The following is a 55,627-nucleotide window of genomic DNA, read 5'->3' as shown; positions in this document are numbered from 1 at the left end:
TGCGGCTCAAGGCATTGAACAGAGACATGTCCCCCGTCAGCACACAGATAGCTGCGGCTCCAATGCGGGCCATCCAAAAGGCTGCGGCCGCGTTCCATCGACAGCATTCCGGTTTGTCGGATCGCCATCAACAGGGCCATCATATGAGCTGACCCATCGACGATCGCCGCATCCACAACTGTGCCCTTGCCGCTCGCTTTGGCATTCAGGATGCCCGAAAGAATACCCACCACGAGATAGAGTGCACCACCGCCAATGTCCCCAACCAGTGTGGCGGGCGTGATCGGCGGCGTTCCCGGCTCCGACGCATAAAACAGAGCGCCGGATGTGGCGATATAGTTGAGATCATGTCCGGCTGTTTCGGCGCGCGGACCCGTTTGGCCCCACCCCGTCATACGCCCAAAGACAAGCGCAGGATTGGCGGCGTGGCACACTTCAGGGCCAAGTCCCAACCGCTCCATCACTCCAGGGCGAAATCCCTCGATTAATGCATCTGCAGTGGCGATCAATTGCTTTGCCGTTTCAAGGTCTTCGGCGTCTTTCAGGTCCAGCGCAATGGACCGCTTGCCCCGGTCCAGAACGCTGCCATCCACCGTGACTTGCCCACCGTTGCCCTTGCGGTGAATGGTGATGACATCCGCGCCGAGATCCGCCAGCAACATGGCGGCAAAGGGTCCCGGCCCAAGGCCTTCAATCTCGATAACGCGAATGCCGTTCAACATTGACTGCTCCTTACCCGAGATTGAACCCACCACCGACTGTCAGAACCTGACCGGACACATAGTTCGATTCCGGAATGCAGAACATGTAGACACCGCCTGCGGCCTCTTCCGGCGTACCACCGCGACCCATCGGCACCATCGCTGCAAAGTCGCCCGCAACCTTGGTTGGAATGCCTATGCCGACCTGATTGCCGTCCACGGTGATGGTTTTCTTTTCATCTGTCGCCTCGGTCAGGCGAGTCTCGATATAGCCGAATGCCACGCAGTTCACGCACACTTTGGAACGGCCCCACTCCTTGGCCAAGGTCTTGGTCAGACCCACCACGGCGGCCTTGGCCGAGGAATAGTTCGCCTGTCCAACATTGCCGCCAAGACCTGCCACGGAGGAGATATTTACCACTTTGCGAAAGACCTCACGACCTTCCTCGGCCTCTTGTTTGGCAGCACCCTTGATGAACCCCGACGCAGCGCGCAGGATCTGAAAGGGGGCTTTTACGTGCACATCCATCATCGCGTCGAACATGTCGTCGGTCATGTGCCCAATCATGCTGTCCCATGTGTAACCCGCGTTGTTGACGATAATGTCGACACCGCCAAAGGTCTCGATCCCGGTGCCGATAAAGCGCTCTGCGAATCCCTTTTCGGTCACGCTACCAGGAACGGCCACGGCGTTGCCGCCAGCAGCCTTGATCTCGTTCACCACAGCGACGGCGGGATCAACCTCAAGATCGTTGACCACAACGTGTGCGCCATCCGATGCCAGTTTCAGTGCAACTGCGCGTCCGATGCCGTTACCCGCACCGGTGACATAGGCGGTCTTTCCGTCAAGTTTTCCCATTTTCTCGTTCCTTTCAATCGGCGTCCAAAGACCGCGCGATAAGTTCCTTCATGATCTCATTGGTGCCGCCATAAATCTTTTGCACCCGCGCATCCGTGTAGAGCTCTGAGATCAGGTACTCGTTCATGTAGCCGTAACCCCCATGCAGTTGCAGGCATTCATCGATGATGTCGCACTGCATCTGGGTTCCCCACCATTTCGCCATTGCGGCTTTTTCTGCGGTCAGCTCATTTCGGTCCAGTTCCGCCAGACACTGGTCAAGAAAAGCGGCCAGCAATTCGATCTTGGTCGCGGCTTCGGCCAGCTTGAAGCGGCTGTTCTGAAAATCCATGATCCGTTGACCAAAAGCCTTGCGCTCTTTCACATAAGCCAGGGTCGTCTCAAGCGCGCTTTGCGCGGCACCCAGGGCCGAATACCCCAGGATCAAACGCTCCCAAGGCAGCTGTTTCATCAACTGATAAAATCCCTGACCCTCTTCATCGCCCAAGAGGTTGGTTTGCGGCACACGTACGTCCTGAAAACTTAGTTCCGCAGTGTCGTTGCGCCGCATCCCCATCTTGTCGAGCTTGCGGCCCACCGAGAACCCTTCAAGCTCCTCGGTTTCAATCATAATCAAAGACACGCCTTTGGAGCGCGAGGTGGGGTCGGTTTTAGCGACCAGAACGATGAGATCCGCGCTGCCACCATTGGTGATAAAGGTTTTCGAACCGTTAATCAGATACTCATTGCCGTCTTTGATCGCCGTGGTCTTCACCGCTTGCAGGTCTGACCCGGTGCCGGGTTCGGTCATGGCAATAGCCGCCACCATCTCTCCGCTGGCCAGCTTTGGTAGCCACTTCTCTTTCTGCTGTTCGGTGCCAAAGCCCGTAATGTAGTGGGTGGCAATATTGTGGACTGAAAAACCCCAGCCAGAATCGCCTATTTTTGCCTGTTCCAGATAGGTTACGGCGTCGAAATGGCGCGACAAGCCCAAGCCGCCATAAGCTTCGGGAATTGTGGCGCCGAGAATGCCAATATCTGCTGACTTTTGCCAAAATTCCTTGGGAATATAGCCATCGCCTTTCCACTGATCGCGGTGTGGTTGAAACTCTTCGTCAAAAAATCGGCGCACCGAATCGCCAAAGGCGTGGTGTTCTTCCTGCATCCATAGGTGATTTGGCATGTCGTTGTTCCTTTCGGATCAGGCAGCTGAGATCAGGGCCTCGCCGCGCAATGTCTGAGTTCCGTCATCGATGGTCGCGGTCAGGGCGATACGCAACATCGGTTCGCCATCCTGGTCTAAACGCTCAGCCACGCGCCCAGTGCAAGTCACCGTCGCTCCAACCGGGGTGATCGCCGTAAATCGGCTGGACAAACCCCTGAGGCGTTCAATGCCGGCCCAATCCGTTACAACCCGGCCAAGCTGTGCCATCGACAGCATGCCGTGCGCAAAAACGTCGTCCATTCCAGCGCGTTTGGCAAAGTCCAGGTCGATATGAATGGGATTGTGATCCCCGGACGAACCCGCATAGAGCGCCAATGTGGTCCTTGTGATTGGACCGAACTCCAATAACGGCAGCGTGTCGCCAACCTGCGCAGATTGTGGTGCGTTGCTCATGCGGCGGCCTCTTTTGGCAAACGATGGATCAGATCACGCTGTGCAATGGCCAAGGTTCCTCGGCTGGCATGACGTATCTCAAGTTCCAGATGGGCAATTTCCAGGGTGCCGCCTTTGGCGTCTGAGAACCCTTTAACCCGGCTGATGATATCGATGGTGTCACCGGCAAAAATCAAACCCTGGTAGCTATAGCTTTCGGTGCCGTGCAACAGATAGCGCATGTCGGCCCCGATCAGGTTCAAAACCTCTTGTTGACCTTTGCGCTCTGTCTCTTTCGACGCCGCCATTTCCAACACGACCGGGTAGGTAGAGGGCGCCACCACATCCGGATGTCCGGCTGCACGGGCGGCGGCCACGTCGCTGTGAATCGGGTTGGTTTCGCCAACAGTTTCTGCAAAGAACGTGATCGCGCCACGCTCTACCTGAACTTCGACAGGCGCGGCCTCATAGCCCGCGCTGGATCGGTTGAAAATACCCATCTCAAGCGGCCTGATAGAGAGTCACAACACACGCGCCGCCCAGCCCGAGATTGTGTTGCAGCGCGGTTTTGGCGCCATCAACCTGACGGGCGTCGGCCGTGCCACGCAACTGATGGGTCAATTCATAGCACTGCGCCAAGCCGGTCGCGCCCAGCGGATGTCCCTTGGACAACAACCCCCCGGACGGGTTGGTCACAAATCTCCCACCATAGGTATTGTCGCCATCCGCAATGAACTGTTGTGCGCCGCCTTCGGGACACAGGCCCAGCCCCTCATAGGTAATGAGCTCATTCTGGGCGAAGCAATCATGCAACTCGACTACATCCACGTCTTCGATACCGATGCCCGAGGCTTCCTGAACCTGTTTGGCAGCATCCGCAGTCATGTCATAGCCCACGACCTGTATCATATCATGCGCGTCAAAAGTTGATGCAAAGTCCGTGGTCATGGCCTGCGCCTTGATCGTTACGGTGGTTGGAATGTTGTGCTTTCGCGCAAAGCTCTCAGAGCATAGGATCGCCGCTGCGCCGCCGCAAGTGGGCGGGCAGGCCATCAGGCGCGTCATGACCCCCTCCCACATGGTGGGGGCATTCATCACATCGTCTTCGGTCAGTTCCTTGTTCAACAGCGCCAGCGGATTGTTGACGGCATGCCGCGAGGCCTTGGCCCGGATCTTGGCGAAATCGCGCAGTTCAGTGCCGTGCTTTTCCATGTGGCTTTTGCCGGCGCCCCCAAAGTAGCGCAGCGCGAGGGGAACTTGCGAATTACCAACCAACGCATCTGTCTCAGAGTCAAAATCATCAAACGGCGTCGGGCGGTCGGTCCAATGGCTGGTTAGAGCGCCGGGCTGCATTTGTTCAAACCCAACGGCCAGCACACAATCGGCCACGCCATGCTCGATCGCCTGGCGCGCAAGGAACAGGGCTGTCGACCCCGTTGAACAATTGTTGTTCACGTTGATTACGGGAATGCCGGTCATACCAACGTGATACAGCGCCTTTTGACCACAGGTTGAATCGCCATAAACATAGCCTGCGTAGGCCTGCTGGATGTCGTCATAACTCAGACCCGCGTCGGCCAATGCGCCCCGAATGGCGGCGGCTCCCATCTGGTCATAGCTGTCAGATGCGCCGGGTTTGGCGAACTTGATCATGCCGACGCCAGCGACAATGACATTTCCCTCGGACATGCTTTCTCTCCCGAATCCTATGGTTTCGAAGAGTATGGGGTTGACGAGAGGCATAATTCAAATTCAAAAATGTCCTAAGATATTCTGTTGGGGAATGCTTTGAACTTCAGCAAACTTAAATATGTAGTGGCTGTTGATCGGGTCGGGTCAATTTCGGCGGCGGCGAAGTCCATGCACGTGACACAGTCGGCGGTAACCAAGGCTGTCGCGGATGTAGAGGCGGACCTTGGCTTTGCCTTGTTCGACCGACGCGCACGCGGGGTTGTCGCAACAGTTGCCGGGCGGGATTTTGTTGACCGGGCAGCGCGGATTCTGTCCGACATGGATCAGCTAGTGGATGATGCGAGGACCGGGCGGGATAGCCGGGATCGTGTTCTACGGATCGGCATTTCGCCGCCATCGCTTGAGGGATTGATGAATCGAGCGATCCGCGATCTGGTCCTAAGCCACGCAGAGGTGCGCGTGCAATTGCGTGGGGTGCCCTTTGAGGGGGGAATGCAACTTCTGCGACAAGGCGACCTGGACACGTTGATCGCGTCCGAAGGGCCGGGTGCAGCGCATGCTGGTTTCGTCAGCGAGTCCCTGCCGCCACTGCATGCACATTTGTTTGCGCGCAAAGGTCATCCGTTGTCGGGGCGCAAGCTGACGGCCGCCGATGTGGCCGGTTATCCCATCATCACACCGGACCTTTCGGGGCCGCATGTGACGCCTATTCGCCGGATCTTATCGTTCCTAGATGGCGATCCAACGCGCGGTTTGCATGTGCTCGAAAACTTTCCGATGGCATCGGGCATTATCGAACGTTCGGATGCCGTGGGAACCGTGACGGAGGCCTATGTCAAAAGCCAGGCTTTCCGGAGTCGGTTCGAGGTTCTGGAGTTTGACATGGGAGAGCCCTTACCGATGGCGCTGATCTACCGCAGCGAGGCTCAGCCATCTCGTGCGATGGGTTGGCTACGAGCATCCTTGAAGCGCCACCCACCGACCGGACCGAGCTAACGGAATGATTTCTTATACAGGGTCAATATTTCGACGATTCTGTCTTGACCCCGCGCCGCGACTCCAATAAATCGCGTCCCACTTAAGGCGGTATAGCTCAGTTGGTTAGAGCAGCGGAATCATAATCCGCGTGTCCGGGGTTCAAGTCCCTGTACCGCCACCACTTCCCCCCTTTTCATCCGAATTGCACAGGCGGTCTTCGCCGGATCACGCGTGTGTGCTGAGAAGCGATGCCCAAGTCGTCAGAGAGCGCTTCTCAAACAAGCATCATTCAACAGGTTCGATCGGGGGGAATTCCCAGTCACCGTGCAGGATCGCATCGTCAGGTTCATAAAGGCGGATCGCATGGTTCCAACCCGGCGTGATCGGAAGGCAATTCACACGACCGTCTTCACACCCCCCAAAGTGGATTGTCACTGAGCCGTCCTCGGATGCTGTCGCGGTGTAGTCATTGTAGCTGTTCACACCCAATTCGTTGGCTTCCAAAAAGCCCTCGTCGTTGTAGACCGTTACTGACCAAAATGCCCGAACCGGCACATCCTTGACCGTGACGGAATGCGGCGCGACCCCGTCATTCTGCTCAACGGCCCCGAGCAGATAGATGGCTGAGGAAGCAGGCAGCCCACCCCATCCGGCGAGCGCACCGATCAAGTAATCAACGGGATTAGTGTTCTCTTTTGTGCCAAAGGCTTGCGTCACGTCAAAGCCCAGCAAGGCCAGATCATTGACCGATTGACGCGCTTTGGCGAGTTGTTCCGTATCCCAATTGGGCGCCTCGAACGGCCCCTCACCGCCGCCGGTGATCTCAATTGCGTCCTGCGCCGCGTGACTTGCCGCAACGTCATCGGGGCTCGTGACATCCGCAAAGGTGCGGACAATGATAAACCCAAAGCGGGTGCCGACGCTGTCTTCGGTCAGCTCATACGTGCCCGGTGTTGAATGAACCGTCATAAAGTGATCCTGGCTGATGACATGCATCGACATATAGCGGCCATCGATTTCGGGCAGGGTTATCTGCACAGGACTTGAGAGGTCCAGCACGACGCTGCTGTAGAGTGTGTCCTGATTTGACCGAATGACTGTCTGGTTCTCCGGGGTCGTGGGTTCGCGCAGGTGCACGAACTCACCGACATTGATGCCCGTGGTCTCCATACTAAGGCGGATCATGTGATCGGTTTCTGCGCGCACGAGGTCTGTGATGGTCACATCAACCGTATCCTCGGCGAAACCCAAAGAAGGCAGTAAGAGAGCGGTTGTCAGAAGTAGCTTTTTCATGATCAAGGTCCTGATTTTCAATTCAAAGGTTTTGCATCGGGCGTCGACAAGGCGCCCTCCAAATAGGGCGCCTGAGTGAGGGTAATGCAGATCATACAAGTCTAACCTTCCATGATCGGTTGAGAGTTCGGACGAACGGCCACGCTGCGATCAGATGTGTATGGTGGTGTCCGCCAAACTTCGTTCGGGTCAATCCTGATTGTCTTATGGGCCATACCAGATCGGTGAAGTATATGCGCGTTCCTGCTGCACCATCACGGCATCCTCAGGCAGTTCGATGTCGCCATAGAAGGCTTGGTCATAGGCCAGCCATGAAGGCGTCGGGATTTCTAAAACGCGAACGTAGTAGTAAGCTCGCTGAGTTGGATCGAAACCAGGGTCTACCCAGTGGCCGCCAAGAGCAGCCGATCCGATGGTGTTCGTGAAGTTCGCACCCTCAACCGTGCTGCCCACCGGTGGCAGGTTGCCGCCGGCATCCATCTCTCGGTCACCCGACCAAGCTACGTCGAACACTTTGGTCAGTGGTTCTCCTTCAGCGCTAACCCAGCCTTTGACGATCTGAATACGGTCAAGATTGGCGCCATCCGGGTCGCGTAGGGCACGCACCATAAAGGTTGGTGCCGCGCCTTCGGGTCCGGCGAAAAGGTCGGCCCCCATTGGAACGCCACGGGCATAACCCTCACTGGCAAAGTCCGGGCGGTGGACCTCGTCAGCCTCAAAGTCCCAGCCAGCAAAGACCCGCAGGGTCATACGCGGTCCTGTCGTGGCATAAACCTCTTTGCGTTGAAACGCGTCCCAGATCGCTTCGCGCGTGTTTTCGCGAGCCCATGCAGCTGCAAGGCCAGAGGCGAGAGTTTCGTAGTGACGGATCGCAACATCTTCACCCAAAAAGTCGGGCTGAACGATGAATTCTTCGTAACGCTCCGCGCCAGTACCGGGCTCGCCCGGGGAGGCCTTGCCAAAATAGTTGTCCTCGCGTGGCGTCGCGAGTGAGGTGTGGCTGTCAGTGGCCCCGATCATCCCGAATTTGAACAGGTTGGCGCCGATCTCTTGCTCGTAGGCCAGACCGCGTGCCAGTGCCTGACGTGCATATTCTCGCGGTAACATCTCTGGAGTCTTCAGCTCTGTGCCGAAATTGCCGCGATCCCATCGATAGTATTCGGCGAATTCATCATTGGGGCTGAACATAGGATGCGTTTCACCGTCGCCTTTGACCTGTGTGACCTCATAGAGAGGTTCCCAGCGCATCCGACGCTCGGCGTAGTCGACGTCAATGGGTTCTCCATTCATCCGCACATCATCGAACATCAGACCGTTTGACAGGTTGCCGTTGTGTGGAAAGGCCATGACACTTCCACCGGTGTCGTCCTCATAGGCTTGCATCCAGGCCCAGAGATCCTCGGGGTCGCTGCTGTCGTAGCCCGAGAAGGGAACAAGCCCCTCGACCCGGTCGGCGTCGTCGCGGAACATCACGATGCGGTACAGGTTGTTCCCGTCTGGCGAGGACGTCCACTCAAAACCGTGCAGCGCCGTGAACACACCGGGCTCGTTGTGGTTCTCTGCGAAATTGACAATCCGGCTCCAGATGGTTCGCGTCAGATCGTCATCTGCGATGGGGTCTTGTACCGACATCATCGCCTCACCCCATTGAACATAGGCGGCGAAGGGATCTCCGGCCTTTACCAGATCATGGATCTGTCTGCCCCATGGGTTTGCAAGCAACTGCGGGGTCGACTCGGCGATCATCGGTGCGAGGCCAAGGTTCTCGGCATGGTCTGCCACCACAAGGAAATCCAGCGGTCGAACCAGCTGCGCATAATCGCCGGCCGAGGCGCGCACTTTCTCGCCGCGCGCAAAGCGGAACGCCGCGTCTGGATCAAGGGCGTTGCCGATCATGCCTGCGTCGGTCGAATAAGACGTGTGCAGGTGCGTGTCGCCAAAGAACACGCGGTTCGGGAAGGACTGATCAAGATAAGGTGAGTAGTGCTTTTGCGCGAGCGTTACATTGTCTTCTTTTATGGCAACATCGCCTACGTAAGTCTGTGCCAGCGAGGTGTTGGCACATAGGATCGCTGCGCCAGTCGCTAAGAATGCAAGCGACTTGTGCATGTTCTTTCCTTTCTTACTTGTTTCCAACAGGTTGGACTTCTGGAAAACTCCAACTTCCGTCAAGGATCTCGGCTCCCGGCCGGTAAAGACGCACGGTGTAATTCCACCCGTCCACAATAGGCATACAGTTGATGCGACCATCCTCGCAGCTGCCGAAGTGAACGGTCATACTGCCGTCTTCGTTCGACGCTCCGCTGACCGAATTGATGTTGTAGACACCGGCCTCGTTTGGCTCAAAGAAACCGGCCGCGTTATAGGCGCTAACCGACCAGAAGGCCTCGACTGGAACCTCGGCGGGAACCTCGATCTTGTACGCGCCAACCGGGAGGCCCGGTTCAATGCCAAGGTAGAGGGCTTCGTCTTCCGGCAGGCCACCCCAGCCACCTGCGGTTCCGATAAGATGGCGCACGCCGTCGACCTCATCTTTGGGGCCAAACATCCGTCGACTGTCCGGCAAAAAGGGTGCAAAGGCCAGAATGGTCTGGAGCAAACCCACAAAACTCTCTTCATCATAGACCGGAGCAAGGAACGGGGCGTTTGCAGGGGCCTCAATCTGCATCTGCTTTTGGATCGCGTTCACCTCGGCCACATCTTCGGCATCCGAGGCGTCAACCAGGATTCGGATGAAAGCAACAACGTAGGGTGAGTCAAAGGTCTCCATGTCCAGTGTGAAGGTGCCCCCGCCATAGAACACTTCGTTGATGAAATGATCCTGATTGACGATCATGGCAGTCATGTAGCGATCTCCGACATCTGGCAGCGTCAGTGTGGCGCCTTGGCTGATGTCAATAACCGCAGAGCTGTAGAGCGTATCGCGATTCATCCGGATCGTCGGTTGCAGGTTGACGTCAGTGGGTTCCAGAAAATGAAAGAACTTGTTCACGCCCCCGGCAAGCGAGACATATTTTTCCAACTCGATATCCGTCGCGGCCCGGATGAAATTGTCGAGGTTGACAGGCACTTCTTTTGCCTCGGCCATCGAGTCGAGTGTTGCATCAAAGTTTTGTGCGGTGGCTGCAGACCCTAACAGGGCTGCCAGAACGGACAGTTTCCAAATCTTGCCCTCAAAAAAAGTCATTCCAAATGTCCTTTGTTAAAGTTTGGGGAAACCGGGGCCAAAATTGCGCCCGGAACAGGAACCTCGACTTGCCTGAGAACGCGTCTCACAAGCCTCTTACCGAATTATAGCATTGCCCCACCGGACATTTTGCGACAATTGTGTTGCATGCGTCAAAATATGGTTAATCTGGTGGAATTGACCCATGTGGTCGACTTGTTGGACCGACGGGTGCCGCGCCGGATCGTGGACAAGGGGCTCGCAGAAGCCGGACTGGATCGGGCAATGCTTGAGGGGTCAAAGGGTTTCTTTCCCTATGCAGCCGAAGCGATCTTGGTCGAATTCGTGGCGCGCGCCGTCGGAGACCGTCACCTGGGCGCCAGGGTCGGTCGAGAATTCGACTATATGACCTACGGAGCCTATTCAGGGTACGTGCTGAGTGCTCCGGATCTCGGGACGGCGCTTGATCGGGGACGGCGGGCGATGCTGTTCATCCATCCGGGGTCTGAGATCGTCCTGCGCCAGAGCGACACACATTTGATTGTCGGGCGGGATTCCGCAGGGTTGTCGGTCATCGGACACCGCCATCTCGACGAAGGTGCGCCCTTCGTGATCAGCCAGGTTGCTTACCATTTTCTAGGGGTGGAATGGCGTCCGGACTGGGTCGAGCTGCCGAGCGTGCTCGACAGCGATCTGAAGGATCTTGAAGAGCTGACGGGAACCACGGTCCGGACAGACTGTGAGATACCATCGATCGCAATTCGCCTGAGCGATCTGGCAGCCCCGAACCCCGGTGCTCCAGAGTTGCACAAGCCACTTTCGCTGGCCGAGTTGGGCGTTTTGATGGAAATCTCTCCAACGCAGAAGCTTGCAAAAATTATCGCACAACTACTTGAAGTAACTATTAAAAAAAAGGTGACAGACGAGAAAACGGTCGCGCGCTTGCTGGCGATTAGCCCCAGAACGATGCAACGCGCGCTTAAGGCGGAAGGCACGTCATTTAGAGACATTCGATCGGCCGCCATTGAGAAAAAGGCACAATCGTTGCTGGTGGAGACAGAGACACCGATCGCCGACATTGCCAAAGCGTTGGGATACTCGGACGTGCGCGCATTTCGGCGCGCATTCAAGAAGTCCAGCGGTCGATCCCCCAGTGAATTTCGCTCAGGTCGATCCCTGAAGTGACTGTTGTCACAGGGGTTCGACTTTCAAGCCTGCATATCCGCCTGCGCGGCCACAAGGGGATGGGTTTTTAACCCACAAAGCCCCTAACGGTCTTATAGATGTGCGCTATGAAACCCACATAAAATAGCGCAGGATCACCGCATCGCTGCAATCAGGAGTGCGACATGGTTCCAGAGGCTTTTTCAAATCCGGGGCGGTTCTGGCGGGGCAATCTGCACACGCATTCCAACCTGTCCGACGGCGTGTTGGACCTTGGCGTCGTATGCGACCGATATCAAAACGCCGGATATGATTTCCTCTGCGTTTCGGATCACTTTATCGGGCTATTTGGTTACCCAATTTCGGATACCACGCCGTTCCGCAAGCCGGGGTTTACCACGCTTCTTGGGGCCGAATTGCATTGTGGGACCATGCAGAACGGTGACATCTGGCACATTCTGGCGGTTGGTTTGCCACCCGATTTCACCGCTCCAAACGCACCGGATTTCCATCCAAAGGCCGATCAGGAAAGCGGCGCTGAGATCGCCCACCGCGCGCGAGAGGCGGGGGCGTTTGTGGTCATCGCACACCCACAATGGTCAGGTCTGACACTTGAGGACGCACTCAGCATCGAGTCGGCCCATGCCGTGGAAGCCTATAATCATGAATGCGGCGTCAGCAGCGAACGGTCTGACGGATTTCACACGCTTGACCTGATGCTGTCGACAAGGCGGCGCCTGAATCTTATCGCAGCCGATGACGCGCATTTTGGATTGAAAGACCACTTTGGCGGTTGGGTGATGGTCAAAGCAAAGGAAAACACCCCTGAAGCGCTCTTGCAGGCCTTGAAGGCAGGCGATTTCTACTCAAGCCAAGGGCCAGAACTGCACCACATTGAGGTTCGCGACGACACAGTATTGGTGCGATGTTCGGAAGCGGTCAGCGTCATCGCGCAGGGGCATGGCAGCGGCACACGCGCCCTGCACGGCGAAAATCTGACCGAAGCAGCGGTGCCGCTTGAACGGTTTGAAGCGGGAAAATGGCTTAGGATCACCGTGGTTGATGCAAATGGTAAAAAGGCGTGGTCCAACCCGATCTGGCTGACAGATTAGTCAGCGTCCAGGGTCAGGGTCAGGGTCACGCGGTCGCCAGCAAACCAAGATACACCATACTCGGTTGGCCGTCCCTCCGGGTCCACATTGATGGCGACTGACAGCACCACCGGGTCGCCCTCGTGAATACGCAAATGATGCGCTTGTGTGGCCGTTGCTCTGCGTGCGGAAATCCGCGTGGATGCGCGTGTGTAATCCTCAACACCACAGGCCCGCAGCGCCTCTGTGACTGAGTTTGAATAGGTAATGTGGTCGAGCAGGTCTGGAAACCGATCTGCCGGAAAGACCGAGCGGAACATCACAATCGGTTCGCTATCGGCCAAAGACAGCGCTTCGTAGGAATGCACCGCATCACCAACCTTCAGACCCAGGGCGTGGGCCTCTCTTGGATCAGCGGCACGGGTTTCGATAGAGAGTGTTTCCTTGCCGGGGGAACGCCCTGCTTTCTCGAGGTTGTTGTGAAAGCGCACGCGCTTGCCAAGCGGATACTCGGCTGGGGTCTGACTAACATAGACGCCGGATCCGCGGCGAGAGAACACCAACCCGTTTTCGGCCATATCCTTGAGGGCATTGCGAATGGTATGGCGGTTCACTTCAAAGCGTTTGGCTAGTTCAGCCTCGGTTGGCAGCTTGTCACCCGGCCCGTAACGGCCATCGGTGATGTCCGCAGTCAGCGCACGCGCAATCTTTTCCCAAACAAGTGTCTTTTTCTGAAAACGGTTCATGCAGAGGCAATACAGCTATTGAGCGATGCACCAATTAGTGTCGCAAAATGCATCAACGGGCAATGCGGGCTTTGACATGAGCCCATCGCTCAAATGCAACGCCCACCATCCACTTCCATGCAAACTCCGGTGATCATACTGGCCTCGTCCGAACAAAGGTAACAGGCAGCGTTACCCATATCCTCTGGGGTCGAGAACCGACCCAAGGGAATGGTGGACAAGAAGCGCGCACGCATCTCGGGCGTGTCTTCGCCAAGAAATGATTTGAGCAGGGGTGTTTCTCCTGCAACTGGATTGACGGCGTTCACGCGAATGCCAAAGGGCGCAAGCTCCACGGCCATTGTGCGGGTGGCCGTGATCATCCAGCCCTTGGTGGCATTGTACCAATTGAGGTTCGGACGCGGGCTGACGCCTGCAGTCGAGGCAACGTTCAATATCGTACCTGCGCCACGAGATTTCATCGCGGGCACCAGATGGCGGGCCGTCAGATAGACTGATCGGCAATTCACGTTAAAGACGCGATCAAACTCATCTTCGTTTATGGTATCCAGTGGGGCGGGCAGGTGGGTGACGCCGGCGTTGTTTATTAGAATATCGACCTGACTCCAGACAGCTTGTGCTGCCCCAATCATCGCCCTCACTGAGGCACTGTCAGACACGTCTACGCTTTGGGCCAAAGCACCGGTTTCCGTGGCCATATCTTGGGCTTTGGTCTCGTCAATGTCGGCGATCATCACCTCCGCACCCTCGGCGACGAACTTACGGACGATCCCAGCGCCAAACCCTGACGCGCCTCCAGTGACGATGGCGGTTTTTCCTTCTAGTCTCACAATGCCCTCCCTGACCCAGTGTTGGGTTTTCAGGATAGGCTAAGGCTGGCCTCGGGTCTTGGGAAGCTCTGTTTAGGATTCCGCCGCGTCGGTTTTGATTTCTTCACGTAGCCATTCCCCGCGTCGAATCTGAGCTTGCACAACCGCTAGCTTGGCTTCGAGACGCTCTTTCTTGGACGACTTTTGCGTTGCGGCAATCTCTTCGCGCAGGCTGTCTTCCTTGCCATGCAGTTTGGACAAAACCTTGTCCACATGATCTGGCTTGATCTTTTTGACCTTGTTCTGCGCGAGGCGATCATAATAGTCGTCGAGCTTTTCGATGCTTTTGCCCAGTCCCATCCTAATCCTCTCTCTCGCGCGTGTTCATGGCCATTTCCTCGGCTTCGTCGTCGTCCAACGACAGGATGCGCTCAACCTCGTCTAGGCCTTCTTCGGTTTCGACGTGGAGCCGTTTTGTGGCCTCGATCATGTCCTTCATCGCCTCGTATCCATATTGCGAATCGTTCAGCAGCGATGTGGCCTCGGCCGGGGTCAGGCTACCATCCCTGATTAACGCTTCTGTGACATGGATCGCGTCCTTATAGGCGCGCTTGGCTTGCACGCGCTCTTCGTCCAGCCACAAAGCGCTGCGCCTGTCTTCGTCTTCGTTTCGTATCTTGTCCATTTCAACCAGCATGCGCGCGATGTCGCTGCGGATCGCGTTATAAAGCGCGGTGGTCGCCCCGTGATCGGTCTCTGTATACCGGGTGGCGTTGCGCCTGAGGTGCTTGACCGCTTTTACAGCCCGCACGATCCGCCCCGCGCCGTCACGCAATTCATGGATGCGGTGCATGACCACTTCGGGCGTGTCCTTGTCACCTCGCCCCATACGCGAGGCAAACTCGACAATGGCCGCATGCAGCGGTTTGATGCGGGTGTCATAGGCGGTGTCAAAGTCGATGGGGTCTCGTGTGCGACTGGCCTGAACCAGAGCTGCGATCTCAGGGGCCTTGATCAGGGCTTCAAGGTCGAGGTTCAGCGCCTCGGCGATTACTGTCTCTGAGTTGCGCATCAAATGACCCAATTCTTTGCGCAACGCTTCCTCGGCGGCTTCGGGAAAGTCATCCGTGGCTTCTGTCAGATAGATCGGCGTCAACACATCCGAAGCAGGTTCGGGAATGCGGCTTTTGAGAAAGGCGATCAGCCGCGACATGACGGGCAACATCAGGGCCACGCCCAGCACGTTAAAGATCGTGTGGAAGACCGCCAGTTTCAGCGCATAATCGTCATCAGCAATACCGACCGCGGCGCTGATGGTATCGACTGAATAGATCAACGGATAGATCAGGACCAAAGCCACAAGTGCCGTCACAACATTGAACACAAGATGTGCCTGCGCCAACCGTCGCCCTTGAAAGTTTGCCGTGACGCCTCCGATCAGGGCGGTGATCGTGGTGCCGACATTGGACCCGATGGCCATTGCCAGGGCATTCTCATAGCTAATCTGGCCCGACGACAGTGCGGTAATGATAATAACCATTGTTGCGTGGCTGGATTGCATGACCACCGTCATGGCGGCCCCGATGAATGTGTAGACGATCAATCCCAACACACCGGGCAGTGCAAACCGGTTCAGGTCAAAATGCTCCTGAAAGGTTTCGAAACCCTCCTTCATGTAGTGGATGCCAAGGAACAGAAAGCCCATGCCCGCCAGAACAAACCCCAGCCCGCGCATGTACTTGGATGACTGGAAAACCAACACGATGGAAAGGGCGAGCATTGGCATGGCATAGGCAGCGATATCGACCTTGAGGCCAAAGCCCGCGACCAGCCATGCGCCGGTTGTCGTGCCGATATTAGCGCCAAATATAATCGCGACGCCGGCAGTCAGGGTGATCAACCCGGCACTCAGGAAAGAGATCGTGACCAGTGTCACCAAAGATGACGACTGCATAAGCGTCGTCGCCACCATACCAAACCCCAGAGCGCGGGCCTTGGACGCCGTTGCATGGGACAATATCTTTTCCAGCAATCCGCCGGAAAACAGCTTGAACCCATCCTCGAGCATCATCATGCCAAACAGGAAAATGGCGACCCCGGCGACGATTTCTTGCAAATCGGGAGTCGTCCAGAACCCAAATACCAAAAGGGCAAGAGCCAGAGGGACGGTTAGTCTGCGGATCACGAAAACACCTTCTGAACAACGTGAGCACCATTATGGTGCTGCCCAACCTCGTCGTTCAATCCCTGTTGTGTGAATGCGGACAATAGACCGCGTTTTGCGGGCATGGGCCTTTAGGACAAACCCAGCGTCCGACCTAGTGCCAATGGCGGCTGAGCTTACGCCAGGCAACGACGATGGACATTGGTTTCCAACTGCCCATGCCAAAGTGCATCACTTCCCGCTTGTGAAAGGCCGGGCGATCCACAAAGCGCACGCCGTCAATCAGGATCGATCGTGTCTTTCGAAGCTCCGCAACCAGTTCGGGTGCACTGTGGCCGCGCTGTTCCAGCCAATCATAGATCACGTCTGTGAACACCCCGGGGCCGGTTTTTTTGATGGTCCAATCTGGGCGTTGGTTAGTGAAAAATGGGTCTTTGACGTTGATTTCAATCCGCCGAACGGTCTCGGCCAGAATTGGATGGCCGGGTTCAAATGCAAAGGTCCAGTTGGAAAAAGCCACGATATTGTCGTGCCACCAAAGCGACAGATTATAGGCCCCGCCTGATTGCACATGCCCCTCTGGCTCCCATGTCGGAAACTTGTCGAGGTAATCTCCGTCAATCATGATCACAGCCCTGTCTCCGGGCTGCATCCAGTCCGACAGCGGTTTGCGGCAAATCGTGTCGGCATCCGAATAAAGCCCGCCGTGGTGTAGTATGATGACATAGCGCCAGAAGTCGGACTTTTCGACCGCGTTCAAGGCTTGATAGGTGTCCAGATGTTGCGGCCAGACTGAGCGCATGAACGCCAGACAATCCGAGTCATCTGACAAACTGACCTCCCAATCGGGATTGCGTTTCACCCAGGACTGAACCCAACGCCGCATCGGGCGCTCCATGTCTTGCGGGTTCTTGGTTTTCCAGGTCTGAAAAATCCGTCGCGGGATTAGGGGATCACGGTTCGCGATTGCAGTCACCTTGGGTTTGTTCTCGCGGACCATAGAAATTCACATCGCCAAGGGCAACGCAGGTCAGCCGAATTTCCAGGGCCAGAGTCGGAAAAATGACCAAATGACCTTGCAAACAGCGGCCCACGGTGGCACCCGTTCATGTCAGACACTACATGATCAGGACCGTTCTAGCAGGAGACCCTTGATGCCCGATCTACGTTCTAAGACCTCGACCTTTGGCCGGCGTATGGCGGCAGCCCGCGCATTGTGGCGTGCCACAGGGATGCAAACCGAAGATTTTGGTAAGCCGATTGTCGCGGTGGTCAACTCGTTCACCGAATTTGTGCCGGGGCACGTGCATCTGAAAAACATGGGGTCTCTGGTCGCGCGCGAGATCGAAAAAGCGGGCGGCGTTGCCAAGGAAATGAACACCATTGCGGTGGATGACGGTATCGCGATGGGCCATGACGGTATGCTCTATTCGCTGCCGTCCCGCGAAGTGATAGCCGACAGTGTCGAATATATGGCCAATGCCCATTGCGCCGACGCGCTGGTCTGCATCTCGAACTGTGACAAGATCACCCCCGGCATGCTGATGGCCGCAATGCGGCTGAATATCCCGGCGATCTTTGTGTCAGGCGGGCCGATGGAAGCGGGCAAAGTGCTTCTGAAAGATGGTGAGCACAAAGCCGACCTTGTGACTGCGATTGTCGGTGCGACCGATGAAGACCGCAGCATGGAAGAAGTCGAAAAACTGGAACGCTCGGCTTGTCCGACCTGTGGATCGTGCTCGGGCATGTTCACGGCAAACTCAATGAACTGTCTGGCCGAAGCTTTGGGTCTTGCGCTGCCGGGCAACGGCTCATTGCTGGCGACCCACTCCAAGCGCAAAGGTCTGTTCGAAGAAGCAGGCCAAAAGATCGTTGAGCTTTGCGAGCGCTGGTACAAACACGACGATGAAACGGCCCTGCCGCGTGGCATCGCCAATTTCAAAGCCTTTGAGAACGCCATGGCGCTCGACATTGCGATGGGCGGGTCGACCAACACGGTTCTGCACCTTCTGGCGATTGCCCACGAAGGCGAGATCGACTTTACGATGGCCGATATGGACCGCATGAGCCGCCAGATCCCGCATCTGTGCAAAGTGGCGCCATCAACGCCTAAGTACCACATGGAAGACGTACATCGGGCCGGCGGTATCGCACGGATCATGGGCGAGCTGGACCGCGAAGGCAAAATTCATCTCGACTGTGCAACGGTTCATGAAAAGACTGTTGGTGCCTTTATCGACAAATGGGACGTGCGCCGCGAAAGTGCGGGCAACGAGGCCCGCGATTTGTTCATTGCTGCGCCGGGTGGAGTGCGCACAACCGAGGCGTTCAGCCAGTCGCGCATGTTTACCGAACTTGACCTGGATATCGAAGACGGCTGTGTGCGTGACTTTGAAAACGCCTATTCGGAAGAGGGTGGTCTTTGTGTTCTGTTCGGCAATATCGCGGAACAAGGCTGCATCCTGAAAACCGCGGGCGTTATCAAAGAAATGTATGAATTCGAAGGCACTGCGAAAGTGTTCGAGTCCATGGAAGACGCGATGCATGGGATTTTGCAGGGCGAAGTAACGCCTTATTCCGTGGTGGTCATTCGATACGAAGGCCCCAAAGGCGGACCGGGCATGCAAGAGATGCTCTATCCGACCGCGTACCTCAAATCCAAGAAGCTGGACACCACTTGTGCGTTGCTGACGGACGGGCGCTTCTCAGGTGGCACTGCTGGCCTGTCGATCGGTCACGCCTCACCCGAGGCCGCCGAAAAGGGGGTGATCGGATTGGTGGAAGACGGCGACAAGATCAAAATTTCTGTGCCGAACCGCTCGATCCATCTGGATGTTAGCGAAGAAGAGCTGGCTCAGCGCCGCGCAAACCACCCGCAGGCCGACAAGAAAGTCTGGAAGGCCGAAGGACGTCCACGTGCGGTTTCAAAGGCGCTAAAGGTCTATGCCGCGCATGTGTCCAACGCTTCTCTCGGTGCTGTGCGCACGCTGGAAGAAGACGACTAAGTCTTAGAAAATACCAATGAAGCGGGGTCGCTATTGCGGCCCCGTTTGCGTTTTAGGGGCACTGCCCCTCTGGTCTGCCGGGCCATTCACCCCGGAGTATTTTGGGCAATACGAAGTCTAAAGGGCGATGGGTCTGAAGGCGGCTGTTAGCCCCTGTCCGCCGCCTATCCCGATCATGGCCATTGCGAGGGCGTCGGTGTCGAAACGCTCGCGGATCAGTTGGCTGAACAAGCGGGTGACAAGAATTGCGCCAGACGCGCCAAAAGGATGCCCCAATGCAATGGCGCCCCCTTGGGGGTTTGGCAGGTCACTTGGCAGATCGAGTTGATCGAGGCTCGCCAAGACCTGTGCGGCAAAGGCTTCGTTGAATTCCAGATGGGTAAGGCGATCCAGTGACAGGTCCGGGTGGCGTTGCAAAAGTTTGCGGGTAGATGCCACCGGTCCGATCCCCAGGAGGTTGGGATCGACACCCGACGCTGCCGCATCTTCAAAGGCGAGCGCCCGCCGGTGACCAAGGGCTCGTGCTTTTGCGGCAGATGTGATGACAAGCGCACAAGCCCCATCATTTAGCGGGCAAGCGTTGCCAACGGTGACAGTGCCTTCTTTTCCAAACGCCGGGCGCAGCCGCGCGAGACGGGCAGTTGTCATGTCAGGGCGGGGGCATTCGTCGGTGACATATCCTGCAACGGGGGCGATTTCGGCGTCAAAAGCGCCCGCGGACCGGGCAGTGACGGCGCGCGCTTGAGACTGCAGGGCAAAGGCATCTTGGCGTTCGCGGGAAATGCCAAAGGCGTTTGCCACTGTGTCTGCGGCCTCACCCATTTCCGGATCGCCAATCGCTTCAGGCGAGAACCGCGCTCGCGCAAAGCTGCGATCGGGGAGGTTGCCACTTGCAGGCAGGGTGCGCACCGGCGCGCGGCTTTGGCTTTCCACACCACCGGCAAGGATGCAGGTGGCCGATCCGGACGCGATGCGCAGGCAGGCTTGCCAGACGGCTTCCAGCCCCGAGCCGCATTGGCGGTCTACCGTAACAGCGGGTATGCTGTCGGGCAGCCCGGCCTGCAGGGCAGACAGGCGAGCAATGTTGCCGCCGGGGCCAGCGGCATTGCCGAGGATCACCTCGTCGATGATGCCGGGGCTGATTAATGCGTCTTCTTTCGCTGCGCGCAGAACCGGCGCCGCGAGGTCCTCGACCTCGATATCGCGAAACATGCCACCCGCGCGCCCGATTGCGCTGCGCCGGGCGGAAATGATGACGGGCTGTCTGTCAGGCTTTAAAGCGTTCAAGGCGAGGGTCCTCATTGTCCAACCAGTCTTGCAGCGTTGCACGGGCGATCTTGCCGCTGCTGGTCAGCGGCCATTCGCCCGTACGCAAGAACTGACGCGGGAGCTTGTATCGCGGCAAACTGATGGCTAGTCGCGCGCGGATTTCATCAAGAGCGCTGTCGGTTTCAACAATGGCCACGATCTCTTGTCCGCGTGACGGGTGTGTGCGGCCGAGAACAACTGCCGCCTCAACACCTGAGATATGTGCCAAGGCGGTCTCGACCTCTTGCGGATAGACGTTGTGGCCTGCGGTGATCACCATGCCGCCCTCGCGACCTAGAATTGCAAGGCTGCCATCGGTGTTAAGTCGCCCAATGTCGCCGACCGTGGCCCAAGGGCCTTCGCGCCGAAACCCGCTGTTGCGTCCACCCCAAAGGTAGGTGTCGATCGCCAGATCTCCGCGGACAAAGATTGTCCCGGCGTCGCCTTGCGTTACCTCGGCGCCATCCTTGCGGATTGACAGCGACACATGCGCAAAGGGATGCCCGACGCTATTGGCGGGGGCGGATGAGCTGTCCCGACCATGCGTGTTGAGGCTGACAAAACCCAATTCCGAGGCGCCATAATACTCATGAACGCGGGCGCGGGGAAAAACGTTGCGGGCTCGGGTTAACAGGGCCGGGTCTAGTTTTGCCCCGGCGGTCGTGATTTCGGTGATGTGGTTCTGCGCAGGTCCGTGGCTCAAAACGCCCAGCAGCGTTGGCACCGCGACAATCCGTTTCGCGCCCCGCATAGCGTGGTGGGCTGAGGCCAGATCAAAGCGCGACGTGCCGTAAAATGTGGCCCCGAGGTCAAGTGTTTCCGCCAGCGCATACATGCTGATCCCATGTGCCAGGGGGCCGGGGGCAAAACAGTGGCTTCGGTCGGTCAGCGCAAAGGCAACTCGGCTGGCGTCCAAGGACACGCGCCACGAATGGCGCGCACGTGCAAACGCTTTGGGCTGAGACGTGGTGCCCGAGGTAAAGCCAACGAGGAACGTGTCGTCCGGTGCGGTCCACGGCGGCGCCAACCCATCCCCAAGAAATTCGTCAAGGTCACCGCTGTCCACACAAATGGCCGGAATGCCCAATTTGCCAGCCGCATGGATCAGTGCAGATTGCGATGACAGGCAAAACACAACGTCCGGTGGCAGCTTGGCCAAGGTGCGTTGCAGCATGTCGTCCGGCCATTGTGGGTCCAGCACCGCCACCGCATGCGGGGTGGCCATTGCAGTTGCTAACAGAGTGCTTGTGGCTGGATGGTTCCCCGTTGCGACGGCGAACAGCCGCGCCTCTTTCGACAGGCTCAGCGCAGGGTGACCGCGCCCTGGCAAAGCCGTCAGGGCACTGTGCAACCGTGTGATCCGGTCGAAAAGAACCCCGTAGGTCAGGGAATCGCCCGAAATGTCGACCGCCACCGCATCCGGGCGGTGGCGTGCGTGAATTTCTATCGCGTGGCGTAGGGGCAATTCGCCTCCTTCAGAGGGTCGGGTAAGCCCGGCGCAGGCCCCGGACGATCAGTGTGGCCAGAACCACCTTTACCAGATCGCCGGGCACATAGGCCACCATGATTGCCAGAGATTTCGAAAGCCCCAGCTTGCCGACAAAAGCCATCCAAGGGATGCCACAGGCATACATCAGGACCAGACCGCCGAGTCCAATGGCCAGCGCCAGAGTCACAAAACTCGCATCGGGTCGCGCCTGAACCAGAACCCCGATCAGGGCCGCGCAAAGCGGCCAGGCCAGAAGGAACCCGCCAGACGCGCCGAGGAACACACCAATCCCGCCACGTCCGCCCGCCAAAAGCGGCAGACCAGCCGCCACTAGCACGATGAACAGCAACATCGCTAATCCACCCCGTCGCGGTCCTGCGACGGCGCCCGCAAGCATTACACCCAGCGATTGCGCCGTGATCGGAGGCAGCCCAAGACCGGCAAAGCTGATCGGGGGCATAAGACCCAGTGCAGCGGTCAAAGCCGCAAACAATGCAATGTAAACGATGCTCTTCGTGTCCATGGGCGTAAATCCTTGTTCGTGAGTGGTGTTTTGTGGTCGCCGCGCGTGGTAAAAAGGCACTTGTGGGGGCTCAAGCGTGACCTGCAAAAAAGGATCTTCTTAAGAACGATATCCTCTGGATTCGATCGCATCAGAAATATCGTCCGCCATCTTTAACGTGCGGATGGCAACCGGCATGGCAACAGCAATCACGGATCGTTCCAGCCCGCGCGCCTTTTGCGCCTCTCGGACCTCTTGGGTGATCTGTGCCAGTACCGGGATAAAGCGCAACGCCAGGGATATCGCGAGTCCAACTTTGGCCGGATTCACGCCTAGCGGCCTAAGGAACCCTAAGGCGCGGGTCATGGTTTCGATCATGTCGCTGGAGCGTGTTGTCAACGTCACCAGACTGGCCAGCAGAATAAGCGCTGCAAGCCGCAGAACGACATAGGCAGCAAGCGTCAAGCCAGAGAACCACCACTGCAGCGCAAAGAACAGGCCAAAGATCCACAACAGGGGTCGGATTTGCTTCCACGCCTGCTGCATGGTCAGCCCCGCAACGGGATAGAGAGCCAGAACGATCACCAACGCGCCCACAGTCAACACGAGGCTTTCGTTGATGAACAACAGGGTGGCAGCCACCATGAGTGTCAGCATCTTTGGTCCCGGAGACATCCGGTGCAGGAATGACGTGCCGGGGAAATAGAGATCCAACATCAGCTCATCCGATCAACATAAATCGGAATGGCAATCTCAGGACGGTCGTCTGCGATCACACGGCCTTCGTCAAATACGATGACCCGGTCAAAGTCCCGCAAAAGATCAAGATCATGGCTGGCAAGGATGACGGTCTGCTCAAGCGCCTCAATCGCACGAGTGATGCGGCGCTTGTTGCGTAGGTCCAACAGCGTCGTCGGTTCATCAAGAACAACATAGTCCGGCTGCATGACCAGAACGCCCGAAATCGCCAAAAGCTGCTTTTGACCACCAGACAACAGATGCGCAGGATGTTCTCGCAGGTCGCTCATATTGTAACGCTCAAGAATATCCGTGGTATTCCGCGCAATGTCCTCTTTCGAAAACCCAAGGTTTTTCATGCCAAACGCCAGGTCTTCCTCGACCACGGGAAACACGATCTGGTTGTCAGGGTTCTGAAACACGAACCCAACCTTGCGCCGCACGTCCTTGCCGTGGGTCCGAGTGTCTTGGCCATCAACACGCACGGCACCGGCGCTGGGCAGGGCCAGCCCATTCAACAACCGCGCAAAGGATGACTTGCCAGATCCATTGGCGCCAATGATCGCGATACGCTTTTCGCTCAAAGACAGGGAGATATCGCGCAGAACCGTGCGGTCCCCGTAGGCAAGCGTGACATTGTCGATTTCGATCATCTGAGCGGAGTCCATAAGTTGACTTGCGCGCTCTTACAGCAATTGTGACGCCCTTTGAAGTCCGTCACATTGAGCCAGAGATCGGCTGGTACGGTGAAAGGGCGCCCAAGGTCGCCCTTTCTAGGTGCGGCGCAACAGATTGCGCTTACATTTGCAATTGAGAGGCTTAGAAGCCGACGCAATCGCGGAAAATGTGCCGTACGACGTCTTCGCGTTTCAGGCCAAGATCAGCAAGTTCCTGATCTGACATCGCGTTCAGCTGTTCGATCTGCTTATAGCGAGAACTGGATTCTGCCAAAGCAACCATGCCTTTGCCGATAGCAATGAATGGTGCGGCCAGAATATGCAGAGCAGAGTCAGCGAAGTTCGTGTGGTGTGCAGTATGTGCCATTTGGACCCTCAAATATGAGTTGTGGTCCTCCCTTGGCATCTTTCTGCGGGATTATTTGCCGACTGACTACGGCTTTTTCGGCAATGCCGCTCTGCAGCATTTGCAAGGCTATGCTTACAGCCGCCCCGCTGCTTCTATTGCGACAAAGTTGTAAGTAAACGGAGCCTCGCCTGGATCTTTCATCTCGTTGATATAGGCGAACCCGAATTCAGGAAGGTAATTCAGGCGCTCTTCGTACCCTTCCAATGCATGATAGATCGAAATAATGGGGATCATGTCATAGGTGCATGCGCCAATCGTTACGTCAGTCAGCGGCCCGAAAATATGACTTTCTTCAGCTTCGTAGATGTCGCCCTGATCGTTTGCCAAGGTTGTCACGTCCCATCGTGTTCCTTCTTGGGGGGGGGGTGAATTCCGAAGGCTTAACAGGATAGGCAAAGGTTGAACGTGTGCCGGGAACGACCTCGCCCTCATCCGTGTCGTAGACTTCGACAACATAGATGCCACCCAACAGAAGATAGTTTGCGCCACCACCCTGACCGTCCGCATATTCACCACGAATGAAACCGTTTGGACCAGCGCGAAAGGTCTCGGTTTCACCGCTGGCATCCCGCAATTTCACGCCCAGTTCCATATCCGCCCGCGTCGGGCAGTCAGACAGGGCAGGCTGGGCTGCACAGGCAATCACAAGGGGCAAAAGACGCATTTGGGCCTCGGTTCTGGGGTCATCTGAGAATTGCTAACACGGGCATTTGGCTCAAACTAGTTTTCTCTGACGTTTCACTGGGCAGGCAGTGATTGAATTCTTGCCTCTCTGCACTCATGGTCCGCGTAACCCTCGAATCGCGCGTGCGCGCCCTCAGAAAGGCCTGATTCATGAGCTTTGACCGTTCCATTAAGATCGCCCCATCGATCCTGTCCGCCGATTTTGCCAACTTTGGGCAAGAAATTCAGGCCATTGAGGCCCAGGGTGCCGACTGGGTCCATGTTGATGTGATGGACGGGCATTTCGTGCCGAACCTGACCTTTGGCCCCCCTGCGGTCAAAGCGTTCCGCCCGCATGTAAAAACCTTCATGGATGTGCATCTGATGATTGCGCCAGTCGATCCCTACATCGAGGCCTATGCCGAGGCGGGCGCTGATATGATCACCGCCCATGTTGAGGCCGGTCCGCATATCCACCGCACCATTCAAGCGATTAAGGCGACCGGCAAGATGGCGGGCGTCTCCCTCAATCCTGGCACACCGCTGGAGAGTATCGAACATGTGCTGGATCTGGTCGACATGGTGCTGATCATGACCGTGAACCCTGGCTTCGGCGGCCAGAAATTCATCCACTCCGGCGTTGAGAAAACCCGTCGCCTGCGCACTATGATCGGCGACCGTCCGATCCACATCCAGATCGACGGCGGCGTCACCACCGAAACCGCACCTCTGGTGGCCGAGGCTGGCGCAGATGTGCTGGTGGCAGGGTCCGCCGTTTTCAAAGGCGCAAGCGTCGACAAACCCGAGGTTTACGGCAAAAACATCCGTGCGATCCGGGCTGCTGCGACGGTATAGTATTCAAAGCATGTTTGATTGCCGGGATTGGCTGTGATGAACGCTGTGCGGCGGCCGACGCTTTGCCTCAACGCCCGCACAGGGCGCGCTTAGCGGAACCAGCCAAAACCGCATGACTCGAAGCGGTTAGTCAAATGCCGGAACCTGCCTTCCCGGTGGATCAGGCATGCGGTCGTGTCATTGCGCTGGTCTGTCGCGAAGATGTTAACGCTGAGGACGGCGTGCCATAAGGTCGAATTTCCGCTTACGACCATGTTTCACCTGATCTGTCAGCCCAGCGTCCGAGAGCGCCTTTGAGATCTTGTCAAAATCCACCCAGCCAAGATCAATCTCGCAATAGAAATGCGTTATTCGCTGCGCAGCATCCAGCTTGAGAAGCTCAGGTACAACGACTTCCTCAAACCCTTCTACGTCAATTTTGACCACCAGATCTGACGGATCATCAAGAAGAGCATCCAACGCCTGCGCGTCTTTTGTTTTTATGGAAACGACATCGCGGCCACCCAGGTCACGATCTGTCATCGAGGCGGCCCCACTGTGGCCGTCCCGAATCTTGATCTCTGCCCCGCCTGAATGAGACGAGACCGCTGCCGGAATGCATTGAATTTTTGCGCTCTGCTCAGCGTGATTTACGTTGCGGTGAAGCAGTTCGAACGTATCCGGGACAGGCTCAAGAGCCAAAGCTTGCACACAGGCTGGATTCTTGGCTGCCACCAACGAGAACAATCCCTGATTGGCGCCCACGTCGAGAAAAGTGAACGGTTTACTCAGCCTGTTCTTAAGAAGGTCATCCAACTCCGAGCCATTGCCGCCAAAGACACTCATGCGAAACGACCCGTCTCGCCAATTTGAGGCCAACTCTACGCCATAGGCCGTCGGGATGAAGCCAGAGGTAGGGTCAGGGAAGAGCGATTTGTACAAGCCAGGCGCACGATCAAACATCTTTTTTCGAATGTAGGTCGTAACCCCAAAATAGCTGATCCGCTTCAATGTGTGTTGCATGTTCCGCGCTCCGATTTTCCACCGCACTATGGAATCAGCACAATCGAGTTCCTCGATCGCTGAAAGTTACCTTCAGCACCCAAGTACAAGCTCTCTCGCGATGGCGAAAGCCCCCATAGTTTTGCGAAAGGCCGCTGGGGCAGAAATTTGAAACACCAGTGCAGTTTTCTTTATTGCACTCTAACCGCAATCGGCGATTTGGTTTTCGACCTGCGCTTCCAACTCGGCAAGAGTTTGCGTGTAAACGGCAGTTGATGAAAAAACAGTAAGGCAGGAATGAATTTGGCAAATCTAAACATTGAAACTTCTTGTCTGAGGATCAGGCAACGGTATTCTTTTTGAAGAAATTGTCGAATTTCGACCCCAAATGCAGATGGTAGATCGCAGGTGAATTTTGGGTGCCGCAGGTCGTGACCTGTTCTATTCGCGCAGTTCTTCAGGTGTCACCCCCCAGAGCGAGGCCTTCTCAGCCCAGCCTTTGTAGCCGCCAGAAGTCAGGCGGCACCAATCCGGGCCGCATTCGCCCAATCGCGCCACGACACCCAGTTCCAAAAGCGCAACTTCAGGAGAGTCGTCAGCGGGTTTCATGCGGATGACCAGCATGTCCTCTTCAACGATGACAGTCCTTACGCCCGACAAAAGCGAGTAATGCACCCAGCCGCCCGCACCGTCGAGGTCTTGAACGCGTCGCCAGTGGCCGTGCTCGGCGGTGATCTGCAGGGGCATGTTGCGGCGTGTGAATACCCAGTCAATCCGATGTGTCAGAGAGGGGCCGCGACGCACATTGGCTTTGCTGGCCTTGAGCGAAACATAGCGCGGCATTGGCAGGTTGGTGACTGGTCCCCGCATTTGTTCAGCCAGCGCAGCGGTTGCGCTGACCAGCAGGCACAAACCCACTGCGTAAAAAAGACGTGTGAACACCCGTTTGGACATTTTTGCCTGTTTTCTGCTCTTCTTTGACACGCGGGTTCTTGTGACCCGTCTGCGTATGATGCACTCTGACATCAATGCGCTGATTTGCAAAGGATTGGGAGGTCCGGATGCCAAAGGAACGTCTGAGTGTTGTCGTAACGCGACGCCTGCCGGATGCGGTCGAAACGCGGCTGTCCGAATTGTTCGACGTACGTCTGCGTGATGACGACAACCCGATGAGCCGCGAAGAGCTGGTTGAGGCGATGAAATCGGCCGATGTTCTGGTGCCGACGCTTACCGACACGATCGATGCGCCGATGATCACCCAGTCCGGCGGACGGTTGAAACTGATCGCCAACTATGGCGCCGGGGTTGACCATATTGACGTTGAAAGCGCCCGACAGCGCGGCGTGCTGGTCTCTAACACACCGGGGGTCTCTGCGGATGATACTGCCGATATGACCATTGCTATGATTGTTGGCGCCATTCGTCGCGTCCCCGAGGGCATCCGCCTGATGGATCAGGGCGGTTGGACCGGTTGGTCCCCGAACGCGATGCTGGGTGGCCGTGTCGGCGGGCGCAGGCTGGGTATTCTGGGCATGGGGCGTATCGGTCAGGCCGTGGCCCGCCGTGCCAAAGCCTTTGGCATGCAAATCCACTATCACAATCGCCGCCGACTGCATCCGGGCATTGAAGAAGAACTCGAAGCCACCTATTGGGAAAGCCTAGACCAGATGGTCTCGCGTATGGACGTTCTCACCGTGCACTGCCCGCACACGCCGGGCACCTTCCATCTGATGAACGCACGTCGCCTTAGATTGTTGAAAAATGACGCCTATGTGGTGAACACCTCTCGTGGTGAAGTGCTGGATGAAAATGCTTTGGTACGGATGCTGAAAGCCGGAGATATTTCTGGCGCCGCGCTGGACGTCTATGAGCACGGCACTGAAATCAACCCAGACTTATCGGCTCTAAAAAACGTCGTGCTCTTGCCGCATATGGGCTCTGCCACGATCGAAGGGCGCCTTGAGATGGGTGAAAAAGTGATCATCAACATAAAGACATTTGACGATGGTCACCGCCCCCCTGACTTGGTTGTTCCAGCCATGTTGTGAAGCTGATTTGCCTGTATCGCGGGCTTTACAGCTCCACCAAATACACATCGAACGGAAACTGTTGGACGATTGAGTCATAAAGCCGCTTGGCGGTGTGGTTGTCTTTGGCTGTCAGCCAATAAACCTCGGTCACACCGTCCTCTTTGGCCTGAGATATCACCGACTGGATCAAATGCCGCCCTGCGCCCGTGCCGCGTGTTTCGGGCAGGACAAACAGGTCGTTCAGGTAACAGACGTCTTCGGCCTGCCAAAAGTTTCGGTGATAAAGAAAGTTGACCAATCCAACGGGCTTGCCTTCGCCGTCCTCGGCCAAATGCGAAAACATCGGCTCGTTTTCGCTATGTATACGCCTCCAGGCCAAATCTTTGACTTCTTGCGACCGTTCGGTTTCATAAAACGCGAGATACTGATCCCACAGGGCTTCCCAGCTGGATTTGTCAGAATTGGTCACCGGTCGGATCGTGCAGGTCATCGTGGTCTCCTTTTTGGGCACATTAACGCGACCGAATGAAAAGCCAAGACATCGTCGAAACCCCATTGCCGTCCGGGTATCCTGCGCTAGGCTGATCCGGAACAGGAGGATGTCATGAAATCAGTCGTATTCTCGCTCGCGCTTACACTTGCGCTGGGCACCGTCCCAGCCACGGCACAAGAAGCCGCCGATGGCGTTGCTCCAGAGGCCGAGACCACATTGGGGCGTGCGCTGACCGGGCCGCTGGCTGCATCGCAAGAGGCCAAGGATGCAGGTCGCCCGGTAGAGGCTGACGATTGGATGGTTGTGGCAGCGCATCCCCTCGCCGTGGAGGCTGGCGGTCGTGTGCTGCGTGAAGGAGGAACAGCTGCAGACGCGATGGTTGCAGTGCAGGCGGTTCTGGGATTGGTCGAACCGCAAAGCTCCGGTCTTGGTGGCGGTGCATTTTTGGTCTGGTTTGACGGAAACACCGGCAAAGTGACCACGCTGGATGGTCGTGAAACCGCCCCTCTCGCCGCGACCCCTCAGATGCTCTTGGGTGAAGATGGCGCGCCACTTGGATTTTTTGACGCCGTCGTTGGCGGCCTCTCGGTGGGCGTTCCCGGCACGCCTATGCTGATGGAAGAGGCGCATCGCCGATGGGGGCGCGCCAATTGGCCGGGACTGTTTTCTGAGGCGATCACTCTTGCGGAAGAGGGGTTCAATGTATCCCCGCGCATGGCCGCATCCGTGCAGCGTGATGCTGAACGGTTGGCAATTGACCCCAAATCCGCGCAAGTGTTTCTGCCGAACGGTTCCCCGTTGGAGGCCGGTGATCGGTTTACGAACCCCGCCTACGGAAACAGTCTGCGGCAGCTGGCTGCAGAGGGCGCCGCGCCGTTTTATACCGGCGATATTGCCGCGCAGATCGTCGAGGCGGTGCAAAACGCCGCTCTCCCCGGCCTGCTGAAACCCATTGATCTGGCGCTTTACCAGATCAAAGAACGCCCAGCCGTCTGCGCCGACTACCGGGGCTATGATGTCTGCGGAATGGGGCCACCGTCGTCCGGAGCATTGGCCGTGGGTCAAATCCTTGGCCTCTTGTCCCCATTCGACATGACCGGACTTGGCCCGGATGACCCTCAAACCTGGCGGCTTATCGGCGATGCATCGCGCCTCGCCTTTGCGGATCGTGGACGGTATGTCGCCGACAGCGATTATGTGCCGGTTCCCGTGCAGGGAATCCTCGAGCGGTCATACCTAAATGATCGAGCCGAGTTGTTGCGCCGTGACACCGCGTTGCCGATTGTCAGTGCCGGAACGCCCGAATTCGATCACGCGCTCAACTGGGCGGACGATGACGATCGCGCGCGCCCCTCGACCTCGCATATCACCATTGCTGACGCCTATGGCAATGTATTGTCGATGACGACCACAATTGAAAACGCCTTTGGCAGCCACGTCATGGCGGCAGGGTTTCTGTTGAACAACGAACTCACAGATTTCTCGTTCCGCAGTCACCGCGATGGTGTTCCTGTGGCCAATCGAGTGGAACCCGGCAAGCGACCGCGCTCGTCCATGGCACCAACCCTTGTGCTCGACAATGGCGAACCGGTTTTGGCCATCGGCTCGCCGGGTGGCAGCCGCATCATTCCTTATGTCGCAAACGCCATCATCGCGCATCTGGATTGGGGTTTGGATGTGCAACAGGCCATCTCTTTGCCGCACCGTGTAAACCGTTTCGGCACCTACGATATGGAAGACGACGCCCTGGCCGCAGATCTTCAGGCCTTTGGGTTCGAAGTAAAGCAGCGAGCGTTGAACTCAGGCCTGCATGCAATCTCCTTCGGGGATCGCTTGCGCGGTGGCGCGGATCCGCGGCGTGAAGGGCTGGCGCTCGGAGAGTAAGCGCTTGCAGCTTCCGGCTTAAGTCCGGATAGTTCAGGAAACTCAGGGGGAGTAATGTAATGGTTCAGGCAACAGATCTGCCGCGCAATGAAGAAGGTATTGCCACGGTATTGGGGCTTTTAAAGCAACGGTTTGGCGAAAAGCTGATGACCGGAGAAAGCATCCGCGAACAACACGGCCATACGACAACGTGGATCAAGAACCAGATGCCAGATGCGGTTGTCATGCCCCAGAACACCGGGGAGGTCGCCGAAATTGTAAAGACCTGTGCAGAACACAAAGTTCCGGTGATCGGGTTTGGCACCGGCACGTCCCTTGAAGGACATATCAACGCGCCTGCGGGGGGCATTAGCGTCGATCTGTCCGAGATGAACGAAATCCTTGCTGTGAACGCCGAAGACCTCGACTGTGTTGTTCAGCCCGGCGTGACACGCGAGCAACTCAACACATACCTGCGCGATCAGGGATTGTTCTTTCCGATTGATCCGGGCGCCAACGCCTCGCTTGGCGGGATGACCGCCACGCGTGCCAGCGGTACAAACGCTGTGCGCTATGGCACGATGAAAGACAATGTGCTCAGCCTCGAGGTTGTCACACCGCAAGGCGAGGTTATTCGTACGGCCAGCCGCGCCAAGAAATCCAGTGCCGGCTATGACCTGACCCGCCTGATGGTGGGCTCTGAAGGCACATTGGGATTGATGACGGAAATCACCCTGAAACTACAGGGCATTCCCGAAGCCATGTCTTCGGCCCGCGTCTCGTTCGACAACATGGACGCGGCCTGTAAGGCGGTGATGGCGACGATCCAATACGGGATTCCCGTTGCACGTATCGAACTTCTGGACGCGCTGACGGTTAAGGCGGTGAACGACTATTCAAAACTGACCTTGCCGGAGTCCTCGCTGCTCTTGCTGGAATTCCACGGCTCGGAAAACAGCGTCACAGAACAGGCCGAACTGTTTGGCTCTATCGCCGAAGAATTTGGCGGCACCGGGTTTGAATGGACAACAAGCACCGAAGAGCGCAACAAACTGTGGCAGGCCCGGCATGATGCCTATTGGGCGACCTTGGCGCTGCGTCCCGGTGCCAAAGGCATTTCAACCGATGTTTGCGTGCCCATTTCACGGCTTGCAGAATGCGTGACCGCCGCTCAAGAACGATTGGACGAACTGGGGTTCATTGCCCCAATTGTTGGGCATGTTGGGGACGGAAACTTCCACACCTTGCCACTGATCGACATGGACAACGCCGATGAGGTGGCTAAGGCGGATGAATTTGTTGGCTGGCTCAATGATCTGGCAATTTCCTTGGGGGGAACCTGCACGGGCGAGCATGGGATCGGTCAGGGTAAGAAACCCTATCTGGTCAAAGAGCTTGGCGGAGCGGTCAACATGATGGCGGCGATCAAGCGGGCCATTGACCCAGACAATATTATGAATCCGGGGAAAATCGTGCCTTAGTGGACGCGGTCCTCAAACCTCAGTTTTTGCAAGGAGACTCCATGCGCTTTTTCAGACGAAGTATACCGTTTGCCATTGCGGCAGCCTTGGCGTGTGCGGCCCAGACAGCCAGCGCCGAAAACGCATCGAACCCTCTGGCCGCAGTGAACAACACGGATTTCCGCTACCAATTCTATGACTTGGGCGGCGGGTTTGATCAGCAAGACGCCATTATCGACGGCGCGTATATGCTGCGGCCGAACCTCAAATTCAAATATGAGGCGCATTACTACTCCACCGACGTTTCCGGCACCCGAGAGAATGAACTCAGCCGCATCAATCTCAAGGGTATATATTTTCCTTCAGAGAAGAAGCTGAACGAGACCTGGGGTGTGCGCACCGCGGTGGGTCTTGAGTGGATCCTTGATTTTGGCGATCCGGCCAAGGGGACCGGTTTGGGGTCCGATCAAATTGCACCGTTTGGGGGGCTGGCCTTTGCCAATCTCAACACAGGACTGACGCTGATCCCACTGATCCAACACTATGAATCCTACAATGGCCCCACGGACGTGTCGCAAACAGCCATTCGCCTGATTGCCCTCCAACCCTTTGGCGAGGTGTATTGGGCCAAGTTGGACCTGAAGCTGCCCTATGACTGGACAAACGATGTCTGGCCAGCCTCGGCCGAGGTCCAACTGGGCAAAAACCTGAACGATAAGATTGCTATCTATGGGGATTTGTTTGTCGGGTTGGGGCGTGATCGGCTTTATGACTATGGAATTGGGGTTGGACTGCGCTTCAAGTACTGACCGAGCCATTGCCAGCGAATCTCCGGGTTTGGACCTGAGGTAAATCGTCCCGGCTAAGTCATTCTGCTGTCCCTGTGGCTTGTCGCGCCTAACGCGGCAACGCATAGTCTTGGCACCTTGACCAACCACCTGCCGGAGCCTCACTGATGGCCACGAAATCCATTCGCGAATTAATGGGGGATCGCCCCGTTCATACGGTTGCCCCAGGTGACGTGCTGCGCGACGTCGCAAGGCGTATGGCCACCGAGAAAGTCGGCGCAGTCGCTGTCGTAGATGAGGGCGATCTTGTGGGCATTGTGTCCGAGCGTGACATCGTGTTTCGCGGTGTAGGGCAGGGATTGGCCTCGGATACAGCAACGGCGGCCGAGGTCATGACCCGCGACCCGGTGACCGTGCAGATGGATGACGCCATCTCGGATGCGCTTGCCGCCAAGCTTGGCAACAAGTTTCGCCATCTGCCTGTGATGGACGGAGACCGATTGGCGGGCCTGCTGTCCTACCGCGAGATCCCCGCCGAATACATCATGCTATTTGAACGCTTCCGCGAGATGTCGACCGCCCACGCGGATGATGACGCCTGATCGCCCGCCTTACCGATAGACCTCATCTTCGCCGGGGAACGACCGGTCTTTGACCTCTTCGGCATACTGTTCGACCGCGCGTTCGATGGCGGGGCCCAGATCGCCGTAAACCTTGACGAACTTCGGCGTCCATTCGTTCAGTCCCAGCATATCTTCCAACACCAGAATTTGCCCGTCACAATCTGCTGACGCGCCGATGCCAATGGTTGGGATGTCGATTTGTTTGGTGATCTTCGCTGCCAGAGGTTCGACCATACCTTCAAGCACGACAGAGAATGCGCCTGCCTCTGAGACCGCGCGCGCATCTTCTTCGTGGGCTTTCCAGCTTTCCTCTTCGCGGCCTTGCGTCTTGAACCCGCCCATGACGTGGCTGGATTGTGGGGTCAGGCCGATATGCGCCATTACAGGAATGCCACGCTCAACAAGGAAGGTGATGGTTTCGGCCATACGCTTGCCGCCTTCCAGCTTCACTGCGCCACAGCCGGTTTCTTTCATGATCTTGGCCGCATTGCGAAACGCGACCGAGGGGCTTTCCTCGTAGGTGCCAAAGGGCATGTCGACCACGATCAGCGCTTTTTCGGTGCCACGCACCACAGCCTTGCCATGCATGATCATCAGATCCAGAGGTACGCCCACAGTGCTTTCCATCCCGTGCATCACCATGCCCAGACTGTCCCCAACCAGGATAAAGTCCGCGTATTTGTCGACAATAGCGGCAGTATGTGCGTGGTACGATGTCAGCGACACGATCGGCTCACCGCCTTTGCGCGACGCGATTTGAGGCACAGTGTTGCGGCGGATTTTGACTTGCTTGCTCATGGTGAAACGACCCTTTGATCCAGCAGAAGAACGCCGCCGAACTCAGCCGAGAGCATGATGGCAGCAGGAGAGGTGAGGGGGCCTGAAATCTCAGAAAGATCATCGGCCTCCACGATATCTAGCCCGCGCAGTGTCGCACGAGGTTCGGCAGTGATGGTAGATGCGATCAAGTCGCGTATCTCTTCGATTGTCGCGCCCGCTTTGCCAGCGGTCTCAGCGGCGGCGAGCGAGCGCGACAGAACCAAGGCCGCTTGGCGGTCTTCGGGCGTCAGCCGCACATTACGAGAGGACATGGCCAGCCCATCGGGTTCGCGCACGGTCGGCACGCCGCGCACATCAATGGGAAAGGCCAGATCACGGGTCATCCGCTTAATGACACGCAATTGCTGATAGTCCTTTTCACCAAAACAGGCGACATCCGGTTGCACGAAGTTGAATAGGCGCGCAACAACCGTCGTCACGCCCCTGAAGTGACCGGGGCGCACCAGACCATGAAGCATGTTGGCCATGCGCGTGGTCTCGACAATGGTCTCATCGCCCTCGGGATAAACCTCTTCAACGGGCGGCACGAGGATGCAATCCACCCCCGCCGCGCGCAGCATCTCAAAATCCCGTGCCTCGTCGCGTGGATAGGCGTCCAGATCAGACGCCTCACCGAACTGCGTGGGGTTCACAAAGATCGTGACCACCACGCGGTCTGTCGCGTCTTTCGCTGCCGCAACCAACGCCAAGTGGCCTTCGTGCAGAAACCCCATTGTGGGTACCAGCCCAACGCGCTGTTGCGCTTTGCGATAAGTGGCCACTTCGGCGCGGCATTCTGCGATGGTCCTGCAAATCTTCATGTTTTGAGCATTTCCATTAATGACTTGCCTATTTTCTTAGCAGTTTACGCCGCGCTGCGGCAAGAAAATTACCCAACCACAGTAGTCTTACGGGAGGTTGCCCCGATATCGCCCAATTGCCTGCCAATTCTCGCCCAGCCATTGAAGCAGACTATTCCTTGGGGGCAGACGTAGGAGGGACCGTATGGGCCGCGTTATGCCATTTATCTTCGTGACCTTAAGCCTCGTTTGTGTGGCTGTGCTTCAGTCGCAATCGGCGCGCAATACGGCCAAAACGCACCCGTTTCAATCGGTGTCCCCGATGCCGGCAGAACCATTATCTCCCTCTGGAACCCCTGCCAACTGATGATCCAAGCCCCTTCCTGACAGACCGGAGTCACCGGTTTTCCGTTCGGATTGACGAAAGCCCAAAGCCCAAATCCGACCTTTCCGCCACTGGGGGTCGGTTTTGTCCGTTTTTCGGTCGGCTGGACCCGCCGGGGCGGCTAATGTTTTGTCAGATTATGCTCAATTCACTTTTTTGGGAGTCGCCCGGGACATGAAAACTCAAGTCAAAGCGCTGGTTGTCGGCGGTGGTGCCGTCGGAACGTCAATTGCCTATCACCTGGCCAAAGCGGGCTGGGATGATGTGATGCTGATCGAACGCGATGAGCTGACCTCGGGGTCAACATGGCATGCGGCCGGATTGTTGCCGCTGTTCAACATGTCCTACGCGACCACCCACATCCACAAGTACTCGGTGGATTTCTACAAACAGCTTGAGGAAGAAACCGGCCTCAACGCGGGTTTTGCCGTGGTGGGCAACCTGCGCATGGCGCAGACACAGGACCGCATGGATGAATACATGCTCTATGCCTCGACCGCCGAGACCTGCGGTGTCGCTTATGAGTGGCTGACCCCGGACCAGATCAAAGATCGCTGGCCGCTGATCCGCACCGATGACCTGAAAGGGGCCATCTATCACACAGAGGATGGCTATATTAACCCTGCCGACGTGACCATGGCGATGGCCAAAGGGGCGCGCCAGCGCGGTGTCGACATCGTGCGCAAGGTTCAGGCCGATGCCTTCCACTGGACCGGCACGCATTGGGAAGTCACCTGCACAAAGATGGTAGAAAAGGGCGGTAACCTTGTCCCCGGAGACGAGCAGGTTGTCATCACGGCCGAACACGTTGTGACCGCATCCGGAAACCACGCGCAGCGCACCGCCAAGATGCTGGGCATTAAAATGCCGGCGATCCCTGTGGAACACACATTTATCGTCATGGATCAGGACCCCGAACTGGTCAAATGGCGCGAAGCCGGCAACCCCGAGCACCCCGTGGTGCGGGATGCCGACGCACAGTCTTATGCCCGCGAAGAGCGCGGCGGCTGGATTCTCGGCATCTACGAAAAAGATGCGCCCGCACGCTTTGAGCATGGCGTGCCGGACAGCTTCCGCGCCGATCTGTTCCCGCTTGATCTCGACCGGATTGCCGAACAATACATGGCCATGACCGAGCGTGTGCCGTCCTGTGCGGACTCCGGGTTGAAGGACGATTTCAACGGCCCGATCTGTTACACGCCCGATGGCAACCCGCTGGTTGGCCCGGCACCGGGCCTGCGCAACATGTGGTTGGCCGAAGGCTTTTCGTTCGGCATCACCGCCGCGGGTGGCACCGGCTATTACCTTGCTCAGATGATGGTCGATGGCGAGGCCGAGATCGACATGGCCTCGCTCGACCCCAAGCGCTATTCGCAAAACTGGATGACCACGGAGTTTGCCGCACGTAAAAACGAAGAATGCTACGATCACGTCTATGTCCTGCATCACCCGGACGAAGAACGCCCCGCAGCGCGTCCCTTGCGCACAGCCCCTGCATTTGATCGCCAAAAGGCGCTCGGTGCACAATTTGGGTGGGTGAACGGTTGGGAACGACCGAACTACTACGGCCCGCTGGATGCGCCGGACAGTTTCGACCACGACAGCCGTTCGTTTCGTCGTGGGGCATGGTGGGAGTACGCCAAGGCCGAAGCCGAAGCCGTGCGCAATGGTGTGGGCCTGATCGACGCCACTGCCTTTACCAAACATGTGGTCAAAGGCCCCGGTGCCACCCAATTCCTTGACTGGTTCACCTGTAACAAACTGCCGAAAGTGGGCCGCATCAACCTGACCTACGCGCTGACCAGCCACGGCACCACCCGCACGGAATACACCATCGTGCGCAATGGCGAGAACAACTACTACCTCGTTTCGGCAGGCGCCTGGACTGAATATGACGCCGACTTCCTGCGCAAAGCCGCCGAAGACAAGATGGATGAGTTTGGCTACATCGAAATTCAGGATGTCACCACGCAATGGGGTGTCCTTGCCATCGCTGGTCCGAAGTCGCGCGATGTGTTGAAAGAGGTCATCAACGACGCCGATCCCGAAACCGCGCTTTCGAACAAACGCTTCCCTTGGCTATCGGCGCGCCAGATTGAACTCGGCATGTGCCCTGTGAATGCGATCCGTGTGGCCTATACCGGTGAGCTTGGCTGGGAACTGCACCACCCAATGGAGATGCAGAACTACCTCTGGGATATTCTGACCGAAGCCGGCAAAAAGCATGACATGAAATTGGTTGGCGCGCGGGCTCAGAACTGGCTGCGTCAGGAGAAGTCCTACCGCGCCTTTGGCACCGAACTGGGCCGCGATGCGACCCCCGCCGAGGCCGACCTGCCGCGCTTTATTGACCTTGGCAAAGATTTCCACGGCAAAGCCGAGATGGAAGCCAAAGGCATTCGCGTCAAATGTTGCACGCTTTTGATCGATGGACCTGCCGATGCTGATCCGTGGGGCCGCGAGGCGCTTTACACGCCTGAAGGCACCCGCGTTGGGCGTCTGACCTCGGGTGGCTACTCGGTGCATTTCGGCAAATCTATCGGCATGGGCTATGTCACGCCCGACCTCGCCGTCGAAGGCACCAAGCTTCAGGTCAAACTTCAGGACAAGCTCTGGGATGCAGTTGTCACCTGCGACAGCCCCTACGATCCCAAGAACGAAACCATCCGCAAGGACGGGTAAATCAAAACGGGCGCCTCATCAGGCGCCCGTTTTTGTTATGGCTGATGGGCCTGCATCTCGTCTTTGCTGATCAGGCCATCTCCGTTCTTATCTACTTGGTCGAACATGCGTCCGGTCCAGGCCTTGAACTCTCCGGCACTGATTAACCCATCGCCGTTGGCATCCGGTGCGGCCACCATGGCGGTGTCGTGGTTCTGGCTCTGGCGAAAGGCAAGGTCCGCCTCAAAGTCTTCACGCTCTGAACCTTTCAGGTCGCCGTCTTCGTCCAGATCGAAATAGTCAAAGGCGTCATACTGAATGGCTGCGGCTTCTTCGCGCGACAACAGCCCGTCGCCGTTTGTGTCCCAATCGCTGATGCGGATATCATCAGGCGCGGCTATTGCGATTGATGCCAACAATAGGGCCGGCAAAGTTATAATAATTTTCATATCTGCTCCGTTCTTTCCTGTCAGATAAGAAGTCAAACGGACAATCGCCAGTGTCCTGTCGCAGTCAATTGTTCGCGTGGTGGAAAACCGCCGCCCCTGTCCGGATCAACCGGGCCACAGGCGACGGCGAGACGCGGCTTTAGCGCTTCAGAAACCCTTCCAAAAGATCATCCACCACTGACCCATCCGCATCGCTGTCCAAGAGGCCCGTCAGAGCTGACAAATCCAAGCCTTGCTCGGATTTCTGACCTCCCAAAAGGCCGCCGACCATGCCCATCAGTCCCTTGGCGCCCGCGCTTTGTGGGGCTTGCATGGCGGCCAGTTGCGCGTCTGGCAGGTTCTTCTGCAAGCCACCTTGCAGCATTGAGGCCAGAGCAGGCAAAAACTGCGCAACGGTGTTCGCGTCAATTCCGCTTTGGGCGGCGGCTTTCTCGGTCAGGGTCTGCTGGGCTGAGCCTCCACCTAAAAGCGTGCCCAGAAACGCCAACCCATTGGCCTGACCCTGCGGGCTGGCGGCACTTGCGGCATTGTCAAACATGTCCGCCTGATCTTCTCCCTTGAGCGTGCCAAGCAGGGCTTCCAGATTACCACCCTCGGCCTGCTGCTTTGCGGCCTTGCCAAGCGCCGGTGCCAAAAGTCCTGTCAACTCATTGGCCTGCGCGGAATCCAAACCAAACTGGCCTGCCAATTGTGACAAACCCTGACCCTGCTGTGCCTGTTGCAAAAGGCTAAGAATAGACATGTTCACTCTCCAAACAAAAAAACGGAACGCGCCCACTGTGCCCGTTCCGTCCTATGTGTTTCAGGGGAAAAATCCCGCCTGTGTCTCAGCCTTGGTCAACTGTCATTGGTAAACTGCGACGCGTCCTGAAAATCTTGTGCGTCGATCTGACCATCACCGTTGCGGTCCATCGAATAGAACCAGCTCCGCCCGGCTTCCAGCAACTCTTCGCGGGTGACCTTGCCGTCAAAGTTGGAGTCCGTATAGCCGCGCGACAGACCCGCGACAGCACGTCGGGTCAAGGACCCGTCATGCTCGGCAGCCTCAGCCTCACGCGCTTTGTCAAACGCGTCGTATTCTTCGTTGCTCAATGCTCCGTCGCCGTCCTTGTCGAACTCAACCATCACGGCCAAAAGACGGTTTTCCAGTTCGGTCAGGGTGACAGTTTTGTCGCGATCAAGATCCCAAAGCTGAAAGTGGGTTGGCTCGGTCATTGTCGACTGGGCCATCGCCAGAGACGCCGAAAATGTTGTTACCAACGTGAAAGACATAAGGCGGGTCATGCGTGTCCTTTCCAGAACCAATAAGGATGTTGTGCTCTGTTTAATCGGGAATGGCCGCTGGCTCAACCTGCCGTCATCTCCTCGTAGCATTCCAGTGCTTTGGCCGCATACATCATCGATGGCCCGCCGCCCATTTGGATCGTCATTGCCAGAACATCGCCGATTTCCTCGCGCGTGGCACCGGCGCGAACAAGGGCCTCGATGTGCAACACGATACAGGCTTCGCAACGATCTGCGACGGCGATGCCAAGAGCGATGAATTCTTTGGTTTTGAAGTCAAGCACACCCCCCTCTTTGACCGACTTGCCCAATGCGCCAAAGGCCTTGGTCGTGTCAGGGATGGTCTTGTTCAAAGCGCGCAGTTGATTGCGGGTGCCTGTCAGTTTGTCGTTCCAGCTCATATATATCACTCCTAGAATGTGTTTAGCTCGTCAAAACCACGGATTCGTCGGCCTGACTTTGACAAAGATCACATTTTTGGAATTTGTTTTGCGCCCGCACCCGGCCCGTGTTCAAGCCGCCTTTTGAAACAAGATGGCGAGGTTGTTCGCAGGCATTTCGACCATGTCGAGATAGTCCAACCACTGAGACTGTCCCCAGTCGAGAACGTCAAAGTCGCTCTTGTACCCGATCTCTGGGTCTTTCTCTTTCAGGCTTGCGTGAAAGGCGGCATCGCCTTCGCTGGTCAGATCGGTGTCGCGCATAAAGGGGCCGTAGATCATCAACACACCGCCGGGGGCGAGCGCGGCAGCTGCCTCTGAAATCAGTGTTCGCGCTTCGCGGTCCGAGATGAGGTGCAGCAGGTTCACCAACAAAATGAAACTCTGGCCGCAGTAGGTCGCACTCCACCCGGGATTGGTTGCATCCAGCTCGACCGCTGTCGCGAGGTTTTCTAGCTGCGCATGGGCGACGTAGTTGTCGATGCTTGCGCGCCGCTCCGGGTCAACTTCGCTGGGCTGCCAGTGCAGGTGCGGCAGTGCCTTGGCAAGGGCGACAATATGCTGGCCTGTACCACTGGCGATTTCCAATGCCTGCCCGCCGGATGGTGCGACTTCGGCTGCCAAGGTTACGATGGCATCGGTGTTTCGTGCTGCCGAGGGGGCGAAGAGGCGTCCTCCGTCTGCTGAATGCGCCACCGATGCTGTTTCGGGCAGTTCTCGAGGGCCAGCCATTATGCGTATCTCTCAGGCGACAATGCGGTAAGCGTGGTTGCGTCCAGCTCAGGCGAACGCCCGGCAACAAGATCGGCCACCAATTGCGACGCGGCCGGTGCAGTCTGAAACCCATAGCCCCCCTGGCCGGCCACCCAAAAGAACGATGCATCGTCGGTTGCGGGCCCAAGCACAAGGTTCCGGTCGGGTGAAAAGGTTCGCAATCCTGCCCAGGTGCTTTCAACCCGCGTGACAGGTTCGGACACGTTTTCTTCGTATCGTGCAATGCCCTCGGCCAGAACCATATCATCCGCCCAGGCGTCATGCGGTTCTTGCGGGTCTTCCTCTGCCGGTGAGACCAGCAACTTGCCCGCGTCCGGTTTGGCGTACCAATCTTCGTGGACCCCTAGCAGCATCGGCCAATCCGCGACGTCAAGCCCGCCGGGCGCTGGAATACGGGCCATCGACCGTCGCAGTGGGGTAAAGCCCAACGGCTGAATTCCGGCCATTCTGGCGACAACGTCCGCCCAAGCCCCGGCCGCGTTAAAGATCATGCGCGCGTCATGTGTGACGCCATTCGCAGTTACGGCCCAGCCAGTGCCTTGTTTTTGGATGGCTGTAACCTCTTGCCCGGTCAGAACCTGCGCGCCATTTTCACGTGCCACCTTGGCAAAGGTCTGGATTTCCCTATCGGTATCCACGTCATAGGCCTCGGCGTGATAAGCGGTATAGCCAACGCGATCCGGGTCAAGAATCGGCACCATCTTGAACGCATCCTCAGGGGCGATTTGGCCCATGTTGAGAGACTTACAGGCGGTTTGGAACGCATCTTCTTCATGGTTTTGACCGACAAGCATAAGGCCCCGAGGGCTTAAAAAGCCGCCATAGGCGTTCCGATGAAAGTCGCCACTGGCCTCAGACAGTGCCACGGTGGACTCAAGCCCGTAATTGGCTTCGTACAAGGCCGCCGAGCGCCCTGAGGCGTGATACCCCAGCGCTGTTTCACGTTCCAACAGCAGGGTCTGACCCAAGGGCGCAAGCCGCGCAGCTGCAGAGGCGCCGGCGATGCCGCCGCCAATCACAACAAAATCAATCATGCTTCTTCGATCCGGTCAGTTGCAGGAGGCGGGGTCGGGCTAAGCGCCGAAATGCGGGCATAGAGCGCGTCATCCATCTCAAAACCTGTGGCGGACAATGAGGGCGCAAGCTGCTCGGCATTGCGCGCCGAAAGTATGGGGGTCGGGCGCGCGGGATGACGTGCCGCCCAGGCTACGGCGAGTGTCGCCGCGGAGATGCCCATTTCCATTGCCAGATCACTTAGCCCCTGCGCGGTCTCGTGCATCCAATCCTGACCATATCGGGCGGCATAGCGATGGTCGGTCGTCAAACGCCCGCTACCCGCCTGCGAGGTATATTTTCCCGTCAACAACCCGCCGCCCAATGGGGAATACGGCGCCACCAGAATACCCTGATCCTGCGCCATCGGCAGGATTTCAACCTCCACCTGCCGTTTCACGAGGCTGTACATGGGTTGCAGGACGTCGATGGAGATGGCCCGCGTTTCGGCCAAGGCGACGGCCTTCATCACCTGCCAAGCCGCGAAATTTGACAAGCCGACGTAAGAGATCAGCCCGTCGGATTTGAGTTTGGCAAAACAATCCATCGTTTCCGCAAGATCCGTGTCCGGGTCAAAGCGATGCAGATACAAAATGTCCACATGGTCTATCGCCAGACGTTTGCGCGACAGATCGAACTGGTGTTGCAGGTTCTGCGCCCCCGCACCGCCGGTGTAGCCAGCCTTGGTGGCGATCACCAACCGGTCGCGATGGGGGGCGGCGAGCTTCCCCAGCATCTCTTCCGAGGCCCCATCCGTGTAGACATGCGCGGTGTCAAAATGCGTCACCCCAGCCTCAAGACAGGCATCAAACATGGCGCGCGAGTCCGTCAGATTTGCCGTGCCACCAAACTGCATGGTGCCAAAGGCAAATCGACTAACGGGCGCGGCGTCTCGGCTCTGGATCAAACGTGTCATCCGTCATAGTTGGCACGGAATTTCACCAGAAGGAAGAGGGCTTCTAATAGGGGTTCTTGGCGTTCCTGTCCGGTGACAGAGACTCCTGCCGCTCATCGACCAAGGCTTCAATCGCATCGGCCAGATGCACCTCTTGAATGTTGTAGTCCCCCGCCGCGACGCGCATTTTGTGCGCCCGGATCATGACATCCGCGTGGGTGCATCCAACGGGTGGTTCAAACTTGTAACAGGCCAGCTCAATCGTCAGCCCCAGTGGATCCCGAAAATAGACGGAGTCCATAAAGCCACGGTCCTTGATCTTGGTATGCGCAATTCCGCGGGTATCCAGACGGTCCAAAGCATGCGTGAGCGATGCGCGTGACACATTAAAGGCGATATGATGAACCGTTCCGGGATCACGCGGGTTTCCGGCTGGATCGGCGCTACGCGTTTCGTCCGTAAAAATAGTAATCAGGCGGCCATCACCGGGATCAAAATAAAGATGGCCTTCGTTGGGATTGTCCAGATTGGGCTGGTCGAATATGAACGGCATGCCCAGAACGCCCTCCCAAAAGTCGATGGACGTCTGCCGGTCCGCTCCGTTCAGCGTGATGTGATGAACGCCTTGGGCTTGAATCTTACGCATGTCTGTCCTCCTGAGATCTTCACAAAGATAGACCAATCTCGCTGGCAAACCAGTTGACGTCAAAGCGCGCGTCTTGTGCAGAAATGCACGACGTCACTCGTTATTCGTTGGCTTGCCACCCTGCTGCAGCCAAGTTTTTGAGCACTAGCTGGGCAAAAGCCGGATCCGCATAAAACGCCGATAGAACCAGATTAAGCCTGAAGTCCGGCCATGATTTCTGCAGTTTGTTCAGGTTTTCCTGCGCGGATCGGGTGTCTCCCAACCCTTGATAACTCGCGGCCTTAAAGACCAGGGTCAATTCACTGACCGGATCGCCATTCTCAGTCGCATAGTTCAACGAGTCGATTGCTTCTTGATATTTTCCAAGATGAAAACTGGCCACGGCGTTGATATTGCGATGGGCAAACCGGTGGCTTCCTTTTTCACGCAGCCGGTCCGGGTGGCTGATGTCATAGGCCTCTTGGAATTGCCCCAGAACCAACAGGGTCACAGCCCGAAAATCGAGGACATTGCCATCGGTTGGCGCCAGATCCACCGCGATCGCGGATTGCTCGAGCGCTGTTTCAGAGTTCCCCTGGGCATAGTTGCTCCATGCCAATGCGGATTGGCTCCAGCCGCTCAAAGGCGCCAGATCGACCGCCTTGCGGGCCATGTCAGCAGCTTCGCTCAAAAGGGCTGTTTTGGCCTCGCCGGGGGGCAATAAAAGTGACGTCGTCGACAGGCTATGCGCCCGCCCCGCGTAGCCACAGTAATAGTTTGGGTCGGTCTTGATCGCTTCTCTGAAAATGTCACTTGCAAGTTTCTGGTTGGCGAGGTTGGCAATCGGAAACAGAAACCCGCGCGCCGCATTACAGTAGTTTTCGGCCTGTACTGTTGCCGTTGACTTGCTGGCCAGCGCGCGCATCTCGGTATTTCGGGTGGATGTCGTTTCCACTGGGTCACCCGGGTAAATAGCGAACCAGGACACCACGAGAACAGCGCCAAGAACGCCACTGAGCATCAGAGCAATACGCCATCGTCTTTGGGTGTTGGCCGGGCCATCGGGAACTTCGGAAACTGCGCTGATTGCAGACCTGGCGCGGTCTTCGAACCAAGGTGCATAACCGCCACTGTCCATGTGAATCCGCACGGCGTCATCGGCCCCATCACTCTCATAATAGTCGGTCAGTTTCCGGCGCAGCCGTCCGGCATCAACACGTACAAGATTGTCTTGTGAGCTGGCGGTTGTCATGTCCCGTAAATACACGTCCTGCGCGATGGTCTTGCCCAAAATCTGGGCTGCCCGACCGGCGAGAGCCTCTTCGACGACATAGGTCAAAAAAGACCTCAGTCGATCCGCATTTGCGAACTGATCGCTGTCACACACCGTCATTAACGCAGCGCGAATTTGATCCGCGTCTTGATCCGGGTCTAACCGTAATTTGAAGTCGGTTTCAGCCATAGACGAGAAGATGTCCTGTTTTCATTGGTTTTTTCACAATACCGATACATGGTTTTACCCTGAAGTTACCGTATCATCCTTCATTAAGCCTGCGCTTGCGTTCCAACATGTCTCTATCATGACAGATGAGACGATGAACGTAACGCACAATGCGGCATTGGCGAGCGCATTTCCCGATACTTGGGAAAGGCTGCAATATCTGCGCACCCACTCCGCGAGTCTGGATGAGATATGTCAGGACTTTGAGTTGCTGACATCGATACGCGCGCGCGCTCAGCAGGAAGCGGGCGCTGATACTGCACTGATCCTGGCCCAGATTGACGACAGCTTGAGCGGCCTCAAGGAAGAAATCATGCGATATCTGTCGTGTTCCAAGGTCCAGACGATGCCCATCACTCATGCAGCCATGCGAGAGGATTAGCAGATGGATGGGCAAGGCCAGAAACCAAACTACTTTAGCTATGTAATGTCATGGCAATGGTCTACCTTCGATACGACTTCGCTGCGGTGCTCCGTGAGCCCTCGCATTCAATTACAAACTGGAAACAGAAAATTGGGAGAGTCCACTATGTTTTCAAAATCCAAAGGGGGCCTTTTGGCCATACCCCTAATCGGATTGTCGGCATCTTTTGCCTCAGCCGAGATTGTTCACGACGCCGAGTACTATGTGCTCAAGGCCCAAAACGGTGAAAGCTGGGCAGCTGAAGATGCGGATATCCAAGCCAAGCTTGCAGCGCTGCGCGAGAAACACGGCGCGCCACCTAACCTGATTCACATCATGTGGGACGACACAGCTTATGGCGATCTTGGTATGCCCGGTATTCAGGCTGTACGTGGTCTCAACACGCCCAATATCAACGCTCTTGCCACCGAAGGCATGATGTTCACACGTATGTACACGGAAGTTGGTTGTACTCCCAGCCGCGCCGCCGCGATCACAGGACGTATGGCCGTGCGCTCGGGCATGTACAACATTGGCATGCTGCAAGAGAGTCACGGTCTCAACGCCGAAGAAGTGACCCTTGCCGAAGTGCTTGGTGACGCAGGCTATGCCACGGCCTTTTTTGGCAAATGGCACCTGGGCGACATCGAACAAAGCTACCCCCACAATCAGGGTTTCGATGAGGCACTGTTCACGGGCTACAACCAGATCCTATCGCTGAACACCCGCGAAGCGGAACAGGGCAATGCATCAATTGGCCTGTTTGAGGACATGCTGGTCAAAGACCCATACAAGCTGGACGACACGTTCATCACCAAAGATTGGGTGATGGCGGCCGAAGGCACTAAGGGCGGCGAAACGCTTCAGTGGCGCGACAACACCACCGAGTCCTATGAAGCGATGGATGACGAAGGTTTCAAACGCATGTTTGCCTTCATCGAGGCCAATGCCAAAGAGGGCAAACCGTTCTTCGTCGCGAGTTGGCCAAATATGGCGAACTTTATGCCGATCCGTCCAAAATGCACCCGCGCACGCGCCTTGCTGCAAAATGGCCTGCAATGCACAATTGATCCGTTTATCGCGGAACTGCGCGCAAAACTGGATGAGTTGGGCATCGCGGAAAACACCCTGATTGTGGCCATGGCCGACAACGGCCCAATGTCGCACAACCCGCCCCCCGGCACCGGTTTCGCTGAAACCATCTTCCGTGGTGGTAAGGGTGATTTCCTTGAGGGCGGCGTACGTGTGCCTGCTTTTGCAGTTTGGCCCAGCGTCATCGAACCCGGTTCACTGCCCAACGACATGATCCACATCACCGATCTGTTCACCACGTTCGCCAGCCTCGGCGGTGCGCTGGACAATATCCCGACGGATCGCGTGATTGACGGCATCGACCAGACTGCTTTGCTGCTGAACGGAGATACCGCCGGACGTCGCGACTATACCTTCACCTATGCCGGCCCGACACTGGGTGCTGTGGTTAAGGGTGACTACAAGCGCCACATGATCTCGCCTGACCCGATTGGCGAAGCCAGCGGTATCCCGGCTGCGTTCTACTTCCTGCCATCTGATCCGCGCGAGGTGCAACCGATGCTGACCAACCTCATCCACCTGAAGCGCCCCTTCAACCGGATGGTTTTGCGTCACAACTTGTGGAAAGAGAAGTACCCGGATCGCCCCGAGACTCACGGTATTCCTTGGACCGGCATTGCCAACGCATCTGAAGCTTTGAAGCGCGAGCAAGATCCACAGTTGGTCCTCAAGGATCTGCCGTTTGATCCTCTGGAGTATATCGAGCATCTGGACGAGTTGCCGTTTGATCCAAATGCCGATCCAAGCATCGGTCAGTAGCTTGTAGCCAAATAAATCAAAGGTCCGCCGTTCTGGCGGGCCTTTTTTGTTGGGCAAAAGAAAAAGAGCGGTGCGATCAGGGACAGGGATCGAACCGCTCTCAGAGGCAGGGTCAACGGAGAATTGGAAAGCCGCTGACCTTGGAGAGACCGACACCCATTGGGAGGGAAGGGAGGGAGGAGAGTAAAGCTGTCCGTCTCTGTTGATAGAGATATGGGGGCGTCAGGGGCCGCACCCATGTGGATTTAGGCCAAGACCAATTGAATTCTGGCCAATCCGCAGTTTAGGAGCAAAAAAAGGGCCTGCCAAACCTTGGCAGACCCTTCCCAACACGCAGTCTGGTAAGGTTTAATGCTTGGGATAAGCTCAGACCGTGCGCCGTTCCTTGAACAGGCGTGGTTTGAACCCGCCCATCACCATTTCCACAATCAGCGGTATGACATTGGACATGCCAACCAATGCCTCGGTTGCTTCCAGCTCGTGGAACGCCTCGGGCAGGTGACCGTCCGGAATAGACGCCTGAGCAAGCGCCAGAATATCTGGCATCATCGGCACAAGGAACACAAAGGCGTTAAAAGCCAGGAAAGCGACCATGGCCAGCTTGATTTTCAGCCAGTTCGCCCGCTCTCCAAATACAAAATACAAAACCAGGTCACACAGAACCTTCACACCCAATCCCGGCAAAATCAGGATGTAGGCGCTGAGCAGCTTATAGGTATAAACCGTGGTGGCTGTTTCTGGATCCGGTGACCCGACGGTGGCTCCGATAACAATGTGGCTGAGGATGCCGCCGACATACATGATGCCGGCAAGCTCGTTCACAAAGTTCAGGGTTTTACGGGACATACTTATTACGAACGCTTCCCAAACCACATGCGGCCAAACAGGCCGTCTTTGGTGACAAACTGGTGCCAAAGGCCGGCACCGACATGCCCCAGGATCAACAGGGTTAACACTGTGGCCAATGCACCATGTGCCATACGGGGTGGAAAGGCGCTAAAGTCGGAGGGCAGTGGTGCCCCCGACCCGCCAAACACGATGGCCGGAAGACCCGCCATATTGGCAATCGCCAGACCCGAGGCGCACATCGCGATCACAACGACATAAAACAGCCAATGGGCCGCGGTCCCCAGCTTGTTGACCCGCGCGTTGCCGATATCCGCGTGGGGCGGCTTGGTTGTCACCAACCGCACGACCAGACGGATCACCATCAGCGCAAGAATTAGGATCCCCATCGCCATATGCATTCGGAGTGCCACGAGCTTGAACGGATCGTCATTAGGCGTTTCCGCCAGCACATTGCCGCCCATGATAAGGCCACCAATGATCATGAGGGCCAGCAACCAGTGAAGGAAAACAAGAAAAGGATGGTAACGCGTCATAGTGCATTTCCGAATTTGACGGGAGATCTGTAGCCTACATTTGCTAATATTGCAATTGCAATTGTTGCGAATTTGCGTCAGGAAATGCCTGACGAAAGGCGTGGCCGTGTGGGATGAAACGCGCAACGTGCGTGAAAACAGTTTTGGAAGGATGTTGCACCGGTTGGTACGCCACATGGATGACCGTATGACCGCGGGCCTTGAAGACATGGGGCTGAACCTGTCTGAGTTTCCAGTGATGATGACAGTTCTGGAGCGCGCCCCTTTAACCCAAGTTGAAATCGGCAAAATCTACCAGCGCCCGGCCTATGTGATCAGCCGGGCATTGGACGGTCTGGAACAACAAGGCCTGATTGACCGCAAGCCTCACCCCACATCACGTCGCGCGCACCTCATCAGCCCGACCAAAGCAGGCATGACCTTGGCGCCGTGCCTTCATGAGTTGGTCAAAACCTGCAATGCGGAAACCCTGGCGCCATTGTCAGTCGGGGAGAGGGACATGATGCTCAGGTGCTTGTCCAAAATCGTGACCTGACAGCCGCCCAACATTTGTTTCTCGCGTGCCGAGGCCAAAAGAAAAGGCCCGCCAAAATGACGGGCCTCTTGGTGTCTTCGTAGGTGTGGCGCTTATTGCGGCACGTCGCCTTCGATGCCTTCGACATAAAAGTTCATGCCAGCCAGTGTGCCATCATCGGCGGTTTCGCCTTCGGCCAGCCAGTCCGAACCGTCCTGCTTTTTCAGAGGGCCGGTGAAGGAGTGGTACGAGCCATCCGCAAGAGCGGCTTTCAGCGCCAGAGCTTCGGCTTTGACGTCGGCGGGAACTGCGTCGGAAATCTCACCGATGCCAACCATGCCATCACCAATACCGTGCCAAGTGTTGGATTCTGCCCATGAGCCATCCATCACTGCGCCAACGCGGGCAATATAGTAAGGCGCCCAATCATCGATGATCGACGAAACGCGCGGGAAGGGGGCGTATTCGCTCATGTCTGACGCCTGACCAAAGGTCACAACGTTGCCAGCGGCCTGAGCGGCAGCCTGTGGAGCTGTCGAGTCAGTGTGCTGCAGGATCACGTCAGCGCCCTGTTCGATCAGTACCTTGGCCGCATCCGCTTCTTTTGCGGGGTCAAACCAGGTGTAGGCCCATACGATCTTGAACTGCACGTCCGGGTTCACCTTGCGTGCGTGGATAAAGGCCGAGTTGATGCCGCGGATCACTTCGGGGATCGGGTAAGACCCGATATAGCCGACAACGTTCGACTTGGTCATGTGACCTGCGATGGTGCCCTGAACGGCGCGACCTTCGTAAAAGCGGGCCGAGTAAACCGACACGTTTGGCGCGGTCTTATAGCCAGTGGCGTGCTCGAATTTTACATTGGGGAACTTCTTGGCCACGTTGATCGTCGGGTCCATGTAGCCGAACGAGGTGGTAAAGATGATGTCGGCACCCTTCAGCGCCATATCGGTCATTACCCGCTCCGAGTCCGGGCCTTCCGGCACCGATTCCACATAGACGGTTTCAACCTTGTCGCCGTAAGCCTCTTCAACGGCCAGTCGGCCTTTGTCGTGCTCATAGGTCCAGCCGCCGTCGCCCACGGGGCCGACATAGACAAAGCCGACTTTGGTTTTGTCGGCCAGCGCCGCTGTTGCGAGACCGGTGGCCAGCACAGCACTGGTCAGGATTTTGGTCAGTTTCATACGTTAACACTCCCTTATCGTGTTCGGTTTTTGGCCTCTTAGCCCGAGGCGTGGAAAATGCGGCCCAACGAGGCGGGCGCGCGGCTCTTGTCAGCAGACATGATGACCAGAACCAGAATGGTGATGATGTAGGGTGACATTGCCAAGTATTCGACCGGAATTGCAATGCCTGCGGCCTGCAGATTGAGTTGCAAAACGTTGATGCCGCCAAAAAGATAGGCACCCAGCAACACACGCCACGGTTTCCAGCTGGCAAAGACCACCAGCGCCAGCGCGATCCAGCCAATACCGGCGGTCATGCCTTCGGTCCATTGCGGTACGCGGATCAGGCTGATGTAGGCGCCACCAAGCCCTGCACAAGCGCCACCAAACATGATGGCCAGCACACGCACACGGATCACGTTATACCCCAAGGCATGCGCGGCATCGTGGTTTTCACCCACAGCGCGCAGGATCAATCCGATGCGGCTGTATTTCAGGACAGCCCAGACACCGGCAGTCAGCGCGATCCCAATGTACAGAACCGGATCATGTCCAAACAGGATTGGTCCTACAACCGGCAGATCACTCAGGATTGGAATGTCCAGCTTGCCCATGGCAGGTGGTTTGATCCCGACATATCCCTGTCCCATCAGGGCCGACAGGCCCAGTCCGAACAGCGTCAGCGCCAGACCCGAGGCCACTTGGTTGGCCAGGGCAAATTGCGTCAGAAAGGCAAAGAGCAACGACAATACGGCGCCCGCGATCATCGCAGCAACCAGCCCCAGATAGGGCGAGCCGCTTTCCACCGAGATCGCAAAGCCGCCAATGGCGCCGACGATCATCATGCCTTCGACGCCAAGGTTAAGAACGCCAGCGCGTTCGACAACAAGCTCTCCGACCGCGGCCAGCAACAAAGGCGTTGCCGCCACCATGAGCGAGGCAATCAGCAGGACGGGATTAATGGCTGAAAGATCCATTATGCGGCTCCCTTCACAGCAAATCGAATGCGATAGTTGGTCAAAAGGTCCAGCGCCAAGAGAAAGAACAGCAGCATCCCCTGAAACACCTGAATGGCCGCAGCTGGCAGACCCATGTTGGATTGGGCAATCTCACCGCCAATATACGTCAGCGCCATCAAAAGGCCGGCCAGTAGAATGCCCACCGGATGCAACCGGCCGAGAAAGGCCACGATGATCGCGGTAAAGCCATAGCCTGCGTTAAAGTCGATGCTCACCTGCCCAGAGGGGCCGGCAACTTCGAACATGCCCGCAAGACCTGCCAATGCTCCGGCGGTGCCAAGGCAGAACAGTACAAGCCGCGTTGGGCTTACGCCCGCGAACCGTGCTGCTCGGGGGGCTTCCCCGGTCAGACGAATGTTGAACCCCAGAATGTGCCGGTTCAGCAGAACATAGGCAAAGATCACCGCGATGAAGGCGAACAGAACACCCCAATGCATGCCGGTGCCAGCGATCAGCTCGGCGTTAAAGGCGCTGGGGTATTCCTGCAGGTTGCGCGATCCCGGAAAGCCAAAGCCTTGTGGGTTTTTCATCAAGCCAAGGCTCATAGAGGCCAGAAGCTGTTCGGCCACGTAGACCAGCATCAAAGACACAAGGATTTCGTTGGTGCCAAATTTGACTTTCAACAGTGCGGGGATCATCGCCCAGGCCCAGCCGCCAAGGGCTCCGGCAAGGATCATCAGCGGGAAGATGAAGAAGCTTTCCATCGGATAAAAGGCCAGCGCCACCCCGGCGCCGCAAAGGGCCCCGATGATGTATTGTCCCTCGGCACCGATGTTCCAGATGCCTGCGCGAAAGCCCAGAGACAGGCCAATCGCGATGAGTATCAACGGACCGCCCTTTACCAAGAGTTGCGGGCGATAGTAAAAGGCGAACTCGCCAAACAGCGGCTCCCAGAAAATCGTCGCAATGGCCTCAAAGGGGTTTTTTCCCAGGGCCATGAACAAGAGGCCCCCGGCGATCATGGTCACAAAGACCGCGATCAACGGTGTTGCCAGCGACAGCTTTCGCGACGGCTGTGGACGTTTCTCAAGCTTGATCATGCGTCCGCTCCTTCGTCGATATGCGCGACTTCCATGCCGTGGGCGCCGCCCATCATCAGACCAATTTCGTCGATCGTCAGGCCCGCAGCTGGGCGAATGTCAGACATGCGCCCTTCGTTCAGCGCACCAAATCGGTCCGAGATTTCCATCAATTCATCCAGATCCTGGCTGATACAGACAATCGCGGCGCCACCGGCCGCCAGATCCAGCAGGGCTTGGCGAATGGATGCGGCAGCGGCTGCATCCACACCCCATGTGGGCTGGTTGACCACCAATACTTCTGGTGTCTGAAGTACTTCGCGGCCAATCACGAATTTCTGCAAGTTGCCGCCAGACAGCGATCGCGCCGCACGGTCAGAGCCCGGCGTACGGACGTCAAATTCTTTGATCACCTTATCGGCGAATTCCGTAGTTCCGGCCCAATCGACAAACCCGTTCGAGGTCAGGTTCTTGCGGATCATGCCGGTTAAAAGCGCGTTTTCCACAAGGCTCATGTCCGGAGCCGCCGCATGGCCCAGCCGTTCTTCGGGGGCGGCCAGAATACCCAGTTTGCGGCGTGCATTTGGTCCCAGATGGCCGACATCCTGCCCTTTGACTTTGACTGCATCCGGCCAGGTCACAGATTCACCGGACAGCGCGGCAAGCAGTTCGTCCTGCCCATTACCGGCAACCCCGCCAAGGCCCAGAATTTCACCGGCGCGCACGGTGAAATGGATGTTCTTCAACGTGGTGCCAAACGGGTTGGAAGGCTCCAGCGACAGACCCGAGACGTCAAGCATGACATCGCCTGCCTTTTCCGTGGACCGGGTCGGGGTTTGCAGCGTATCGCCGACCATCAGTTCCGCCATGTCACGGGCCGAGGTCTCTGCCGGAACACATTCTCCGACGTTCTTACCTAGCCGCAGAATGGTTGCGTGGTCACAGAGCGTGCGGATCTCTTCCAGCTTGTGGCTAATATAGAGGATCGAGGTGCCTTCGGATTTCAGCTTGTTCAGCGTTTGGAACAGGATTTCCACCTCTTGCGGTGTCAAAACCGAGGTCGGTTCGTCCATGATCAACAGCTTGGGATCCTGCAACAGACAGCGAATGATCTCGACCCGCTGGCGTTCGCCCGCCGAAAGGTCACCCACAGTACGATTGGGATCGAGCGGCAAGCCATAGGCTTCGGACACGCGCCGGATGCGACGTGCAAGATCGCGCATTTTCGGCGGGTTCTCCATGCCGAGCGCGACGTTCTCCGCGACGTTCAGTGCGTCAAACAGTGAGAAGTGCTGAAAGACCATCGCCACGCCCGAGGCGCGTGCGGCCTTTGGCTCTGCGGGGGCAAACGCCTCGCCGCGCCACGTCATCGTGCCGCTGTCTGGTTTGACCAGCCCATAGATCATTTTTACCAGCGTGGATTTACCCGCCCCGTTTTCTCCCAAAAGCGCGTGAACTTCGCCCTCTTGGATATCGAAAGAAACGGTGTCGTTGGCTACCACGCCGGGATATGCCTTGGTCAGGCCTTGGATACTTAAAAGTGTCCCGGTCATACGGTCTTGTTCCCTATTGCGGCCTCAGGTTCACAGCGCCCCAAGTGCCTTTGTTCGAGCGCTCTCACACTAGGGAGGCCGGGCGGGATTCGGCAAGTCCAACTTAGGAGGACGGGTAGGGCGTCTTGAGCAACTGCACAAAAATGGAGCATGGTCAAAGTGCTGATAACATGCATTTTTTGCGCTTCTTTGGGGGGCGTATTATTCGGGAAAATTTGAAAGACCCAATTTTATGCGGGGGAAAACGATAATTGAAAGGCGCCCAGATCGACGGTTTTTTGGTTAGAAGCGGCAGATTGTACATAGCTGTCGGCGATAAAAGACCTGTCTTGTAGGCATGTCGCCAAGCCGCACAAAATGGGCGTGTTAGACGGCCTGTCGAATGGCGCGCGACATTGCCTTCGATAAATCCTGTGGGGCATCAGCGGCGATGTCAATAGAGCGCTTGAACTTTGGCAGCGGCGGAAAGCTCTTCCAGATCGACATGTTCCGGCGGTGCTGGTGGAAACTTGGTACGGTCCTTGAGCCATTCCACCATCTTCCGTCGAATGGGATTGTTTAGTGTTGCTATCGATCGTTCAATGCCTACAAATCGATACATTTCGATTTAATGGCCATGCGTCAAGTAAAGTCTTGTTAGTGAAAGAAGCCGTTATTTGCTCCACCAACAACCAATATTGGCTCAGGACCCGCCGCTTGTATTATAGATTAAGTCGCTCGGGCATGCTGCGCTTAGGAATCCCGACATTATTGATAAAAAAGCCAACGTCATTGCATCATGCTTCACTGTGTCCCGATCTCACGCAATTATGTCCCAGCACCAAAATCACTCTTCGGCAGGTTCCCCTAAATTCAATAACAGAAGGCGGCCACTACGGGACGCCACGTCAGAAAAGGTTGGAACCATGACA

At 57.0% G+C, this 55,627-nt stretch carries 56 protein-coding genes and 1 tRNA gene (1 of these 57 cut by a window edge); 15 read left to right on the top strand and 42 right to left on the bottom strand.

All coding sequences use genetic code 11. The features are described from left to right. The 6 genes in view from Q0932_RS15140 to Q0932_RS15115 are tightly spaced (at most 18 nt apart) and all read right to left on the bottom strand, a layout consistent with a single transcriptional unit that may run on beyond the window. Positions 1 to 722, bottom strand: partial view of a CaiB/BaiF CoA-transferase family protein gene (locus Q0932_RS15140; protein WP_299354878.1) — the 5' portion only. It extends 361 nt beyond the left edge of the window; the window shows 722 of its 1,083 coding nt (coding positions 1–722); it begins with the start codon at positions 720 to 722; its stop codon lies off the left edge, out of view. A 10-nt stretch (positions 723 to 732) separates the two neighbouring features. Then, entirely contained in the window at positions 733 to 1,560 is an 828-nt protein-coding gene (locus tag Q0932_RS15135; protein WP_299354876.1) for an SDR family NAD(P)-dependent oxidoreductase, read from the bottom strand. Positions 1,561 to 1,573: 13 nt separating this feature from the next. Beyond that, complete coding sequence (locus Q0932_RS15130) at positions 1,574 to 2,722, bottom strand: acyl-CoA dehydrogenase family protein (RefSeq protein WP_299354874.1); 1,149 nt, start codon at positions 2,720 to 2,722, stop codon at positions 1,574 to 1,576. Between the two features lie 18 nt (positions 2,723 to 2,740). After that, positions 2,741 to 3,157 carry a MaoC family dehydratase gene (locus Q0932_RS15125; protein WP_299354873.1) on the bottom strand — a complete coding sequence of 139 codons (417 nt, stop codon included), beginning with the start codon at positions 3,155 to 3,157 and terminating at the stop codon, positions 2,741 to 2,743. Further along, complete coding sequence (locus Q0932_RS15120; protein ID WP_299354871.1) at positions 3,154 to 3,636, bottom strand: MaoC family dehydratase N-terminal domain-containing protein; 483 nt, start codon at positions 3,634 to 3,636, stop codon at positions 3,154 to 3,156. The genes Q0932_RS15125 and Q0932_RS15120 overlap by 4 nt, the downstream gene beginning before the upstream one ends. Before the next feature lies 1 nt (position 3,637). Continuing rightward, positions 3,638 to 4,825 carry a lipid-transfer protein gene (locus tag Q0932_RS15115; RefSeq protein WP_299354870.1) on the bottom strand — a complete coding sequence of 396 codons (1,188 nt, stop codon included), beginning with the start codon at positions 4,823 to 4,825 and terminating at the stop codon, positions 3,638 to 3,640. Positions 4,826 to 4,912: 87 nt separating this feature from the next. Between Q0932_RS15115 and Q0932_RS15110 the strand changes: the two genes are divergently transcribed. Both Q0932_RS15110 and Q0932_RS15105 read left to right on the top strand, forming a co-directional pair. Further along, on the top strand, positions 4,913 to 5,824 hold the full coding sequence (locus Q0932_RS15110) for a LysR family transcriptional regulator (protein WP_366141419.1): 912 nt from the start codon (positions 4,913 to 4,915) through the stop codon (positions 5,822 to 5,824). An 86-nt stretch (positions 5,825 to 5,910) separates the two neighbouring features. After that, positions 5,911 to 5,987, top strand: a tRNA-Met gene (locus Q0932_RS15105). Positions 5,988 to 6,091: 104 nt separating this feature from the next. Here Q0932_RS15105 and Q0932_RS15100 read toward each other — a convergent pair. The 3 genes from Q0932_RS15100 to Q0932_RS15090 all read right to left on the bottom strand — a co-directional run bounded on the left by Q0932_RS15100 (position 6,092) and on the right by Q0932_RS15090 (position 10,286). Beyond that, complete coding sequence (locus Q0932_RS15100) at positions 6,092 to 7,099, bottom strand: DUF1254 domain-containing protein (RefSeq protein WP_299354867.1); 1,008 nt, start codon at positions 7,097 to 7,099, stop codon at positions 6,092 to 6,094. A 204-nt stretch (positions 7,100 to 7,303) separates the two neighbouring features. Next, positions 7,304 to 9,208 carry a DUF3604 domain-containing protein gene (locus tag Q0932_RS15095; protein ID WP_299354865.1) on the bottom strand — a complete coding sequence of 635 codons (1,905 nt, stop codon included), beginning with the start codon at positions 9,206 to 9,208 and terminating at the stop codon, positions 7,304 to 7,306. 13 nt (positions 9,209 to 9,221) lie between these two features. Next, entirely contained in the window at positions 9,222 to 10,286 is a 1,065-nt protein-coding gene (locus tag Q0932_RS15090) for a DUF1214 domain-containing protein (protein WP_299354863.1), read from the bottom strand. 159 nt (positions 10,287 to 10,445) lie between these two features. Here Q0932_RS15090 and Q0932_RS15085 point away from each other — a divergent pair, with 159 nt between their 5' ends. Continuing rightward, positions 10,446 to 11,450: an AraC family transcriptional regulator gene (locus Q0932_RS15085; RefSeq protein ID WP_299354862.1), complete on the top strand. Its 1,005-nt coding sequence runs from the start codon at positions 10,446 to 10,448 to the stop codon at positions 11,448 to 11,450. 164 nt (positions 11,451 to 11,614) lie between these two features. Next, entirely contained in the window at positions 11,615 to 12,541 is a 927-nt protein-coding gene (locus Q0932_RS15080) for a phosphotransferase (RefSeq protein WP_299354860.1), read from the top strand. Here the strand turns inward: Q0932_RS15080 and phnF are convergent. From phnF to Q0932_RS15055, 5 genes are all read right to left on the bottom strand, one after another. Further along, on the bottom strand, positions 12,538 to 13,266 hold the full coding sequence (gene phnF, locus Q0932_RS15075) for a phosphonate metabolism transcriptional regulator PhnF (protein WP_299354858.1): 729 nt from the start codon (positions 13,264 to 13,266) through the stop codon (positions 12,538 to 12,540). The two genes, Q0932_RS15080 and phnF, sit on opposite strands and share 4 nt — an antisense overlap. An 89-nt stretch (positions 13,267 to 13,355) precedes the next feature. Next, positions 13,356 to 14,096 carry an SDR family oxidoreductase gene (locus Q0932_RS15070; protein ID WP_299354856.1) on the bottom strand — a complete coding sequence of 247 codons (741 nt, stop codon included), beginning with the start codon at positions 14,094 to 14,096 and terminating at the stop codon, positions 13,356 to 13,358. A 72-nt stretch (positions 14,097 to 14,168) separates the two neighbouring features. Further along, entirely contained in the window at positions 14,169 to 14,435 is a 267-nt protein-coding gene (locus Q0932_RS15065; protein ID WP_299354854.1) for a hypothetical protein, read from the bottom strand. Position 14,436: 1 nt separating this feature from the next. Further along, positions 14,437 to 16,260 (bottom strand): Na/Pi symporter, encoded by a 1,824-nt coding sequence (locus Q0932_RS15060; protein WP_299354853.1) that lies wholly within the window; start codon positions 16,258 to 16,260, stop codon positions 14,437 to 14,439. Between the two features lie 133 nt (positions 16,261 to 16,393). Beyond that, positions 16,394 to 17,239, bottom strand: a complete 846-nt coding sequence (locus Q0932_RS15055; protein ID WP_299354850.1) for a glycosyltransferase — start codon at positions 17,237 to 17,239, stop codon at positions 16,394 to 16,396. Between the two features lie 154 nt (positions 17,240 to 17,393). Here Q0932_RS15055 and ilvD point away from each other — a divergent pair, with 154 nt between their 5' ends. Continuing rightward, on the top strand, positions 17,394 to 19,244 hold the full coding sequence (ilvD, locus tag Q0932_RS15050) for a dihydroxy-acid dehydratase (RefSeq protein WP_299354847.1): 1,851 nt from the start codon (positions 17,394 to 17,396) through the stop codon (positions 19,242 to 19,244). 117 nt (positions 19,245 to 19,361) lie between these two features. Here ilvD and Q0932_RS15045 read toward each other — a convergent pair whose 3' ends face one another. From Q0932_RS15045 to Q0932_RS15010, 8 genes are all read right to left on the bottom strand, one after another. After that, positions 19,362 to 20,531, bottom strand: coding sequence for a thiolase family protein (locus Q0932_RS15045; protein WP_299354844.1), 1,170 nt, complete (start codon positions 20,529 to 20,531; stop codon positions 19,362 to 19,364). Continuing rightward, the gene (locus Q0932_RS15040; protein WP_299354841.1) at positions 20,512 to 22,017 is read right to left on the bottom strand and encodes an AMP-binding protein; all 1,506 of its coding nucleotides are present in this window, start codon (positions 22,015 to 22,017) and stop codon (positions 20,512 to 20,514) included. Before Q0932_RS15040 ends, Q0932_RS15045 begins: the two co-directional genes overlap by 20 nt. A 10-nt stretch (positions 22,018 to 22,027) precedes the next feature. Further along, a complete protein-coding gene (locus tag Q0932_RS15035; protein ID WP_299354840.1) occupies positions 22,028 to 22,564 on the bottom strand; it encodes a biotin transporter BioY in 537 nt (178 codons plus the stop codon). Between the two features lie 99 nt (positions 22,565 to 22,663). Then, positions 22,664 to 23,260, bottom strand: coding sequence for an energy-coupling factor transporter transmembrane protein EcfT (locus tag Q0932_RS15030; protein WP_299354838.1), 597 nt, complete (start codon positions 23,258 to 23,260; stop codon positions 22,664 to 22,666). Beyond that, a complete protein-coding gene (locus Q0932_RS15025) occupies positions 23,260 to 23,934 on the bottom strand; it encodes an ATP-binding cassette domain-containing protein (protein ID WP_299354835.1) in 675 nt (224 codons plus the stop codon). Before Q0932_RS15025 ends, Q0932_RS15030 begins: the two co-directional genes overlap by 1 nt. Positions 23,935 to 24,100: 166 nt before the next feature. After that, a complete protein-coding gene (locus Q0932_RS15020; protein WP_299354832.1) occupies positions 24,101 to 24,325 on the bottom strand; it encodes a DUF1127 domain-containing protein in 225 nt (74 codons plus the stop codon). Positions 24,326 to 24,439: 114 nt separating this feature from the next. After that, positions 24,440 to 24,703, bottom strand: a complete 264-nt coding sequence (locus Q0932_RS15015; RefSeq protein WP_299354828.1) for a hypothetical protein — start codon at positions 24,701 to 24,703, stop codon at positions 24,440 to 24,442. Continuing rightward, a complete protein-coding gene (locus Q0932_RS15010; RefSeq protein ID WP_299354825.1) occupies positions 24,660 to 25,031 on the bottom strand; it encodes a hypothetical protein in 372 nt (123 codons plus the stop codon). The genes Q0932_RS15015 and Q0932_RS15010 overlap by 44 nt, the downstream gene beginning before the upstream one ends. Before the next feature lie 170 nt (positions 25,032 to 25,201). Here Q0932_RS15010 and rpe point away from each other — a divergent pair, with 170 nt between their 5' ends. Beyond that, on the top strand, positions 25,202 to 25,885 hold the full coding sequence (rpe, locus tag Q0932_RS15005) for a ribulose-phosphate 3-epimerase (RefSeq protein WP_299354822.1): 684 nt from the start codon (positions 25,202 to 25,204) through the stop codon (positions 25,883 to 25,885). A 204-nt stretch (positions 25,886 to 26,089) separates the two neighbouring features. Here the strand turns inward: rpe and Q0932_RS15000 are convergent, their stop codons facing one another. Together Q0932_RS15000 and Q0932_RS14995 are read right to left on the bottom strand one after the other, a co-directional pair. After that, positions 26,090 to 26,887 carry an FkbM family methyltransferase gene (locus tag Q0932_RS15000; RefSeq protein WP_299354819.1) on the bottom strand — a complete coding sequence of 266 codons (798 nt, stop codon included), beginning with the start codon at positions 26,885 to 26,887 and terminating at the stop codon, positions 26,090 to 26,092. A 420-nt stretch (positions 26,888 to 27,307) separates the two neighbouring features. After that, positions 27,308 to 27,820 (bottom strand): SH3 domain-containing protein, encoded by a 513-nt coding sequence (locus Q0932_RS14995; RefSeq protein ID WP_299354816.1) that lies wholly within the window; start codon positions 27,818 to 27,820, stop codon positions 27,308 to 27,310. A 107-nt stretch (positions 27,821 to 27,927) separates the two neighbouring features. Between Q0932_RS14995 and Q0932_RS14990 the strand changes: the two genes are divergently transcribed. After that, positions 27,928 to 28,914 carry a D-glycerate dehydrogenase gene (locus tag Q0932_RS14990; protein WP_299354813.1) on the top strand — a complete coding sequence of 329 codons (987 nt, stop codon included), beginning with the start codon at positions 27,928 to 27,930 and terminating at the stop codon, positions 28,912 to 28,914. 25 nt (positions 28,915 to 28,939) lie between these two features. Here the strand turns inward: Q0932_RS14990 and Q0932_RS14985 are convergent, their stop codons facing one another. After that, positions 28,940 to 29,386 (bottom strand): GNAT family N-acetyltransferase, encoded by a 447-nt coding sequence (locus Q0932_RS14985; protein ID WP_299354810.1) that lies wholly within the window; start codon positions 29,384 to 29,386, stop codon positions 28,940 to 28,942. Positions 29,387 to 29,500: 114 nt separating this feature from the next. Between Q0932_RS14985 and ggt the strand changes: the two genes are divergently transcribed. From ggt to Q0932_RS14965, 4 genes are all read left to right on the top strand, one after another. Next, entirely contained in the window at positions 29,501 to 31,273 is a 1,773-nt protein-coding gene (ggt, locus tag Q0932_RS14980; RefSeq protein ID WP_299354807.1) for a gamma-glutamyltransferase, read from the top strand. Between the two features lie 59 nt (positions 31,274 to 31,332). After that, on the top strand, positions 31,333 to 32,733 hold the full coding sequence (locus Q0932_RS14975) for an FAD-linked oxidase C-terminal domain-containing protein (RefSeq protein WP_299354804.1): 1,401 nt from the start codon (positions 31,333 to 31,335) through the stop codon (positions 32,731 to 32,733). A 41-nt stretch (positions 32,734 to 32,774) separates the two neighbouring features. Next, a complete protein-coding gene (locus Q0932_RS14970) occupies positions 32,775 to 33,521 on the top strand; it encodes a hypothetical protein (protein ID WP_299354801.1) in 747 nt (248 codons plus the stop codon). A 146-nt stretch (positions 33,522 to 33,667) separates the two neighbouring features. Beyond that, positions 33,668 to 34,102, top strand: a complete 435-nt coding sequence (locus Q0932_RS14965) for a CBS domain-containing protein (RefSeq protein ID WP_299354798.1) — start codon at positions 33,668 to 33,670, stop codon at positions 34,100 to 34,102. 9 nt (positions 34,103 to 34,111) lie between these two features. Here Q0932_RS14965 and panB read toward each other — a convergent pair whose 3' ends face one another. Next, positions 34,112 to 34,921, bottom strand: coding sequence for a 3-methyl-2-oxobutanoate hydroxymethyltransferase (gene panB / locus Q0932_RS14960; RefSeq protein WP_299354795.1), 810 nt, complete (start codon positions 34,919 to 34,921; stop codon positions 34,112 to 34,114). Continuing rightward, positions 34,918 to 35,763 (bottom strand): pantoate--beta-alanine ligase, encoded by an 846-nt coding sequence (panC, locus tag Q0932_RS14955; protein WP_299354792.1) that lies wholly within the window; start codon positions 35,761 to 35,763, stop codon positions 34,918 to 34,920. Before panC ends, panB begins: the two co-directional genes overlap by 4 nt. A 538-nt stretch (positions 35,764 to 36,301) precedes the next feature. Here panC and Q0932_RS14950 point away from each other — a divergent pair. After that, complete coding sequence (locus tag Q0932_RS14950) at positions 36,302 to 38,809, top strand: FAD-dependent oxidoreductase (protein ID WP_299354789.1); 2,508 nt, start codon at positions 36,302 to 36,304, stop codon at positions 38,807 to 38,809. 35 nt (positions 38,810 to 38,844) lie between these two features. On the opposite strand, the gene Q0932_RS14945 is transcribed toward Q0932_RS14950, so the two are convergent. The 9 genes from Q0932_RS14945 to Q0932_RS14905 form a co-directional block, all read right to left on the bottom strand. Continuing rightward, entirely contained in the window at positions 38,845 to 39,237 is a 393-nt protein-coding gene (locus Q0932_RS14945; RefSeq protein ID WP_299354786.1) for a hypothetical protein, read from the bottom strand. Between the two features lie 139 nt (positions 39,238 to 39,376). Then, a complete protein-coding gene (locus tag Q0932_RS14940) occupies positions 39,377 to 39,979 on the bottom strand; it encodes a DUF937 domain-containing protein (protein WP_299354783.1) in 603 nt (200 codons plus the stop codon). A gap of 95 nt (positions 39,980 to 40,074) precedes the next feature. Next, positions 40,075 to 40,521, bottom strand: a complete 447-nt coding sequence (locus Q0932_RS14935) for a hypothetical protein (RefSeq protein ID WP_299354780.1) — start codon at positions 40,519 to 40,521, stop codon at positions 40,075 to 40,077. A gap of 62 nt (positions 40,522 to 40,583) precedes the next feature. Next, a complete protein-coding gene (locus tag Q0932_RS14930) occupies positions 40,584 to 40,922 on the bottom strand; it encodes a carboxymuconolactone decarboxylase family protein (protein WP_299354777.1) in 339 nt (112 codons plus the stop codon). A gap of 111 nt (positions 40,923 to 41,033) precedes the next feature. After that, positions 41,034 to 41,693: a DUF938 domain-containing protein gene (locus tag Q0932_RS14925; RefSeq protein ID WP_299354774.1), complete on the bottom strand. Its 660-nt coding sequence runs from the start codon at positions 41,691 to 41,693 to the stop codon at positions 41,034 to 41,036. Continuing rightward, positions 41,693 to 42,769: an FAD-dependent oxidoreductase gene (locus tag Q0932_RS14920; RefSeq protein WP_299354771.1), complete on the bottom strand. Its 1,077-nt coding sequence runs from the start codon at positions 42,767 to 42,769 to the stop codon at positions 41,693 to 41,695. Before Q0932_RS14920 ends, Q0932_RS14925 begins: the two co-directional genes overlap by 1 nt. Beyond that, positions 42,766 to 43,704: an aldo/keto reductase gene (locus Q0932_RS14915; protein ID WP_299354769.1), complete on the bottom strand. Its 939-nt coding sequence runs from the start codon at positions 43,702 to 43,704 to the stop codon at positions 42,766 to 42,768. The genes Q0932_RS14920 and Q0932_RS14915 overlap by 4 nt, the downstream gene beginning before the upstream one ends. Positions 43,705 to 43,747: 43 nt before the next feature. After that, positions 43,748 to 44,329 (bottom strand): VOC family protein, encoded by a 582-nt coding sequence (locus tag Q0932_RS14910; RefSeq protein WP_299354766.1) that lies wholly within the window; start codon positions 44,327 to 44,329, stop codon positions 43,748 to 43,750. Between the two features lie 100 nt (positions 44,330 to 44,429). Continuing rightward, complete coding sequence (locus tag Q0932_RS14905) at positions 44,430 to 45,770, bottom strand: hypothetical protein (RefSeq protein WP_299354763.1); 1,341 nt, start codon at positions 45,768 to 45,770, stop codon at positions 44,430 to 44,432. A gap of 118 nt (positions 45,771 to 45,888) precedes the next feature. Between Q0932_RS14905 and Q0932_RS14900 the strand changes: the two genes are divergently transcribed. Both Q0932_RS14900 and Q0932_RS14895 read left to right on the top strand, forming a co-directional pair. Further along, on the top strand, positions 45,889 to 46,191 hold the full coding sequence (locus Q0932_RS14900; RefSeq protein WP_299354760.1) for a hypothetical protein: 303 nt from the start codon (positions 45,889 to 45,891) through the stop codon (positions 46,189 to 46,191). 147 nt (positions 46,192 to 46,338) lie between these two features. Next, on the top strand, positions 46,339 to 48,063 hold the full coding sequence (locus tag Q0932_RS14895) for a sulfatase-like hydrolase/transferase (protein ID WP_299354757.1): 1,725 nt from the start codon (positions 46,339 to 46,341) through the stop codon (positions 48,061 to 48,063). Positions 48,064 to 48,429: 366 nt separating this feature from the next. Here the strand turns inward: Q0932_RS14895 and Q0932_RS14890 are convergent, their stop codons facing one another. Then, entirely contained in the window at positions 48,430 to 48,909 is a 480-nt protein-coding gene (locus Q0932_RS14890) for an enoyl-CoA hydratase (RefSeq protein WP_299354754.1), read from the bottom strand. A gap of 5 nt (positions 48,910 to 48,914) precedes the next feature. Beyond that, a complete protein-coding gene (locus Q0932_RS14885; RefSeq protein ID WP_299354751.1) occupies positions 48,915 to 49,445 on the bottom strand; it encodes a cytochrome b/b6 domain-containing protein in 531 nt (176 codons plus the stop codon). 106 nt (positions 49,446 to 49,551) lie between these two features. On the opposite strand from Q0932_RS14885, the gene Q0932_RS14880 reads away from it, so the two are divergent. Then, complete coding sequence (locus tag Q0932_RS14880; RefSeq protein ID WP_299354748.1) at positions 49,552 to 49,980, top strand: MarR family transcriptional regulator; 429 nt, start codon at positions 49,552 to 49,554, stop codon at positions 49,978 to 49,980. 92 nt (positions 49,981 to 50,072) lie between these two features. On the opposite strand, the gene Q0932_RS14875 is transcribed toward Q0932_RS14880, so the two are convergent. From Q0932_RS14875 to Q0932_RS14860, 4 genes are read right to left on the bottom strand one after another with little or no spacing between them, the layout of a single operon-like run. After that, positions 50,073 to 51,143: a BMP family ABC transporter substrate-binding protein gene (locus Q0932_RS14875; RefSeq protein ID WP_299354745.1), complete on the bottom strand. Its 1,071-nt coding sequence runs from the start codon at positions 51,141 to 51,143 to the stop codon at positions 50,073 to 50,075. A gap of 38 nt (positions 51,144 to 51,181) precedes the next feature. Continuing rightward, positions 51,182 to 52,102 (bottom strand): ABC transporter permease, encoded by a 921-nt coding sequence (locus tag Q0932_RS14870; protein ID WP_299354742.1) that lies wholly within the window; start codon positions 52,100 to 52,102, stop codon positions 51,182 to 51,184. Then, positions 52,102 to 53,184: an ABC transporter permease gene (locus Q0932_RS14865; protein ID WP_299354739.1), complete on the bottom strand. Its 1,083-nt coding sequence runs from the start codon at positions 53,182 to 53,184 to the stop codon at positions 52,102 to 52,104. Before Q0932_RS14865 ends, Q0932_RS14870 begins: the two co-directional genes overlap by 1 nt. Then, a complete protein-coding gene (locus tag Q0932_RS14860; RefSeq protein ID WP_299354736.1) occupies positions 53,181 to 54,716 on the bottom strand; it encodes an ABC transporter ATP-binding protein in 1,536 nt (511 codons plus the stop codon). The genes Q0932_RS14865 and Q0932_RS14860 overlap by 4 nt, the downstream gene beginning before the upstream one ends. Positions 54,717 to 55,627: the final 911 nt, after the last annotated feature.

The organism is uncultured Shimia sp. (assembly GCF_947498095.1).
GTDB lineage: Bacteria > Pseudomonadota > Alphaproteobacteria > Rhodobacterales > Rhodobacteraceae > Shimia.
Note: the sequence above shows the minus strand (reverse complement) of the source record. Positions and strands in the feature narration are given on the sequence as shown.

What these genes read in the sequence shown, in the direction of transcription:
- Q0932_RS15135 (WP_299354876.1), bottom strand. Translation starts at nt 1,560, where the DNA reads ATGGGAAAACTTGACGGAAAGACCGCCTATGTCACCGGTGCGGGTAAC.
- Q0932_RS15130 (WP_299354874.1), bottom strand. Translation starts at nt 2,722, where the DNA reads ATGCCAAATCACCTATGGATGCAGGAAGAACACCACGCCTTTGGCGAT.
- Q0932_RS15125 (WP_299354873.1), bottom strand. Translation starts at nt 3,157, where the DNA reads ATGAGCAACGCACCACAATCTGCGCAGGTTGGCGACACGCTGCCGTTA.
- Q0932_RS15120 (WP_299354871.1), bottom strand. Translation starts at nt 3,636, where the DNA reads ATGGGTATTTTCAACCGATCCAGCGCGGGCTATGAGGCCGCGCCTGTC.
- Q0932_RS15115 (WP_299354870.1), bottom strand. Translation starts at nt 4,825, where the DNA reads ATGTCCGAGGGAAATGTCATTGTCGCTGGCGTCGGCATGATCAAGTTC.
- Q0932_RS15100 (WP_299354867.1), bottom strand. Translation starts at nt 7,099, where the DNA reads ATGAAAAAGCTACTTCTGACAACCGCTCTCTTACTGCCTTCTTTGGGT.
- Q0932_RS15095 (WP_299354865.1), bottom strand. Translation starts at nt 9,208, where the DNA reads ATGCACAAGTCGCTTGCATTCTTAGCGACTGGCGCAGCGATCCTATGT.
- Q0932_RS15090 (WP_299354863.1), bottom strand. Translation starts at nt 10,286, where the DNA reads ATGACTTTTTTTGAGGGCAAGATTTGGAAACTGTCCGTTCTGGCAGCC.
- Q0932_RS15085 (WP_299354862.1), top strand. Translation starts at nt 10,446, where the DNA reads ATGGTTAATCTGGTGGAATTGACCCATGTGGTCGACTTGTTGGACCGA.
- Q0932_RS15080 (WP_299354860.1), top strand. Translation starts at nt 11,615, where the DNA reads ATGGTTCCAGAGGCTTTTTCAAATCCGGGGCGGTTCTGGCGGGGCAAT.
- phnF (WP_299354858.1), bottom strand. Translation starts at nt 13,266, where the DNA reads ATGAACCGTTTTCAGAAAAAGACACTTGTTTGGGAAAAGATTGCGCGT.
- Q0932_RS15065 (WP_299354854.1), bottom strand. Translation starts at nt 14,435, where the DNA reads ATGGGACTGGGCAAAAGCATCGAAAAGCTCGACGACTATTATGATCGC.
- Q0932_RS15055 (WP_299354850.1), bottom strand. Translation starts at nt 17,239, where the DNA reads ATGGTCCGCGAGAACAAACCCAAGGTGACTGCAATCGCGAACCGTGAT.
- ilvD (WP_299354847.1), top strand. Translation starts at nt 17,394, where the DNA reads ATGCCCGATCTACGTTCTAAGACCTCGACCTTTGGCCGGCGTATGGCG.
- Q0932_RS15035 (WP_299354840.1), bottom strand. Translation starts at nt 22,564, where the DNA reads ATGGACACGAAGAGCATCGTTTACATTGCATTGTTTGCGGCTTTGACC.
- Q0932_RS15030 (WP_299354838.1), bottom strand. Translation starts at nt 23,260, where the DNA reads ATGTTGGATCTCTATTTCCCCGGCACGTCATTCCTGCACCGGATGTCT.
- Q0932_RS15025 (WP_299354835.1), bottom strand. Translation starts at nt 23,934, where the DNA reads ATGATCGAAATCGACAATGTCACGCTTGCCTACGGGGACCGCACGGTT.
- Q0932_RS15020 (WP_299354832.1), bottom strand. Translation starts at nt 24,325, where the DNA reads ATGGCACATACTGCACACCACACGAACTTCGCTGACTCTGCTCTGCAT.
- Q0932_RS15010 (WP_299354825.1), bottom strand. Translation starts at nt 25,031, where the DNA reads ATGCGTCTTTTGCCCCTTGTGATTGCCTGTGCAGCCCAGCCTGCCCTG.
- rpe (WP_299354822.1), top strand. Translation starts at nt 25,202, where the DNA reads ATGAGCTTTGACCGTTCCATTAAGATCGCCCCATCGATCCTGTCCGCC.
- Q0932_RS15000 (WP_299354819.1), bottom strand. Translation starts at nt 26,887, where the DNA reads ATGCAACACACATTGAAGCGGATCAGCTATTTTGGGGTTACGACCTAC.
- Q0932_RS14995 (WP_299354816.1), bottom strand. Translation starts at nt 27,820, where the DNA reads ATGTCCAAACGGGTGTTCACACGTCTTTTTTACGCAGTGGGTTTGTGC.
- Q0932_RS14990 (WP_299354813.1), top strand. Translation starts at nt 27,928, where the DNA reads ATGCCAAAGGAACGTCTGAGTGTTGTCGTAACGCGACGCCTGCCGGAT.
- Q0932_RS14985 (WP_299354810.1), bottom strand. Translation starts at nt 29,386, where the DNA reads ATGACCTGCACGATCCGACCGGTGACCAATTCTGACAAATCCAGCTGG.
- ggt (WP_299354807.1), top strand. Translation starts at nt 29,501, where the DNA reads ATGAAATCAGTCGTATTCTCGCTCGCGCTTACACTTGCGCTGGGCACC.
- Q0932_RS14975 (WP_299354804.1), top strand. Translation starts at nt 31,333, where the DNA reads ATGGTTCAGGCAACAGATCTGCCGCGCAATGAAGAAGGTATTGCCACG.
- Q0932_RS14970 (WP_299354801.1), top strand. Translation starts at nt 32,775, where the DNA reads ATGCGCTTTTTCAGACGAAGTATACCGTTTGCCATTGCGGCAGCCTTG.
- Q0932_RS14965 (WP_299354798.1), top strand. Translation starts at nt 33,668, where the DNA reads ATGGCCACGAAATCCATTCGCGAATTAATGGGGGATCGCCCCGTTCAT.
- panB (WP_299354795.1), bottom strand. Translation starts at nt 34,921, where the DNA reads ATGAGCAAGCAAGTCAAAATCCGCCGCAACACTGTGCCTCAAATCGCG.
- panC (WP_299354792.1), bottom strand. Translation starts at nt 35,763, where the DNA reads ATGAAGATTTGCAGGACCATCGCAGAATGCCGCGCCGAAGTGGCCACT.
- Q0932_RS14950 (WP_299354789.1), top strand. Translation starts at nt 36,302, where the DNA reads ATGAAAACTCAAGTCAAAGCGCTGGTTGTCGGCGGTGGTGCCGTCGGA.
- Q0932_RS14945 (WP_299354786.1), bottom strand. Translation starts at nt 39,237, where the DNA reads ATGAAAATTATTATAACTTTGCCGGCCCTATTGTTGGCATCAATCGCA.
- Q0932_RS14940 (WP_299354783.1), bottom strand. Translation starts at nt 39,979, where the DNA reads ATGTCTATTCTTAGCCTTTTGCAACAGGCACAGCAGGGTCAGGGTTTG.
- Q0932_RS14935 (WP_299354780.1), bottom strand. Translation starts at nt 40,521, where the DNA reads ATGACCCGCCTTATGTCTTTCACGTTGGTAACAACATTTTCGGCGTCT.
- Q0932_RS14930 (WP_299354777.1), bottom strand. Translation starts at nt 40,922, where the DNA reads ATGAGCTGGAACGACAAACTGACAGGCACCCGCAATCAACTGCGCGCT.
- Q0932_RS14925 (WP_299354774.1), bottom strand. Translation starts at nt 41,693, where the DNA reads ATGGCTGGCCCTCGAGAACTGCCCGAAACAGCATCGGTGGCGCATTCA.
- Q0932_RS14920 (WP_299354771.1), bottom strand. Translation starts at nt 42,769, where the DNA reads ATGATTGATTTTGTTGTGATTGGCGGCGGCATCGCCGGCGCCTCTGCA.
- Q0932_RS14915 (WP_299354769.1), bottom strand. Translation starts at nt 43,704, where the DNA reads ATGACACGTTTGATCCAGAGCCGAGACGCCGCGCCCGTTAGTCGATTT.
- Q0932_RS14910 (WP_299354766.1), bottom strand. Translation starts at nt 44,329, where the DNA reads ATGCGTAAGATTCAAGCCCAAGGCGTTCATCACATCACGCTGAACGGA.
- Q0932_RS14905 (WP_299354763.1), bottom strand. Translation starts at nt 45,770, where the DNA reads ATGGCTGAAACCGACTTCAAATTACGGTTAGACCCGGATCAAGACGCG.
- Q0932_RS14900 (WP_299354760.1), top strand. Translation starts at nt 45,889, where the DNA reads ATGACAGATGAGACGATGAACGTAACGCACAATGCGGCATTGGCGAGC.
- Q0932_RS14895 (WP_299354757.1), top strand. Translation starts at nt 46,339, where the DNA reads ATGTTTTCAAAATCCAAAGGGGGCCTTTTGGCCATACCCCTAATCGGA.
- Q0932_RS14890 (WP_299354754.1), bottom strand. Translation starts at nt 48,909, where the DNA reads ATGTCCCGTAAAACCCTGAACTTTGTGAACGAGCTTGCCGGCATCATG.
- Q0932_RS14885 (WP_299354751.1), bottom strand. Translation starts at nt 49,445, where the DNA reads ATGACGCGTTACCATCCTTTTCTTGTTTTCCTTCACTGGTTGCTGGCC.
- Q0932_RS14875 (WP_299354745.1), bottom strand. Translation starts at nt 51,143, where the DNA reads ATGAAACTGACCAAAATCCTGACCAGTGCTGTGCTGGCCACCGGTCTC.
- Q0932_RS14870 (WP_299354742.1), bottom strand. Translation starts at nt 52,102, where the DNA reads ATGGATCTTTCAGCCATTAATCCCGTCCTGCTGATTGCCTCGCTCATG.
- Q0932_RS14865 (WP_299354739.1), bottom strand. Translation starts at nt 53,184, where the DNA reads ATGATCAAGCTTGAGAAACGTCCACAGCCGTCGCGAAAGCTGTCGCTG.
- Q0932_RS14860 (WP_299354736.1), bottom strand. Translation starts at nt 54,716, where the DNA reads ATGACCGGGACACTTTTAAGTATCCAAGGCCTGACCAAGGCATATCCC.